We start from the raw sequence: 56,348 nt of genomic DNA on the forward strand, positions 1-56,348 counted from the left end.
AGTCGATGCCGAAGCCGACCAGGGCGATGGAGTCGGCCGCCAGTCCGGCGGTGACGGCGACGACGCCTTCGATGACGTCCCACACCACGATGAACCACGCGAGCGCCAGCCCGCGGCGCACCAGCGTTGCCTGATTCTGCGCGGTCATGCCGCCGAGCCCTTCGGGGTGCTGTCGGTGGTGCGAAGACGGGCCAGGACCAGCGCGGCGCCGCCGACGGTGATGAACACGTCGGCGAGGTTGAACGTGGGGAACCAGCCGGTGTGCAGGTAGTCGGTCACGACCCCATCGGCCGCGCGGTCGACGAGGTTGGCGATCGCCCCAGCCAGCACCGCGCCCAGCCCGAGCCGCATGGGCAGGGTCGCGGTACGGGTAGCGCGCCAGGCGAACACCGCCAACCCGGCGATGATCAGCCCGGTGGCGCCGAGCACGACCCCGCCGGGCAGGGTGTCGCCGAGGCTGAACGCCACCCCGGAGTTGAACGCCAGCCGCAGCTGGATCACCTGCAGGTCCACCGAGGTCCCGCCGGCCAACGCTCGACTGGCCCAGGTCTTCAGACCGAGGTCGAGCGCGGCCAGCAGTGCGGCGGTGGCGGCCAGGGCGACACGGGCTCGGGTCACCCTGGCCGTCCGGACAGGTCCGCCGGTGGTCACGAGGAGGCACCCACCGCGGTCGGCGTCAACGCCGGCTGACTGCTGCTGCCAGTGGTTTGCAGGGGCTTGGTGCGGCCGGCGCGGACGCCGTTAGCGATGACGACGACCTCGGCCAGCTCGTGCACCAGCACCACCGCGGCCAGCCCGAGCACGCCGAACAGCGCCAGCGGCATCAACGCGATGATCAGCCCAAGGGACAGGCCGACGTTCTGCAGCATGATCCGGCGGGCGCGGCGGGCGTGGGTGAACGCCTGTGGCAGGTGCCGCAGGTCCTCGCCCATGAGCGCGACGTCGGCGGTCTCGATCGCCACGTCGGTGCCCATCGCGCCCATGGCGATGCCCAGGTCGGCGGTGGCCAGGGCGGGTGCGTCGTTGACCCCGTCGCCCACCATCGCCGTGGCGCGCTGGCCGCGGAGCTTTTCGATCAGGCGGGCCTTGTCCTCCGGGCGGAGTTCGGCGTGCACGTCCTCGATCCCGACGTCCTTGGCGAGCGCGCTGGCGGTGGCGTGGTTGTCGCCGGTGAGCATCGCGACGTGGTAGCCGTCCCGGCGGAGCTGGGCCACGACCTCGGCGGCTTCCGGCCGCAGCTCGTCGCGGACCGCGATCGCCCCGACGACCTGGCCGTCCTGCTCGACCAGCACCGCGGTCGCGCCGGCCTGCTGCATCCGCTCCACATTCGCGGCCAGTGGACCGGCGTCGAGCCAACCGGGGCGACCCAACCGCAGGGTCCGTCCGTCCAGGCGGCCGGTGAGCCCGGCACCGGTGACTGCCTCCACGTCCGAGGCCGGGGTGACCTCGTCGACAGCGGCGAGGATCGCACGGGCAAGAGGGTGTTCGCTGCGGGCCTCCAGCGCCGCGGCCAGGTGCAGGACCTCCTCGCGGCTGGCGCCGTTGGTGGTGGCGACGTCGATGACGGCGGGCCGGTTCGCGGTGAGGGTGCCGGTCTTGTCCAACGCCACCCCGCGGACCGCGCCGAGGGCCTCCAGCGCGGCGCCGCCCTTGACCAGCACACCGAGCTTGCTGGCCGCACCAACCGCGGCCACCACGGCCACGGGGACGGAGATCGCCAGCGCGCACGGTGAGGCGGCGACGAGCACGACCAGGGCACGCTCGATCCAGATGACCGGGTTGCCGAGCAGGCTGCCGACCACGGCGATCAGCGCGGCGGCGATCATGATGCCGGGCACCAACGGCTTGGCGATGCGATCGGCCAGTCGCTGGGAGGCGCCCTTGCGGGCCTGCTCAGCTTCGACGATCCGCACGATCCGCGCGAGGGAGTTGTCCTCGGCGGTGGTGGTGACCTCGACGTCGAGCACGCCGGTGCCGTTGATCGACCCGGCGAACACCTCGCTACCGGGACCAGCCTCGACCGGGACGGACTCGCCGGTGATCGCCGAGACGTCCAGCGCGGTGCGGCCGTCGCGGATGATCCCGTCGGTGGCGACCCGCTCGCCGGGCTTGACCAGCATCCGGTCGCCGACCCGCAACTCCGAGGGCGCAACAACGATCTCGGTGCCGTCGCGCAGCACGGTGGCCTGCTCGGGCACCAGGGACAGCAGGGCACGCAGCCCGCGGCGGGTGCGCGCGAGGGAGTATTCCTCCAGACCCTCGCTGATGGAGAACAGGAAGGCCAACATCGCGGCCTCGCCGACCTCGCCGAGGATGACCGCGCCGACCGCGGCGATGGTCATCAGGGTGCCGACCCCGATCTTGCCCTTGACCAGCCGCTTGAGCGTGGAGGGGACGAAGGTGTAGGCGCCGGCCAGCAACGCCGCCACCTCCAGCACCAGCTCCACAGGGCGTGGCGCGCCGGCCCAGCCGGCGATCAGCGCGGCGAGCAGGAACACCCCGGAGATCGCCGCGAACTGGAGTTCCTTGACTTGCCACAGCCGTTCCGGCTCGTGCTCCTCGGCCTCCTCGCCCACGGGTTCGTCGTGGCCGCAGCCGCACGCGTCGCTCATCGCGCACTCTCCTTGCTGTCCTGAATCGCGCTGTCCTGATCCGCATTGGTCGGGGCGTCGGTGCCGTAGTTCGGGCATAGCGCCACCGCGTTGCCGGTCGCGGCCAGCAGCGTCTCCGCCGAGGCCAGCAGGTCCATCAGCTCCGGGCGGGCGAGGCTGTAGAACACCTGCCGGCCCTGCGGGCGGCCCACCACCAGCGCGCAATCGCGCAGACAGGCGACGTGCGCCGAGACCGTGGACTGCGCCATCCCCAGCTCGGCCACCAGGTCGGCGACCCGCGCCTCCCCGCAGGCCAGGCGCTGCACGATCGCCAACCGGGTGGCGTCGGAGAGGCTGTGGAACAGCGCCACCGCCGGGTCCAAGCCCGCGCCCACGCTCGACGCGAGGCATCCATCCGTGCTATTCATCGTCACACGGCGATGATAGCAGTCAGGTCGGATGCAATCGAGGTGGACCGATGTTGATGAACAAGACCGAGACCGCGCTGGTGAACTCCCCGCCCCGGCGCTGGCTGCAGCGCTTCTACGAGACCCAGGTGCTGCTGCGGTTCGGCGGCCGGTTGCTCCCAGAGGCGCGGGCACTGGAGATCGGCTGCGGCTCCGGCTACGGAACTCAGCTGGTGCTGGAGCGGTTCGGCGCCGGCAGCGTGGACGCCGTGGACCTGGACCCGGCAATGATCGAACGCGCCAGCCGACGCCTCGCTCACCACCGAGACCGGGTCCGGCTCGCACAAGGCAGCGCGACCGACCTGCGCGCCGCGCTGAACGCCGACGACGGCGGCTATGACGCGGTGTTCGACTTCGCGATCGTCCACCACATCCCGGACTGGCGCGCCGCCATCGCCGAGGTCGCCAGGGTCCTCACACCGGGCGGGCGGTTCTACTTCGAGGAGGTCACCGCCCACGCCCTGGCCCGCCCCATCTACCAGCGGCTGTTCGACCACCCCACCGAGGACCGGTTCACCGCCGAGCAGTTCCTCGACGAACTGGCCCACCACGGCCTCGTGGTGCTCGGCTCCGTCACCCGAATCCGCGGTGACTACCTGCTCGGGGTGGCCGCCAAGCCGGTGCTGGCAGGGAGTGACGGGTGATGGCCGTCGTCGCGCTGGCCCTGTTCGTCGTCTTCATGCTGCTCGCCGGTGGTGTGCGGACGCTGATCCAACGCCGCCGCACCGGCGATACCGGCAACCGGCGCACCTGGGCGGCACGCGGCTCACTGGAATGGTGGGGACTCGCCATAGCCGACCTCGGCTACCTGACGGTGGGGCTCGGCGCGCCGGTCGCCACGCTGGCCGGCGTGCCGCCGCTTGCCGTCGTGGACCACCCGGTTGTGCGCGGTGTGGGCATGGTGCTCGCGATATTCGGCGTCCTCGCGACCTTCGGTTCCCAGTTGGCGTTGGGAGCGTCCTGGCGGATCGGGGTCGATCAGACCGAACGCACCCCGCTGGTGACCACGGGTCCGTTCCGGCTGGTGCGCAACCCGGTCTTCACCGCCGCGGCCATCGTGTTCCTGGGCTTGGCGTTGATGGTGCCCAACCCCGTGGCGATCGCCGGCCTGGCGATCACGCTCATCGGAATCGAGATTCAGGTGCGCTTGGTCGAAGAGCCCTACCTCCGCAGTGTCCACGGCGGCGCGTACACCGACTTTGCCTCGCGCGTCGGCCGCTTCCTTCCCGGCATCGGGCGCCTGCGGGCCGACCGCCCTCGCGGGAGTTGACGATGTGGCGGGGAACAGTGGCTCTCCGGCCCGGCAGGTTGATCTACGCCGGCCAGGTCGGCGTCGCGCATCGGCACCGACACGCCGCGGTGCAACTCGTGCTCGCACCCGGCGAGCCGGTGCGGCTGCGCGACGAGTCCGGCACTGAATGGCATGCTCGCGTGGCGGTCATTCCGTCCGGCTCGGAACACGAGATGGTCGGCGGGTCGACGGGGCTGCTGGCATGGATCGAGACCGACGGGCTGCTCGGCCAGGCATTGACCGCACGGGTGCGGCGCACCGGGCTGCCCATCGACTCCGTCGCCGCGTGGGCTGCGGCGGCGCAGCCACTGCTCGACAACGGCCTCCCGGCCGACAGCACCCCGAGCGGGGTGATTCACCAGGTTCTCGGCACGCTCGCCGATGCGGACACGCCTGACCAGGTGCCGTTGCACCCAGCGCTGGGGCAAGCGGTCGCTGTGCTGCCGACCATGCTTGACCACTCTGTCCACCTCGGACAGCTCGCTGCGGTAGTCGGTATCTCGGCCAGCCGGCTCGGTCACCTGTTCAGCGACGAACTCGGCCTCCCGTTCCGTGCCTACGTCCGCTGGACACGCCTGCAGCGGGCGATCGACCACGCTCGGCACGGTTCGACACTCACCGACGCCGCGCACGCCGCCGGGTTCGCCGACAGCGCCCACCTCACCCGCGTCTGCCACGAGATGTTCGGCCTCGCCCCCTCACTCCTGGCTCGCACCGTGCACTGGCACCAACCGGTGCCGCAGAGGGGTTAGCGAGTCTGTTCAAGGTGGAACGGGTGGCCGGACCGCAGGCTCAACCGCATGAAAACGCTCGTCCGGTACGGCTACGTGCCGTTCATGCTCCTGGCCATCAATGGCACCGGCATCGCCATCGCCGCCTCCAGCGGCCCCAAACTCTGGCTGCTCGGCCTACTGCTGCTCGCCATCGCCGCATCCTTCGCCGCCGAACGCGTCCTGCCCTACCGCGAGGACTGGAACACCCCACACGACGACGACCGGCGCGACGCCGCCCACGCCGCGGTGAACGAAACCCTCACCCTCGCCAGCGTCGCCGCCCTGCCCGTGCTCACCGCAGTCGCCTCGATCGACGGTGTCTGGCCTCACGACTGGCCGTTCGTGCTGCAGGTGTTCGCCGCCGTCCTCGTGGCTGATCTCGGCATCACGCTGGTCCACCTGGCCAGCCACAAAGTCCCGGCCCTGTGGCGGCTGCACGCGGTGCACCACAGCGTCAAACGCGCCTACGGCTTCAACGGCCTGATGAAACACCCACTCCACCAAACCCTCGAAACCGCCGCCGGAGTAGCACCCCTGGTCCTGCTCGGCCTACCAACCAATGTCGCCTACGCACTCGCCCTCTGCGTCGCCGTCCAACTCCTCCTCCAGCACTCCAATGTGGACTACCGGGTCGGTCGTCTGCGCGTCATGCTCGCGCTCAACCAGGCCCACCGGTTCCACCACCTGAAATGGGCCGGCATCGGAGACGTCAACTTCGGACTGTTCACTCTGCTCTGGGACCACGTGCTCGGCACCTACTCCTACGACCCCGAACGCCGGTTCAGCAGCGACGACCTCGGCATGGCGGCAAAACCGCACTACCCCAACGGCTACCTCGCCCAGCTCGCCGAGCCCTTCCGTTCCAGCGGTGGTTGCGCAGCCGACGAACCAGAACGGAAAACCCTGGCCGAGCACAAGACGGATCCGGCACCGCGCTGACAGCTGTCGTCCGGGTGAATGCAGTTGCCGCAGAGAGGCTGAGCGCAAGGACCAACGCTACAAGGCTGTGGGCGTGCTGACCGACGAAAGGCTCCTCCTCTGCGCGCTGCTGTGTCCTGACGAGCGACATTGTCTGGCTGCTGCAAGGGGGAATGTGCTGTATCTCCAAGCAGACCGGTTTCACCCGTTCGGGTGGACCGTTCCGAGCATGAGGAGCAGTGCTCAGGTGGGTTGCCGCCTCATGGACGCCTCACGGGCGCCCTGTGGCCGCTCTGGTCCAGATCTCGAGACCGAAGGTCTAATCGCAACGCATGACCGAGGGTCGATCGCACGCCGGAGCCACCGACATTGCGAACCTTCGATCCGACCGGTCGATAGCCATCAGGCGTCCAGCAAGTTGGGCTCGTCGGACGGGCCAGGCGGGGAAGGTCAGGGTGAAGGGTGACGCCACAGGACGCGTCGGATCTCAGGCCGCAGGTCGATGCCGACACACCGTCGCTCTCCCGGATCTTCGACTACTTCCTCGGCGGCGGGCGCAACTTCGCCGCCGACCGCACTGTGGCCGAGAAAGTCGCGGCCCTGGTACCCGGCTATGGCCGTTTCGCCCTCGAGAACCGCGCGTTCCTGCGGCGGGCGTTGGCACTCATGATCACGGCGGGGATCGACCAGTTCCTCGATCTCGGGGCAGGGGTATGCAGTATTCGGCCCGTGCACGACCTCGTGCAGGCCCAGCAACCCGACGCCAAGGTGCTGTACGTCGACCGCGACCCCGTGGTCGTCGCCGGTCTTGAGCTCATCGTCGCGAAGGACGACCCGCGGACCGGGGTGGTCCAAGCCGACCTACGACAGGTGGACGAAGTCCTCGACCACGCCGTGACCGCACGACTGCTAGACCTGAGCCGACCGGTCGGTGTGCTGGCCGGGGCGGTGCTGCACTGCCTGCCAGCAGCCGATGACCCCGCAGAGGTGCTGACCGAGTACCACGAACGACTGGCACCCGGTTCACTGCTGGCCGTCTCGCACGCGAGCCGCGAAGCACTCGGACTCGAGCTGTCCGATGCGGTCCAAGGCTGCTTTTCCGAGGCCGGGATCACCCTGATTCACCGCAGCGAGCAGCAGCTCACCGACTTGCTCGGACCGTGGCTGCCGCATCCCGATGGGGTGGTGCCGCTCGCCTGGTGGCGACCGGACAGCCTGTCGCTGCCCTCGCCGGAGCGCTCGTTGGGCCACGCCGTGATGGCCGATCACCGGGATGAGCGCTCGGGGCTGGCGTGAGCGGGGCCGAGCAAGTCAACAGTGTTGAAGGCACCGTGGTCGGCGCCGTACTCCAAGCCCGTACGGTCACGGCCGACACGATCGTCATGCAGGCCCCCAGCACACGGGTGCCCGTGCCGCGCCAGCTTCCGCCGCCCGTGCGCACGTGGGTCGACCGCACCGTCGAACTCGAGCGTTTGGACACCTTGCTTGCCGCGGCAGAACCGGTCCGTGTGGTGGTGACCGGGTTGGCCGGGGTGGGCAAGACCGGGCTGGCGGTGCGTTGGCTCGATCGGCACCGAGAGCACTTTCGCGACGGCGTGCTGCACGTCGACCTGAACGGCTGGAGCGGTCACACGCCGCCGACCACCCGGCAGGTTCTCGCCGGGTGGCTGCGCGCCCTCGGGCTTTCCGCAGACGAGGTGCCCGGTGATCTGGCGGAACTGACCGCGCTGTACCGGACGATGACCTCGGACAGGACACTCGCTGTCCTGGTCGACAACGCCCGTTCGACCGAGCAGGTCCAGCCGCTGGTCCCCGCAGCAGCACGCGGCACGATCCTGGTAACCAGCCGTCACCGACTCGCTCCGCTGGCCGTGGCCGGGTTCCGCCACATCGACCTCGACTGCTTCCCCACGCCCACCGGGGCCGTGCTGCTGGCCGGACTCCTCGACGAGGACCGCCAGCCCGTTGGCGCCGACATGCTGCACGCGCTGGCCGCCCGCTGCCATGGGCATCCCCTCGCTCTGACCATGGCCGGGGCACACCTTGCCGCGCACCCCCGCCGCGACCCGGCACGCCTGCTGACCCGCCTCAACCACCACCCGCCAGGCCAGAGTTCGCCGCTGCAGGCCCATGCCCTGCCCGTTGAAGGAGTGCTTCAGATGAGCTACGAGGACCTCGACACCGCCACCGCCCGGCTCTACCGCAGCCTCGCCGAGCACCCCGGCGCCGAGTTCACCGCCGATCCGCTCGCCGCCGGGCTCGACGTGCCGGTTGCCGATGTCGAGCAGGGACTCGGGCGGCTGCTGGAGGGCAACTTCGTCACCGAGACCAGGGACGAGCGCTACCGGCTGCACGACGTCGTGCGTCACCACGTGCGGGCCCTGGCCGATCAGGACGATGAGGAAGCGCGGCTCGCGATACGCCGCCGGATCATCGAGTGGTACCTGCGGCGCACCGCAGCGGCCGACAAGGTGATCAATCCGTTCCCACGCCGGTTCAGTCCCGTCTACACCGACCTGGACACCGGCATATTCCCCGATACCAAGGCAGCTCTGGACTGGGTCGAACTCGAACGGGCCAATCTTCTTGCCGCACAAACGGTTGCCGACGACTGCGGCTGGTCCGAATTGGTGTACCAGTTTGGTGAGGTGTTGTGGAACCCGTTGCGGCCCAACTACACCGCTGCGGAGCTCGTGCAGTCCCAGTTTCTCGGAGCCAACGCTGCCGCCGACGCCGGGCACATCTTGGAGATCGTCTGCCGTACCCGGCAAGGCTTCGGCGAGACCAACCTGGGGCACCACGAGGCTGCGATCACCATCTGCACCGTCGCCGTGCAGCGCGCCACCGAGGTGGGTGACCCGTGGCTGGAGTCGGGCGCGTTGTCCACGCGCGCCCGCGCGTACCTTAAGGCCGACGATCCCCACGCCGCCCGCGCGGATTTGGAGCGTTCACTGACGATCGCCGAGGACATGCACGACGGCCGCAGCGTCGCGCTGCGGCATCGCCGCCTCGGCGAAACGGCCCTGCACCCCAAGAGCACCGACGCCAAGCTCGCAGGCCACCACCTGCGGCTCGCGGCCAACATGTTCGCCGGCATCGGCGATCACATCGGCCACGCCCGCACCGTCCTGCACCTGGCACGGGCATTGACGCTGAACGAGCAGCCTTTCGAAGCACTATCCGAGCTGACCGTGATCGAGCAGGCCGTCCGCGACTACGGCTCGATCGGCTACCTCGCCGACCTGTGCACCGCGCTGGGCCAAGTCCACGTCGCGCTGGGCGACATCGCCGAGGCCCGTCGCCACTACGACGAGGCCATCAACCATTACACCGCCGCAGGGCCTGGCGCCGACAAGGGCAAGACCGCCGTCATCGCTCTGCGCGCCGCCCTCGACTCCGACCAGCCGACCGCCTGAACCCAGTCGAAAGGGAAACCGCCCTGATGGCAGCACGGACCACCAGCAAAGGACGCCGCATCACCGGGGCCGCGCGCGACAAGATAGCGGCCGAGATGAAGAAGAAGTACGAGAAGGGTGCCAGCATCCGCGCATTGGCGGAGTCGACTGGCCGCTCGTACGGCTTCGTGCACCGCGTCCTGTCCGAGTCCGGGGTCACGCTGCGCTCGCGCGGCGGCGTCCATCGAACCAAGGCAACGTAGCCCGGCGAAGCGGGCGTGAGAAGGCTCGCGACGGCAGCACACCCACCACGCGAGCGGAGATCACGATGCCCAAACGGGTCTTGAGGGGATACCGCCTCAAAACCCCGATCACCGAACCGGATCGCAATGCCCGACCGGCTCCCCGCGTGGAGATCCGCTTCGCCTGCCCTAAGCGACACGAATTCACGGTGCCGTTCGCGACCAACGCCAAGGTCCCTGCAGTTTGGGTATGCCGGCAACACGGCGTCGAACACTGTCCTCGCATTGACGACCCGTCAGACTGGCAAGCGCCGAAGGGCAAACCCCCGCGCACGCACTACGTCATGCTCCTGGAACGCCGCAGCCTCGCCGACCTGGAGGACCTTGTCGATCAAGCCCTCGCGGGAATCCGGCAACAGCGCCGCACGCCGTACGGTCGTGTCACGATCGGAGATCGGACCTACGGCTTTCGATTCGAGTCATGACTTCGCACTGAGGTGCCGTCCCGGTTCGTCAGCGACCGAGCAATTGCTGTGGCGACATCTCTGCAAGGCACCAGCCATCCATCATCGGCTTGTTGGTCGGTATGTGCTCGCGGCGCGGCGGGCGCATACCGGCCAACCGCTCATCAACGGAGCAATGCCGCCACCACTACGCCGAGCATGACGACCACGGCCGCCAGCCCTTCAGTGATTGAGGTCATCTAGCCCGAAGTGTTTCTCGTCCCATCGCCGGCGTAGCTCCGCGAGCCTGGCCCGGTCGGTGACTACGACCTCGGTGCTCGACTCGTCGGAAACACGGGCGATCATGTCGAGACTTTCCAGGAACAGCAGGGCCTCGCGCAGGCAATGCATGTCCTCGGATGCGCCGGAGTCCAGCAGATCCGGGGTCCGTTGTTTCCACAGCTCGACCAGCTCCGTCCGGGAGCATGCGGGCCGGGCGTGGTCGGTGACTTCGAGGAGCAGGTCGGCGACGTCCACCGTTTCCCCAAAGACCGGCGAGCCCTCGAACTGGATGACGTCGTCGCTCATCCGGCGCGCGGATCCTCGGCGGGCACGTTCAGCTGCCACGGCGTTGGCGAGGACGTGCTGCTCGGCGCCCGCGGCCGTCGGCCAGGGAAGCAAGCGCAGCCTTGCCCACAGCGCGGTGTCAGCAAGCGACTCCTCCCCGGCGTGCGCTTCCTGGTGCTCCTCGACGGCCATCGCCAACGTCAGCAGCACGTGACGCAGCGACTCCACGACCGCGTCCCCGCGAATCACCCGAACCCGTTCGGTCGCCATGTCGAGGTACTGCCGCAGAACGCTGTCGAACAAGACTGCGCGCTTGCGCCAGTCCGCGAACTCCCGATACATCTCGGCGTACCGCGCCGCGCTGATCAAGCCCGCGTCCCGATCTATCTCAGCGCACTTGATCGCATCATGGTGATGGACGTGCTTTTGGACCGCGCCGGACTCGATAAGCCGTAACACCCTGTAGGTCTGCAGGACACGGTCGTCGGCCAGCAGAGCGCTCCAGTTACCGCGCTGCGACCGGCGCAGCGCCTCACGCACGTATATCTCGGCGGCGGTGTCGTCGTCAGGGCCATAGGGCAGGGATGGCATGTTGGTTCCCCAAGCAGGCGCGGCGGACGGTGTTTCGCGGTACGGCAGGTCCTAGAGGGGCGGTGCTGCGGGCGGTGGATGCCTCACGCTTCAGGGGGCGGGGTGTCCCACACATGCACTCGGCTGCCGGTGACGAGGGGCTTGTCCGCCGGTCCCTTGATGTGGGCGGGCACCACCCGTTCCTCGTGTTCGCAGCCGCCTTCGGCGTGGGCACGCGGGTTGAGGCAGGTGTTGCGGCGGTAGGGGCGGACCGGCCAGCGGCGGGTCCACTGGGGTGCGCGGCGGCCGTGGGAGGCCGCCGCGTCCTCGGCGCTGGCTTGCGCGGAGGGCCGGTGCCGGGTGTGCACTCGGACCAGTTGCACGCTGCCGGGCCCGGTGACCTTGGCGCGCTGGTCGCGCTTGTGTCCGTGTCGCGTGCGGGACAGGGTTTCGGTGTCGGTGAGCTGGGCGTTGCCGGTCTGGCCCATCAGCTGCCAGGCGGTGTAGACCACGTGTGCCCACTGGCTGCTGGTGTCAGGCTCGGGTTGAGGCAAGGGCTGGCCGAATTGCAAGATCAGTTCGTCGTAGGTCCGCAACTTCGCTATTCCGGCGCGAGCCTCACGTGCGGCCATATCACCAGCGGTGACGGGCTTGCCGGTGTTCTTTTCGATGGTGACGGGTTGATCAGGGGGGAGAGCGTCCCAGCCCTTGTTGTCTGTGGTCCAGAAGGTCAGCCAGGCGCCTTCAAAATCACGCGGCAGCGGTGCGGCACCGTCGGGCTTTCTCGGCGTCCAACGAATCTTGCCAGGCGCGCCGTCGAGGTCGAGGTCGGTTGGGCTCCAGCGCGACCAGGACACGGCCACGACGGGGAACGTCATTCGCAGTTCGTGACCGAGGTCTGGGGCCGCGGTGGACCACGGGCCGGACATCGCCGTGGCGAGGTCGATGTCGTGGCCGCCGATGGGATGGGCGAACAGCATCAGTCCCGATTCGGCCGGCATCCGGCGGGCCCTGACTGGTTCTGCCGACGGCGTGGCGGCTGCCGCGAGCGCCAGCGAGGTCATGTCCTCGTCCACCCAGTACAGCTGAGCGTCGCTCAACCGCCGTTGTTCGCTGCGGGCAACGAGCAACCCGGCCACGATGCCTATGGCGGCCGTCTCCTTCGGAGGGCCGACCATGGTCGGGACGAGCGGGCTGCTGCCGGCGATGATGCGCATGGCGAACTCGTCGCTGTGCGGCTGGCGTAGTACCTGCTCGCTCATCTGGATGCGCAGGTCGGGTAGTTCGGTTGCTCGTGGTGCGATCCACGGCGCCAGGCCGCCCGCGGAGGCGATCACGACACGGTCCTCCCGTCCTTTGACGTGCGGTCGGTGGTGGTCATGGAGATCCGTCTCTGTCAGAGGCGACGCAGGCCGCGCAGGACGCGGTCGAGCAGGGCCAGATGCTCGCCGTCGGGCCGCTGTCCTTCCAGGGCGGCCGTCAGCGCGGCGGCCCGCTCCCCGTCGAGATCCAGTGGGCGAGCGGGTGGCCCTGTGTCTGGTAGATGCCCGAAGCTGGGGAGGTACTCGGTGAGTGGACCGTCATCGGCGTGGCGTGGCGTGACATCGCTGCGCGGCCGGTTCGACGGCTGCTCGAAGAGTTCCGACGAGCGGCGCTGGGTCGGCAGGATCACCATTGCGCTCGCCTGACTGTCCGGGGCGGTCACTGTTGTTCACCGGTTCGGGGTGGACCGCCGACGGCTTCGCGCTCGCTGTCGTCGAGCCAGAAGCGGGTGCCGCGGAGGACTCGGAGCAGCGGCAGCAACTCCTCGCGCAGTCCCGGTGTCATGGCGATCGCACAGCGGGAACGGGTGGAGTGAGGACTGGAGTCGGCGTCCAGGACGAGAGCACCAGCCTCGCGAGCGATGACGGCTCCGGCGGCGGTGTCCCAGGTCCTGTTGCCGAGCAGGACGCAGGCGTCCAGGGTGCCGTCGGCGACCCACACGAGGTCCAGAGCCGAGGAGCCGTAGCGGCGAAGCCCTTGTGCTCGTGCGGTGATTTCGCGGTCCACGGCGGCGCAGAGCACATCGCGCAGGCCCGTGTCCGGGCCGCTGCCGTAGTCGCTGAATCCGATCAAGGCCCGGTTGAGCGTCTCCGTCGCCGAGACGGTGATCGGTTCGCCGTCGCGGTAGGCGCCGTGGCCGTTCGCTGCCCAGTAGCGGTGGCCGAGGAAGGGCAGCGCGGTGACGCCGAGGATCGGCTGGTGGTCGTGCACGAGGCCGAGGGCGATGGCGCAGAGCGGGCTGCCATGGTGATGGTTGATCGTGCCGTCGATGGGATCGAGAACCCAGTAGGTGTGGGAGTTGCCTACCGCACCGGTTTCCTCGCCCAGGAACCCGATCTCGGAATGCTCGTTGGCGATTAAGCGTTGGTGGACAAGGTGCTCGACACTCTCGTCTACTTCGGACACTGGGTCGCGATCGCCCTTGTATCTGATGGTGCGCGGTCGGTGGCTCAGCACGTACTCGACAGCGTGGTCAATCGCGTCTTGGGCCGCGGGTAGCGCGGTGGTGAGGTCGGGTGCCGACAGCATGGTTCCCTTGGTTGTTCCGGCAAACACGGCTCACGCAGGTGGAGCAGGTCTGGGATCTGATACATGCAACGAGTGGGCAGCCGGGTCACGGCCGGCTGGGCCACCACGGGCGCTCGGCCGTCAACGCCCCGCTGCGCAACTGGTCCGTGATCTTTGCCGGGCGCAGCTTGATCTGCTGGAGGTCATCGTCGGTGACCCACCGCATTTCGTGTTCGCTTGTCCACGCAGCATCGGGATCCGCGAGGGTCACGTCGAACAGCAGCGCCAGCTCGTAGACCGCAGGACCCTGCGGTGCGGCGTGGTCGCACAGTTCCACGGCGGCACAGAAATCCACCTGGCCGACGCCGACGTCGATCTGCTCTCGCAGCGTCCGCCGCAGCGCGCTCTCGACGGACTCGCCGGGCCGCACAAGGCCGCCGGGCAGCCGGAAGGCGGTTGCGTCCCGGTCCCGGACAACGAGGAGCCGCTCGTCGCTTCCGACGAGGCCGTACACGGCGACGAGTGGACCGAGAGCGGGCGTGGCCGGGTGGTTCATCGTGGTGCCTTCAAGGTTGGTGGACATGAGGGGTCGACGCAATGCGCCGAGGCAGAGTTGTGTGCTCTTGCAACGTGTCGCTGGGTGCCGGGGGATCAGCGAGCACGGGCGTTCTCCCACAGCAGGATGTGCAGCCGTGAAGTCAGGTTCCAGCCTCGGGCGAGCACCGGGTCGGCCAGCAGCCGCATCCGATCCAGGACCGTGGTGCTGTCAGTGCCTTCCGGCATGATCCACACGGGGTCGAGCTGATATCCCGCTGCCAGGTCCCCGACCTCGGCCAGCTGCTCTGGGCATTGGACGACGAACTTCCAGCTCGCCTTGCCCGACAGCACGAACTGCCGCAGTACAGCAGGTCGAATCCGTTGCCGGGCAAGCAGGTTCGAGTTCGCCAGCTTCGGTGAGACCGTGAAGCGGGTGACTGCGTCGACTATCGCCGGAGTGGGGGCGACGGTCCCGGAGGTCTCCACTTCGATCTCGGTGGAAAGCCCGGCGTCATTGATCGCCGTGAGAAGGGGCTCCAGGGCCTGCTGCTGCAGCAGCGGTTCACCACCAGTGATCACAAGCAACCCGCTCGGGCCGTCGGCCAACCAGTCCAGAACGTCGGCGACACCGAGGTGCCGCTGCTCAGCGGCCACGTCGTGCCGCCGACGGTCCCAGGTCTGCGGTGTATCGCACCACTCACATGACAGGTGACAGCCGAACAAGCGCAGGAACCGCGCGAGTCGTCCCTGGCTGGTCCCTTCGCCCTGAAAGGTTGGACCGAACAGTTCGTTGACCACCAAGGTCGCGCTGGCCTTCGGCATGACAGTTCTCATCGCGATGCCGGGGGCTCGTAGACGGCGGTGTTCAACCGGGTCTCGCGAACCACGACCCGCTCGACCCAGGCGCCGTCGGCACGGGCAAGGCCGGCCAATGCGCTCTCGGCGACGCGGCCCAGCAGCACTGCCACGGCCTCGACCGTGGGCCACGGCAGCCCGTATCCGAACTGCTCCGCGTCGTCGGCCGGGCGCTCGACGCCGAAGCGGAACACCCGGTTGCCCTCGGCGACCAGCGGGGCGATCAGCCGATCGTGGGCACCGAGCATCGTGGCGTGGTCGAGGTGCTCGTCGATCCACCGTCGCAGCCCGACCTTCAACGCCCCGAACTCGACGACGGTTACCTCGGGGCTCAGTTCCGGTGCGCTTACGGTCACCGCCACGGACCAGGAGTGACCGTGCAAGCTGACGCACTTGCCACCCAGATGCGGCAGGCGATGGCCGGACTCGAACGAGTGCTCGACGGTGATCTTGTGCGGCATCAGCGGATCCCCGTGCTCGACCAACTGGCAGGCGCGGACGAACGCGCTGGCTCCACCTCGCACATGTGCACCGAAACAGGCTCACTTTCCGCAGCCTCGGGGGGATGACCGATTGGTTGGGCCTGCGGTGGACGGTCGGGGGTCGCCCACCGCAGGCCCTGCCGACCAGTCAACGGCGCTACCCGTGACGATCACCAGAGCGGCCGTGTGGCGAGGACGAGGCGTCAACGGGGCGACGTGTGGGCTGACCAGCGCATTTCATCCGCCCCCGTGTGCGGAAATCCCCGGATGGGGTAAAGCGCTGCCGTCAACATCGGCTCAGTGCATGGTCCGCGGTCGGTTACGGCCTGGTCATGAGGCGGCGATGCGGCGGCACCCTCCATACGCTGCGGAAACCGCCCGGTACTGTGCGCTACGGAGGGACCGAAGGAGGGACAAGCGATGGCAGCACGGCCGCTCAGCCCCCTCGCTGCCGCCCGCGAAGCCGCCGGTTACACCCAGGAACACCTCGCCACCACACTGAAGGTCGAACGCACCACCATCGGCCGCTGGGAACGCGGCGTCCAGTCGCCGCAGCCCTGGCAGCGGCGCGGCCTCGCCGCAGCGCTGCGCGTTTCGCTCGAGGAACTCGACGATCTGCTGCGCCAGACTCTCCGGCACCCCGCCGCCCCGGTCGGCACCTCCGCCCTTGTCCCATCCCAGACGAGCCCTGTGCCGGCCCCAGCCGCCCAGGACACCCACGTGGATGGACCGGTGCCCGAGGTGGACGTCATCCACGCCGCCATCCCGCGCCTGCGCCGCGCACTCGACCGCCTCGACTTGCCAGATGACGGGCCCACCAGGTCCCCGGCCGACCTACGTGGCGAGATTGTCCGCGCCAGCGACGATCGGCTGCAGTCTCGTTACGGCAGTCTCGCCCGCCGCCTCCCCGAGCTCATCGCCGAACTCGCCCGCGCTGGCCAGCTTGGCGACGCTGCTGACCGACGCCAGGCCGCCGCCCTGCTGACCCTGGCGCTGCGCGCGGCTGACGGAGTGGCGTTCAAGTTCGGCTACCTCGACTTGTCCGCCCGGCTCATTGACCTGATGCGCTCGGCCGCGCAGATCGCGGAGGACCCGCTGCTGCTCGCCGCCGTGGCATACGTGCGCACCGAGACCTTCTTCGCCACCGGCGATCTGGACACCGCCGCTCGTGCTCTCGAACTTGCCGCCGATCAGGTTCCCGTGCTCGGCACGGCCTCGTCCTCGGCAGCGTTCGGCGCGCTGCACATGCGCGCCGCGGTTGTGGCCGGCCGGGCGGGCAAGGCCGACCTCGCCGCCGATCACCTGCGCGAAGCTCGCCACGCCGCAGCCGCCGTGCCCGAGGGGATCTACCAGGGCACGGCGTTCGGTCCCGCCTCGCTGCGCATCCATGAACTCGCCGTCGCCGTCGAGCTGCGCGACCCTCTGGGCATCGAACGTGCGGCGACCTGGCACCCGCCCAGCGAGCTTCCCGCCGAGCGTCGCTCCCACTACTACATCGAACTGGCCCGTGCCCTGCTCGCTCTCGGCCACCACGAGGATGCCTACCTGTGTCTGCAGGCCGCCCGCCAGGCCGCGCCCGAGCACACCCGGACGCACCCGCAGGTTCGCCAGTCGCTGTCGGCCCTGCTGCGTACCCACAGCGCGCCCAGTTCCGGCCTGCTGGACCTCGCCGCCTGGGCTCGCGCCCGCTGACCGTCGGCAGCGCGCTGGTCAGCGCGGAGCAAGCAGGTCCGCCAGGTCGTCGAGGGAGTTGATCACCCAGTCAGCGTCGCGACGTACCAGCGGATCGTCGGCCCACAGGTACCCCCACGGGCCTCGCCGAATCAAGGCCGTACGGAACCCGGCTGCCTTCGCCGCCACCACGTCGTTGTCCCGATGATCACCCACGTACACCGTCTCGCCCGGCCCATCGGGCACCATGTCGGCAACGCGGGCGAAGAAGTCGAGCGACGGTTTAGCGACACCCCACTCGCCCGAGGTCGCGATCTTGTCGACCGGCAGGTCCAGCGCGCGCAACAGCTCGGCCGCGCGGGCGGTCTGGTTCCCGGCGATTCCGACCCACAGCCCCCGTTCACGCAGTTGTGCCAGGGCGGGACGGGCGTCGGGGTACAGATCGCTGTCGTCGATCTGCTCGCCCCGGCCAGCCTCTTCACGCAACTGCCGCTCACGGGCGACGTCGAAGCCGGGGCGGAAGTACTGGAAGGTCTCGGCGTTGTCCCGGCCCGCCGCGGTGACCGCGCCGAGCACGGTGGAGAAGACATGACGTGAGACGCCAATCCAGTCGGCCCATGCGCCCCACTCCCGCGAGTCGTCCAGCAACGTCTCACCCACGTCGAACACCACGGCGGTCACCATGCTCCTACTCCTACGTCACTCACGAACGCGACGCGACAGAGGGCCCTCCAGCCCGCGTAGCCTGCTGCCTCCCTACCGCGGGAGCCGGGCGGGTCGGGGGCGTGGTTGCCACGCCAGACGCGGAGCCTGCACCGACACACACGGACCGAGCTGCCATCCTGAACCGATGAGCACCTCCGGTCCGGGCAGCGGTCGTGACGACCTGGGACGCGCGCTGCTGGCCCAGCACCCGCGTGGCGAGCAATGGCGACAGCTCGATGTCACCATTGCGAACCTGACCTTCGAGCAGATCACCCACATGGGTTCACTCGCCGAGGAACGCGCCGCCGAGCGCCAGGCCGTCCGGGACCGAATCATCGCGCGGATCAGCAACCCCGAGCTGGCCGGACGGCTCGCGTCACGGTGGATCCGATGGAAAGACACCTTCGGTCTGCCGATGCCCGCCGAACTCGACGACCCGATCACCGTGCTGCACCACCCCTACCTGCTGGCTCAGCAGGCACCACCGGAACATTCCGGCTGGCACAAGGTGGTCCTGCCCGTGTTCGACGCCGGGCTTGCGATCGCCGCAGCGGGAGGTGACCAGGCGGGAATCGCCGACTACGAACTGCTCACCGCACCCTGGCGGCGGGTCTGTCTGCCCTCGCGGTTCACCGCCACTGACGCCTACGGTCCCCACACCCAGGCCGCGCTGCGAGTCCTACGCCATGCCGAAGCCACACCGACACGGGTTGTGCGTCGGATGGGCCAGGTGTGCGCGGAAATCGACGGGCGACGCTGGGAAGGGGCATATCACGCGGTCACCGAGGCAGCGATCGCGTGGGGATTCCCGCTGCGTGCCCGTTCTCTGTACTGGGAGACCGTTCCAGCCGCCGAGGAAGCCGTCGGCGAGTCCCCAACCGACCCATCTGTCGTCAACGCGCTGTGGGGTGCGGCTGCCTCACAGGCGTTCGCCGGACGACTCGACTCCGATACCAGCGTGCTGTTGACCAGGCCCTGGCGGACGGCAGGACTTCCACTTCCCGGTTGACGACGTCGCCAGCCTCCGCGATGAAGGTTGGTTATGAGAGTTAGGGCCCTACCTGGGGAAGGGGTAGTGGCCCCACCCTGGTGAAACGGATACGTGTCCGGCGGGTCTTGGCCTCACCGGCTTCCTGCCCCAGTGCGTGATCCGCTACCAATAGCGTGTGGAGCACCTCTACTGGGACCTCGGATCTCTCGCAGGCGGCGCCCGCTTCGAGGTGGAGCTGCGCGGCTCGACCGCCAGAGTCTGCCTCATGGACGTCGACCACTACCAGGCGTATCTCGACGGCGACGAGTACGAGTACCACGGCGACTTCTACGACGTCAGCCCCGTCGTCCTGGAGGTGCCCTACGACGACCATTGGTACCTCGTCGTCGACAGCAACCCCCGGCGGATCAGGGTCCAGTTCACCCAGATCTTCGACTGACCGCGCCGCCACCAGGGCGCTTTGCTCTCCTCAATCGTTGCCAGTCTCGTCGACGTCGAGGCGCCGGTCGACGTAGAGCACCCGCCGCCGTCGGCGAGGACGTACGACGTTGACCTGCCGATGAGCGGGCCGGCCATCGTCGGCGACGAGGTGGGGCCAGAACTCGGTCTTGAAGGCCAGTCGGGTAAAGCCCGACCGTTCGGGTGCCAGAACCGGAGCGTTCTATCGCAGTCGCCAGGATCGCGTCCTCGCTCGTCAGGATGGCCGACGCCTCATCGACGCCGCCCGCTAGCCGCATGCCCGCTCTGGTCACCCATCCGTGCTGACGGTTGTCTACAGGTATCGGTGCGTGACTACCCCAGAGCAATGGAGACGCCTGTGATGCTCAGCGGGAAAGCTGATTCGGCTACCCGCTCCTCGCTGCGCGAGGCTGTGTTGGATCGCCTGGACCATCTCGACCTGCTGGCTACCGAAGGCGACGAGCGCTCCCGCGCGTCACTCGCTACGACGGAGATCACGCGGATGACGACGGCGTGGCGGGTTCTGCTGGAACAGCATGAGCCCGACGCGAGCGGACGGTGTCCTCGGTGCCCGAGCAGGTGGTGGTCGCGCAGAGGGACGCGTCCTTGCTCGGTCTGGACGACTGCGCATGAGTACCTGGTCGGCGAGAACGTTCGCTCGTCGACGATGACAGGTCGGCACGCCCCAACCGTCGATCGAACCAGCGTGGCGACGCTGGCGGCTCCCTAACAAGCCGGGGGAAGCGGCCCGACGTGCCGCCTTCCCCGCTCTTGCTTCAAGCGCTCGACCGGATGCCTGACCCGCACCCGGCGATCACCCCTGCCCACAGCCCTGTTGCTGGAGGATGCGATGCGCACGTTGGCCTTATCCGCGCACGAACGGTTGGTCCACGCCGTTGGCCATGTCACCGGGACGACGCCTTCACCGAACACTCCACTGGGTTCCGTCCCGTTGACCGAGCCAGCCGCTGTCCACCACGCGCTCGCGGACACGTTTGGTGATCAGCGGACTGTCGTCGTGACCGGCACATTGGACCGGCGGTTGGTGTTGATCGAACAGGAGGACGGCGAGTCCTGGACCGCTGCCGACCTCTCCGGCCAGCCGCACTCAACCCGAGCCTGGCCTGGTTGGGCGCAAGCCCACCTGCAACTCGCGGATCCCGACGAATGGCTTTCCCCCGCGGTCATCACCGCTGAAGGGCGCTACAGGCTGCTGCGTCCCCGCCTGCTCCTGACCTCGCTCTATCACCGCGAGTACTTTCCGCTGCCGCGGTTCCCGCTGGCCATCAGCGACCTCGCCCGCGCGGCGCGGGCGACGCTGATGGGTCGAGTCGAGCTGATGGACATGCAACTCGGCATCAGCCTGGACGACATCCTCGCCCGCATCACCTCGGGTGAGATCGACGTGCTCGGTGTGTCCGCGACCTTCGGCCAACACGACCTGATGACCCAGCTCCTGGACGAGGTAACCCGCCTCGACCACCCGCCGCTCGTGGTGGCCGGCGGCAGCCTGACCGTGCGCAACGAACGGATGCTGCTGGGGCGCTACCCAGATCTGCTCATCGGCCGGGGCGCGGGCGAGCCGACCATCGCCGACGTGCTCGCGCACTGGCACGGAGACCTGACGCTCGACCAGGTCCGTGGAGCGGGGTACCGCGGCGCCGCCCGTGGACCGGGCACGATGTCGATCGGCCGGGTACGGCACACAGCCACCGTCGCAAACCGCATTCAGACCGACATGTGGCCCGAGCTGGATCTGCTGGATCGCACGTTCCGACACAACGGCGTCGCCCAGCTCGAATCCAGCAGGGGATGCACGAACTTCTGCAGCTTCTGCCCACGCGGTCACAAGGGGCAGTGGGCAGGCGCGGCCCCCGAGGCGCTGCCGTGGATCTTGAGTGAGATGAACGCCGTCTTCGACCGTCATCCGGAGCTGAGCCGAACGCTGTACCTGGTCGACGAGGAGTTCATCGGGCGTGGCGATGACGCCGTCGGCCGCGCCCTGACCGTCGCGGACACGCTCGCAGAGGCTGGGTTCGCATGGGAGACGAGCTGCCGAGTTGACCAGGTGGTGCGGCTCGACCGGGATCGGAACTGGCACATCGAACGTGGTCACTTGTGGCGCGGCCTGGTCGAGCGGAGGCTGCGCCGTTGCTTGTTCGGCGTCGAGTCCGGGGTCACCTCGATCCTGGACCGGTTCAACAAGGAGACCACCGGCGAACAGAACGCCCTCGCCATTCGCACGCTCACCGCGCTGGGCGTGCCACCCCGGTTCACCTACATCACCTTCGACCAGCTCATGACCGAGGCCGAGCTGCGACAAACCCATGCTTTCCAGGGACGCACCGACCTGCTCCTCCGACCCCAGCCCAACCTCAACGTTGAGGAGATCGTCGACGGCGTGCGGGACGAGCAGTGGGTGGCCGAGCACACCACGGGCCGCCCGTTCTACACCGGCATCTCCTACATGCTCGTGTCGATGGAATGCCTGATCGGAGCCGCGTACACACGGAAGGCTGAAGCTGCCGGTCTGACCGGACTCGCCGACCCATCGATGGGACGAGTGGAGGCCCGATTCCAGGACTGGCGCATCGGGGTGTTGTCGCACTGGTCGCAGTTGTGGATCGATCGGAACTTCGCGCTCGATTACACGCTGAAGAGCCTGGAGAAGATCCTTGACGGCCACTTGTACCAGGTGGTGCGCCGCGTGCGCGGACTTCTGAAGAACGCCGCCTACCTGCTGCTCGGCAGGATGATCGAGGCGCTGGGACGCACCGATGCCCTCGCCGACGATCACACCGAACTGGACGCGAGCTGTCAGGCGATCGCGGACGCGATGATCCATGACCTGCACGCCGAGCTGGAACCTGCCGTCACGGCCCTGCTCGACGATCTACCACCCCAGCACGGCACGGTGCTCGAACGCGAGCACGACGTGTGGAGAACGACCTCCACATGGAATTTGATCAACGTCGCCGATCCCTGCGGCACCTGAGACGGAAGGAGTACTGCCTTGCCCACCCTGGAACGGCGAGTTCTCCCCGGCCTCCACGCCGAGGTGTCCGTGATCGGCGCAGGCTGCTGGACCATCGGCGGCCCGGCGACCAACCGAGGCGTGCCGACCGGCTGGGACGACGTTCATCCCGATCGTGCGTACGCGGGGCTCGTTCGCGCGCACGAACTGGGCGTCACCCTGTACGACACGGCCGATGTCTACGGGCTTGGCCGGTCAGAGCGGTTGCTCGGGCGCCTGCTTCGCGAGGTGCGCCGCGACGAGCTGGTGATCTCGAGCAAGGTCGGCTACTTCGCCGGCACCGCCCGCCACCCGTACGACCCGGCGCACATGCGACGCCAGTTCGCCACGACCCTGGACAACCTCGCAACCGATCACCTCGACGTCTACTTCCTGCACAGCGATGACTTCGGAGACGATGACCAGTACCTGGCCAGCGCCATCGACGTGATGCAGGACTTGCGAGAGCAGGGTTTCATCCGGGCGATCGGGATGCGAGCACCGCACACCTTCGCCGAACAGTGGGCCACCACCGATCACCCCGAGGCGCACAAGACCGCTCGCTGGCTGTCCCTGTTCCACGAGATCCAGCCCGACGTGATCACTACTCGCTATAACCTCCTGAGCCCGCTGTATGCCGACGGCGAGACCGACATCTTCGCCTTCGCCCTCAGCCAGGGCGTCGGTGTCTTGATCAAGCAGGCCCTCGGCCAAGGACTGTTCCTCCGCAGCGGCCAGCAGCTCCTGGCGACATTCAGCGGCAGCGATCACCGGCACGCCGATCCGATGTTCACCGAAGAGAATCGGCGGCACGTGCATGCTCGACTGGCGCCACTACGCGAACGGTACGGTGCCCGACCGGCCGATCTGGCCCGTGTCGCGTTGAGGTACGTCCTACAGCACGCCCCCGATGCCGCTGTCCTGGTCGGCTTCCGCGATGCTGACCAGATCCACACCACCCTGACCTGTCTCGGTGACCCACTCAGCGACGATGAGATCACCGAGATCCGGGCGCTCCTTCATCCATCAACCAACTGACGAAAGGGAACAACAGGTGCAGTACACCGAGGTCGAGAAGAAGTTCGCCCTGCCCGACCCTGCCGCGCTCAAGGCCAAGCTCGACGAGCTCGGCGCGAAGCCAAGCGAGCCAACCCGGCAGGTCGACGCCTACTACAATGCCCCGCACCGCGACTTCCTCGCCCCGACCGTGATCTCCGACTGGCTGCGCCTGCGCACCGAGGACCGCGGTAGCTCGATCAACTTCAAGCGCTGGCATCCCGTCGAGGCCCTCGTCAAGACCCACGCCGACGAGTACGAGTCCAAGGTCGACGACATCGAGGCCGTCCGCAAGCTGCTGGAAGCCTTGGACTTCAAGCCGATGGTCACCGTGGACAAGACCCGCGAGGAGTGGAAGCTCCCCGAGGTCGAGGTCGTCTTCGATCACGTGGTGGATGCCGGCGACTTCGTGGAGTTCGAGTTCAAGGGCGACGCGGAGAACGTCGAGGACGCCACCGCCCGGCTGGACTCCTTCATCGCCTCGCTCGGGATCACGCTCGGCGAACCGGTCAACCGCGGCTACCCACACATGCTCCTGGGCCGCGAGCACTGACCACCGATGCCAACCGCCCGCGACGGCCAGACCATCGGGGCGGTTGGCACCCTGCCAACGAGGACCAGACGGCTCGCGCGCAGAACACCTGACTGACCCGAATGGGTGACCTCTTCACGCCAGTAACCAGCACTAATAGCGACTGGCTAAGGTGGGGTGTCCATGATCGGGGTGGTGCTGATGGCGAACCGACGGGATGCCCTCGCTGCGCGGCGCGAAGCTCTGGGATTCACCCAGGAGAGCTTCGCGATTCGCCTGGGTGTGGAGCTGTCCACGGTCGGCCGGTGGGAACGCGGCACGTTGACACCACAGCCGTGGCGCCGACGACGCATCGCCGAAGCGCTCGACGTCTCCCTCGAGCGGTTGGACGAGTTGCTCGCCCCCGCTACCGGTATCGCACTTCCGACGCATGTGCCCACCAGGCTGGAGGCGAATCGGCGGTTTGATCGCGCTGTGGTCGTGGATGACGCCCGTGACGCGGCGCGGTTTGCCCGCCAAATCATCGCGGCGAGCGTCAGCAGTTCGGCCCTGGAGCAGATCAGTGTGGAGATCGGTCGTTTCGCCGCAGACTACGTCTCCAAACCGCTGTCGGAACTCTTCGTGGATATTCGTGAGCTCCGCGGCGAGGTTGTCAACCTGGTGGAGTGCAACAGGTTCCCTGACCAAATGCGTGAGCTGTACCTGGCGGCAAGTCGATTGGGTGGGTTGCAAGCTCACATTTGCCTCGATCTCGGCCACTACAGCGCTGCACACACGCATGCGCATACCGCGTTCTTGTGCGCGGAGTTGGCTGGGCACAACGGAATGCGCGCATGGGTCCGTGGCTTGCAAAGCCTTATTGCTTACTGGGACGGCCAACTGGCCGACGCCGTCGAGTTCGCTCAGGACGGTGCACGCCATTGCTCGCGCGGCTCGATCGCGGCTCGCCTGCCGAGCCTGGAAGCGCGCGCATGGGCGGGACGTGGCGACAAGCGCGGCGCGCTTGGCGCACTCGAACGCGCCGCACACGCCCGCGCTGCCGTCGGTGACCATGACGACGACGCGGGCGTGTTCACCTTCCCAGCGGCCAAGCAAGCGGTGTATGCCGGGACCACCCTGCTGACGTTGGGCGACCGTGACACCACCACGCGAGCCGCGCAGGAGTCGTCGTATGCGCTGCAGCTCTATGAGGCCGCCGCGCCGGCGGACCGGTCGACCGGCGACATGCTTGCGGCTCGACTCGACCTGGGCCGCGCCTACCTCATGCGCGACGATCTCGACGGCCTCGCCGACCAGTTGAACGTCGTGCTCGCCGTTCCCCAGGTTCGGCGGACGGCCAGCATCGTCAAACGTGTCGCCGGCATCGGCGAGGACCTCACCCAGTCTCGCTACGCGCGCTCACCGCAAGGCAAGCAAATCCGCACCGAGATCGCGTCGTTCTGCGCACCGCCCCCGGCGCTGCCGCCCGCACCGACGATGGAGCCAGCGTGAGCGGTCCCGACACCACGAGCCACAGCGTGCTCGCCGAGAGCGCCTACCGCGACGACCGTCACCTCGCGGCTCGCCAGTCGCTGTACCGCTGGCAGCAACCCAGCTACGACATGCCGGGCCTGGTGCTCGATCACCTCGCAGCCAGGCACGGCGTCGTGCTCGATATCGGCTGTGGGAATGGCAAGTACGTGACGCGACTGCGCGCACAACGCCCGAACCTCACCGTCATCGGCCTGGACATCTCGGCAGGCATCCTCGCGAATGTGGGGGCGCCGGTGATCGTGGCGAACGCTGCCAGCCTGCCGGTCGCCGATCACTCGGCTGTCGCCGTGCTGGCCATGCACATGCTCTACCACGTCGAGGACGTGCATGCTGCTCTCGAGCAAGCAGTGCGCGTGCTCGCGCCCGGTGGCGTGTTCATCGCGTCGACCAATGCCCGTGACGACAAGACCGAACTCGACGACCTGTGGGCAGCCGCGGCGGCCGACGTCCTCGGCGTCGAACGGGGACCACGACGTATCTCGCTGAGCAGTCGCTTCGCTCTCGACGACGCTCCGGACATGCTTCGGCCCTACTTCGCAGACATTCGGGTGCTGGAACTGCCGGGCACAATCACTGTGCGCGAACCAGAGCCCGTGATCGCTCATCTGGCCTCCTACCGTGCGTGGGCCGACGCCGCTGGTGTTCCGTTCGACACCACTCTGGATCGCGCCCGGCGGCTGCTGGACGACATGATCGATCGAGACGGCGCCTTTCGCATCAGTTGCCGAGGCGGCATTCTTCTCTGCCACACAACGAAATAGCGGCCATATAGCGTTCGGTGGGGCTAGTTCGTGTTTGCGGCTACGAGAAGTGGAACGAGTTGCTCCTCGATGGTGAGGGAGCCGTGGTGTCCGGCGTAGCAGCTCGACCTTTGCTCCACAGTGGAGCGGACCACGGCAAGAGTTCCCTGCGCGGCAACGACAACGTCGCCGATGCGCGGGCGGACATCGTCAGCGACCCGTGGGCCGAACCACCCGGCCGCGATGGCCTCGTCGCGGCGCAGCACCAGTGCGCGATCCCCGAGCACCTCGCGCCAGGCGTGCCACACGTCCTCGGTCGCGCCTGGCGTGGTGTAGATGTGTCGGGCACGGGCTTCCCCGCCGAGCATCCGAACACCGTCGCGCAGTGCGGGCTCGGTGTCGAAGTCCACGCGGTCCTCCTCGCCGACGGCGACCATGCCGTGGTCGGCGGTGACCACGAGCATGCCGTCCTTCGGAAGCCCCGCGGCGATCGTGGCGGCGAGCCGGTCCACATAGGCCAGTTGGTAACGCCACGGCTCGCTGCCCGGTCCATAGTGGTGTCCGAGCAGGTCGAGATCAGCGTGGTAGGCGTAGCAGAAGCTCCGTTCCTCGCTGCGGAGCGTGTCGAGGACGTGGCTGGTGAGATCGCCGAGCGCGCGGACCCCGCGGAACTGCCCGCCGCGGAGCACGGCACGGGTGAGGCCGCTTCCGTCATGGTCGCGAGGCGCCACCAGCTGCACGGCAATGCCTGCGTCTGCGGCCTGTTCGAAGACCGTCCGGCGTGGCTGAAGCCGCTCGGGAACGAGCCGTGCGCGAAGATCCACCGTCCGGTCGTCGCCATGCCGGTGCCACCCCAACGCGTTGATCAGTTCATCGTCCCCGACCGCGAAGGTGTAGCCGACCAGCCCGTGCTCTCCGGAGGACAATCCGGTGCCCAACGCAGCGATGCTGGCTGCCGTCGTCGCCGGAAAGCCTGCCGTGATCGGTTCACGACCGACCACCAACGAGGCCAGAAACGGCGCCTCGGATTCATGCGACCGCAGGAGTTGCCATCCCAAGCCGTCCACGAGGAGCAGACAAACCCTGGACGCGCGGGGAAGGCCCAACACGTTCGTCATGTCCGGGACATCCAGCCCCGCGAGTAACGACGGAACGACGTCGGCCAGCGTGCCCTCTCGACAGCTGGGCACCAGAAAACTCATGATCTACAACCTAACGGGAGCCCAATCGGCGACGGACTTAGAGCCAACGGCACGGTATCGACCTTCAGCGCCGCACGGTGGGCTTGATCGGTGCCCGAGATGGCGGATGAGGTCACCTGGCCAGGTCGTCGTAGGTGAGGACGAACCGGCTGTGGGTCTTGTCGATGGCGGGGCCAGCCAGCTCGCTGTCTGGGGTGTGGGCCGGGTAGACGGTAAGCGTCGGCTTGTGCTGGTCCCGTTCGGGCGCCCAGGACCGGATCTCGTCGCACAGGTACTCGGTCAGCTCGGCGGCGGCCGGGCCGTGGCCGATCGCGCCCAGCTCCCAGCGCACCTCGTCGCTGGTTTCGAGGCGGCGGGAGGTGAGGTAGACCAGCGTGTCACCGTCGACCAGCGCCATGCGCCACCACCCCGGTACCGGGTCGCACACCTCGGGTGGGACGTCGGCGTGGACCTTGAGCCGGCATACGCGCTGGTCGGTCACGGTTAGGCGGAGCCAGAGTCCGTCGTGGGACTCGTTGCTGGCGAGGGTGGTCCCGGACCAGGCGGTGACGCGCGGCTGGTCGAGCACACCGCGCAGTGCGGCGAGGGCGACGGCTTGATCGCGGTCCCAGTGGAGCGTGACGAGGCCGTCGGGGGTGATCGGGCCGTCGAGTTCGCCCTCGTGCTCGCCGAGGAGGTGCACGAAGCCGCACAGGTGGAGTGAGTCGGAGACCAGGCGGCCGTCGGTGTAGGTGAAGGCAACGCTGCGACTCTGGCCGCGCCAGCGCAGTTCCCTATTGAATGTGTGTGTTGATCCACTTCGGGAGGGACGGTGGCGTGGCGGGCTGGCGGGTGTTCTGGGTGCCGCAGGATGCGGTACGAGGCGGGGTACGACGACGGGTACTGGCGGGCTGGGCGGATCTGGCGGCGCGGGAGGACGAGGCGGGGGTGCGAATGGGAGATCCGATCTTCTTGTCGCCGGACCATTGCGTTGACTCGCTGTTGAGTTTGTACGGGCAGTCGAAGAGATTCCGCGAGTACACGACGGAGACGCGGAGGAACTACGCCACGGACATCAGCTTGTTTCTCACGTTTCTGTCCGGCCGCAGTCGGGTGTGGACTGCGGCGACGGAGCGGGATGTGGAGGATTACGAGCACTGGCGCCGGTTCGCGGAGCGGAATCCGGCGCGGGTCGGGGGCTCGAAGTGGGATCGCGAGCCGGCGGCGTTCGCCAGCTTGTATCGGTGGGCGGCTAACAACCTTCATGTGCGGCGCAGTCCGCTGGCGATGAAGCAGGTGGTGGGTCGTGAGGGTGCGGTGTTGACGGTGCCGGCGGCCAGGGCGAAGGACGCGCGGCCGAGCAATGTGCACTGGTTGACGCCGCGGACGTGGCGGCGGTGGATCGAAGTTGGGCTGCGCGGCCACACTCGTGACGGGGTTCCGGAACCGGGTTGGGTGGGGCGGTTGGAGGACCGCAACGTGGCGTTCGTGCGGCTGCTGGTGACCTCGGGGCTGCGGCGGGCGGAGGGCGGGTCGCTGCTGACGTTCGAGGTGCCGGCGCGGCAGGTGGACGGTGCCCGCTACTACCGCGGCAAGGTCGCTGCCGAGGTGACGCGGTCGAAGAAGCCGCGCACGTTCTACGTCGCCGCTGACGCGGTCGGGGGGATCGAGGCGTATGTGGAGTCCTCGCGGGCGTGGGTCGTCCGCCAGGCACAGCGGAAGGGGCGTTACGACCGGTTGCCGGGCAGGCGGGTGGTTACCGAGGTGACCCGGGGCCGTAACCCGGTGGTGCGTTGGCGTGACGCGGACGGCGTGGCTGGTGAGCGGGGGTTGGATGATCTGACGGTGCGGGAGCGGATGGTCCTGTTCGTGGAGGGGCCGCGGGGGTTGGAGCCGTTGTGGTTGTGGCTCAACGAGCAAGGGATGCCGTTCCAGGTGCACTCGTGGGAGGGGGTGTTCACCGCCGCGAACCGGCGCTGCGAGCGGGTGCTGACCCCGTCGAACCGGAGGGGCTTCGATCCGCATCAGGTGTTCGCTCCGTACGCGACGCCGCACTCGGCGCGGCATTCGTTCGCGCTGTTCATGTTGGTGGTGTTGAACACCTTGATGGATCTGAAGTACGGGTTGAGTCCGGAGGAGCGGCGGGATTTCCGCCTACTGTATGGGGATCCGTGGTTCATGGTGCAGTGTCTGTTGGGCCACGCGTCGCGGGAGACCACTGTGGATCGGTATCTGGCTCCGGTGGCGGACCTGCAGCTGCGGTCGATGCTGGCCGGCGCGACTGAGTCTGCCGGGCCGGTGGCGGCGCCGATGCCCGAGCTGGACGCGGTGTTCGCGCGCATCGCGCGGGAATCGGAAGGCATCCAGGACCTCGACGATCGCCTGCGGCCCGCGTCCGGCGGGATCGCGTGAGTCACAGCGTGAGTCCTCGCGTAAGTCCTCGTGGGCGCAGGGCGTCCTTGCCGTCGGCCGGCCATGCCCGCCCGGAGTATGTCGCGCCGGATGGCCTGGTCGTGCACCACTACAACAGCGCTGGCCGGGTCCAGGAGTACGACTTCACTTCGTTGCCGGTCGCCGAGCCGATGCAGCGCTCGCTGGCCGCGCTGTTCGCGGCCCGCTGCACACCGCACCATTGGACCGTGCACGCCACCTCCACAATGTACTGGCGGCAGCTTCAGACGTTCACGATCTTCCTGTCCCAGCAGGTGCGGCCACCGCGTGACGTGGACGAGCTGAGCGCCAGCCTGATCGAACGCTGGCGGGAACGTGCGCTGGCGACCGCGGGTGGCTACACCACGTTCACTGCGGTCACGAGCCTGCTGCGCGGTGACCCCCGGCTGCAGACCGGGCCGGTCGCGGACACGCTGGCGAGGCGCGCCCCGCGACCCCGCAGTGGGATCCAGTCTTACAGCGAGGCCGAGTTCGACCGGATCAAGCTCGCCGCTCGGCGGATGTTCGTGCGGCGTTGCTGCGGATCGAGCACAACGCCGCCCACCTGCACCGCTGGCAGGCGGGCGCGTTCCCCGAGGGCAGCCGCGCCTGGGTGCTCGGTGAAGCCTTGGACGTCCTCGCCCGTACTGGCGACCTCATCCGCCACCCCGGCCACCGCGCGCGAGGCGGGCAGGGCATCGTCTACAAGTACCGGAAGGCGTTCGGGGGCATGGCTGCGGCGGTGACATGGCAGCGGCTGTTTCTGTCCAGCATGGAGGCCACCGCGCTCGGGATCCTACTGCTGGCCGAGTTCGGCTGGAACCTCTCGGTGATCGACCGGGCCGCGATACCCCGGGCGTTGCCCGACCCGGGCGAGGATGGCCGACCGACGTACCGCATTCCAATCGAGAAACCGCGCCGCGGCGCGGGCCGCTTCTACGAGACCCGCAACGTCACCGATGACGGTGCCGCCTCCCCGGGCAGGCTGATCACACGGGCCCTGGCGGCTACCCGGTTTGCTCGCGCTATCGTCGCGGACCGCGCCCCGGACATCGACCTGCTGGTCGTCTGGCGCACGCACGTCGCCGGCCGGGAACGCGCCGACGGTGACCGGCAGCCACCGGTCGGTCCGTTCCACTTCGGGGTTCATCGCGACGCCGGTGCACGGTGGGCACGCGCGGTGGGGTTGCGCGGGTCGCCGTTTCAGCGGGGACGGCAGACGGTGAACGCGCTCGACCGCCGCGAGCCGGGCCAGAACAGCCAGGACACGCACGACCGGCACTACGTGCTGGTCGACAAGCGAGTCCAGGCCGAGGCTGTCGCGATCATCGCGGCCGGTGCGGAAGGGGCGACCGAGCATGCGCGTCGAGCGGTGCTGGTGGCTGAGCTCCGGGACGCGCCTGACCCCGGCGACGTGGAGACCGCGACCGCGGACTGCGCCGACATCGAGCACAGCCCCTACCCGGCACCGGGCGGTGGATCTGGTGGTCGTTCTGGCGGTCGTTGCGGGGCGTCGTTCCTGATGTGCCTGGGCTGCGTGAACGCCCGGATCCATCCCGGCCACCATCCTCGGCTCGCCCACTTGCATCACGCGGTGGGCAACCTGCGTTCCGTGCTGGCCCCGACGGTGTGGGAGGCGGACTGGGGCGAGACCCACGCCCGCCTGGACAACCTGAAGATCAGGCTCGGCGCCACCGTGTGGACCCGAGCGAAAGACCAGGTCACCGACACTGACCGGGAACTGATCGACCTCATGCTGACCGGAGACCTCGACACGTGACCGCCGCCGCCCCGGATGTCGATGCTGACCGTTATCTCCTGCCGCTGCCCGAACCCGGCACTCCAGTAGTCCTGCCGCGGTTCGTCGTGGCGATGCACACTCACCTCAACGCCCGCTACGCCGACTCCGCGTGGCCGCTCGGCCCGCTGACGGCCAACCCCAGCACTAGCAAGAAGGTGATCCACTGGCGCAACTGCCCGGCGGCGTTCACCGACGAACTGCGACTGGCAGCCTGGACAATGATCAACGGCCAGCTGCGGCCCACGTTCCTGCAGACTCGCGGAAACCGGCTGCGCTCCCGCCTCAGCGCCGCACAGATACACGAGACGATCTCGGCCTGGATACGACCGACGATCTGGCTGAAGACTTGCGGCATCCGGCGTCTCGCCGACTGCACCACCAGCGTCTTGGACGACTACGGGCAACACCTCCTGAGCGGCCACACCAACCGCAATCACACGCACAAGATGTTGGGCGCGGTGACCCGGCTGTGGGCGTTCGACCAGCTGAGCGCCCGGCCAGCTGGGATCGGGCGGCCTCCGTGGGACGAACGCGGAGCCGATGACTACCTTCCCGCCGCTACGACCACCGGTGGGGAGAACGAGACCGAGCCGCTGGCCGAACAGACCATGGGCCCGCTCCTTGTGTGGGCGATGCGCATGATCGACGACCTGGCCGAGGACATCCTCGCCGCCTGGGCCGAGACACGGCGGTTGACCGAGGCCGCCCGCACCACCACCGGGACACCGCACGGGAAGGCCGCGGTGGAGGCGTTCCTCGCGCCACTACTGGCCACCGGAGCCCCGTTGCCCGCCAGCCGGATCCGGGACGAGGTCTGTCTCGCCACGACCTACCTCAGCGGCATCACCGGAGCCTCACGTTCCCAGATCGACAAGCTGAACCAGCGCCACGGTCTCGCCGCCGTCGCCGCGCAGCGGCCAGGGCCGTGCCCGCTGAACATCCCAGTCACCGGCCGGATCGCCGACGGGCCGTGGCGGCAGGCGTTGGACTTCGCCGAGGCCCCCGTGCTGATGCGGCACCTGGGCACCGCGGCCTTCATCGTCTGTGCCTACTTGACCGGGATGCGCACCGGTGAGGTTCTGGGTATGCGGACCGGTTGCTGCCCCAACCCGGAACCCACCACCGACGAGAACACCAACGAGAACACTGGCAGGAACAACGCCGCCCGGAACGCCAACGGGAACATGGGACGGCACCTGATCCGCACCCACGAGTACAAGAACGCCGTCGACGCGGACGGCAACCACCAATCCGCCGGTGTCGAACGCGACGTGCCCTGGGTCGCGATCACACCCGTGGTCAACGCGATCCGCGTCCTGGAACGTATGGTCCCCGACGGGAGCCTGCTGTTCGACCGCCGCGTTCACGATGTGCGCTACCACCGGCCCGGCACGGGGTCGCTGAAACCGGTGGCCATCCGGCACCGGATCGAGGACTTCGTCGCCTGGGCGAACGCGGAAGCCGTCACGCACAACCTGCCGGGCGAGGCGATTCCCGCCGACCCGCACGGCCGGATCGGCACCGCCCGATTCCGCCGGTCGCTGGCCTGGCACATCGCTCGCCGCCCCAACGGCCTAGTGGCTCTGGCCATCCAGTACGGGCACCTGCGCACCGCCGTCTCCGGTGGCTACGCCTCGCGCGGGCGCGGCGGCATCCATGAACTGCTGGACATGGAGACCGTCCGCGCGGTCGCCGACACCGTCGCCGACCTACACGACGACCTGGACAACGGCGGCGGTGTCTCCGGTCCCGCGGCCCGACGCGCCATCACGGCCGCCGCGACCGCCCCACGCTTCGCCGGCACCGCGATCACCACCCGCACCGCCCAGCGTCTACTGGCGAACGAGGACGCCATGATCTACGACAACCCGCACGCCTTCCTGCTCTGCCACTACAAACGCGAACAGGCACTCTGCCACCGCGACGGGATCAAAGACACGGTCAAAGACACTCCCAGCCTGGACCACTGTGTCCCCGGGTGCGGCAACATCGTCCGCACTGACCAGCACGCCGCCCAGCTCCGTGACCGCGCTGACCTCCTCGACACACGCGCACGCCACGCGCCCCATCCGGTTGCCGAGCGTCTGCGCACCAACGCCAACCGGCTTCGGGGCTACGCCGACACCCACGACCGGACCCGAACCACGCTAGAGGGCACTACCGGATGAGTCCTGCACCCAACGAACGCGACCAGGAACGCGACCGTATCCGTGCCGCGATTGACCGCATTCTGGCCGGCACGGCTGAGAACTCCAACGGCGCCCTGACGATCGTCGCACTCGCCCACGAGGCCGGCGTCCCCCGCAACGCGCTCACCCAACGGCACACCGACCTCAAGGCCGAGTTCTACACGCGCGTCCGCGAACGCCACGGCACGTTTGAGGTGGAAGACCGGCTGCGCAAGACCATCACTCGGCTCAAGAACACGATCGCCAACAAGAACACCGAGCTCGAGCAACTCCGCGCGGACGTGCCGGCACTGGTCCGCGCGATCAACGTGCTCACGCTGGAAAACCAGCAACTCCGCGAGGCTCGCGAGCAGCACCTCCCGACCGTCGTACCGATCCGGTTCCGACCGCACTCACCTCACGCGGACAGATGATTCCATCAGCGCCGCACGGACGTCGGCCAGTTGCTCACGCCCCTGCCGCGCACCATGAAGCCATGTTGGCGCTAGCTGATCTTCCTCACTGTTACTAGATCAACTTCCCCAGGTTGGTGTCCTGTCCAGCGTGTCGTTTGCGCTGGTTAGTGATCTTCCGGGCGAGGGTTCGCGGTGTTGATCACCGTGGACCGTCGCAGGAGGACGGATGCTGTCTTGGGAGGATGATGTGCAGGCGCACGCGTTGCGTCAGCAGGGCTGGTCGATTTCGGCGATCGCCCGGCATCTAGGTGTGGATCGCAAGACGGTGCGTGCCTACTTATCCGGCCAGCGAGAACCGGGACGACGGCAGCGTACCCAGCCGACGGTAATCGAGCCGTTCCTGGAGTACTGCCGGTTGCGGCTGGCCGACGATCCGCACTTGTGGGCGTCGACGTTGTTCGACGAGCTGGTCGGGTTAGGGTTCACCGGTTCCTATCCGTCGTTGACCGCGGCGGTCCGCGCGCATCAACTGCGTCCGCATTGCGAGCCGTGTCAGGTGGTTCGGGGCCGGGATGTGGCGATCATCGCCCATCCGCCGGGTGAGGAGACCCAGTGGGATTGGCTGGAGTTGCCGGACCCTCCGGCGGCCTGGGGTGTTGGCCGGCAGGCGCATCTGCTGGTGGGTGCGCTGGCGCATTCGAGCCGCTGGCGCGGTGTTCTGGCTGAGGCCGAAGACTTCCCGCATCTGGTGGAGGCGCTGGATGCGGTGGTGCGCCGGCTGGGTGGGGTGACCCAGGTCTGGCGGTTCGACCGGATGGCCACGGTGTGTCTGCCGTCCTCGGGCCGGATCACGCCGGCGTTTGCTCAGGTGGCCAAGCACTACGGGGTTCACTCGGTGGTCTGCCCGCCGCGGCGGGGCAACCGCAAGGGTGTGGTGGAGAAGGCCAACCATTCCGCCGCGCAGCGTTGGTGGCGCACCCTGGATGACGAGGCGAGCCTCGCCGAGGCGCAGGCCGGCGTCGACCAGCTGGCCGCCAAGATGGACGATCGCCGCCGGGTTCACGACGGCGAACGCACGTCGGTCGGTGTGTTGGCCGAGGCTGAGCGGTTGCGGCCGGCGCCGGTGGTGGCGTTCCCGGCCGAGTTCGATCTGGTTCGGACGGTGACCCCGCAGGCGTTGGTTTCCTTTCGCGGCAACCGGTATTCGGTGCCGCCGGGGCTGGGCGGGGCCCAGGTTCATGTTCGGCACCGGCTCGGCGCCGAGATGCTGCGGATCGTCACCGCCGGCGGCGCCACCGTCGCTGTTCACCATCGGGCCCCCGATGGCGCCGGGCGGGTGGTCCGCGATGACGGGCATGTGGTGGCCCTGGAGCAAGCCGCACTGGGCGCGTTCAGCACGCAGCGGCCGTGCTCGCATAAGACTCGCCGTCCGCCCTCGGCGGCGGCGCTGGCCGAGGCAGCCCGGCTGCGCGGCCTTCCCGCGACCGGGCCCGCGGCCCGCGTCGTGATCGACCTGTCCACCTATGCCGCGACCGCAGCCCGGTTGGACAGGGCACCCACCTATGAGTCCAAGGAGGACTGAACCTGTTGTCTGCCAACCGATCCGGGCCACAGATGAGTGAGGCCCGCCGCTACCAACAACTCCGCGCGCATTTCTCCTACCTCAAGCTGGACAACGCCGCCGACGCGTTGCCCCGCATCCTCGATGCGGCCCGCCAGGAGAACCTGTCGTTGACCGCCGCACTGGAACGGCTGTTGGAAATCGAGGTCAACGCCACCGAGGAACGCCGCCTAGCCGCCCGGCTGCGCTTCGCCTGCCTGCCGGATCCGTGGACCTTGAACGACTTCGACTTCGCCGCGCAACCCGGGGTCGACGAGAAGCTCATCCGCGACCTGGCCACCCTGCGCTTCCTGGAAAACGCGTCCAACGTGTTATTCGTCGGCCCGCCCGGCGTCGGCAAGACCATGCTGGCCACCGCGCTCGCGCGCGGCGCGGCCGAAGCCGGCAACCGGGTCTACTTCACCACCGCCGCCGACCTGGCCGCCAAGTGCCACAAGGCCGCCGTCGAAGGCCGCTGGCAGACCTGCATGCGGTTCTTCGCCGGCCCCAAACTCCTGGTCATCGACGAACTCGGCTACCTGCCCCTGCCCGGCGACGGCGCCGCCGCACTGTTCCAGGTGATCAACCAGCGCTACCTCAAGTCCAGCACGATCTTGACCACCAACGTCGGGATCGCTGACTGGGCAACCGCGTTCGGCGACGCCACCGTCGCCGCGGCCATGCTCGACCGGCTCCTGCACCGCGCCACCGTGGTCGGCGTCGACGGACCCTCCTACCGGCTGCGCTCCCACCAAACCACCTCCGACACCCTCCGCAAGGCGGTCAACGCGCATGTCTCCTAACCCCACCAACCCAACCAACGCGTCCGACGCGATCACCAAAACCTGCCCCATCTGCTGGGAAACCTTCATCGCGACCGGTCGCCAAGCCCACCACAAGATCTACTGCACCCCGGCCTGCAAACGCACCGCCGCCGCCCGACGCGAAGTCGAACGATCTGTCCACCCCGGACAACCCCAACCCCAAATTCCAGCAACCGCACCAATACCCGGGTCGCCACCGCCCCAGACGGTGACCCAACGCGACTGTCCACACTGCGGCGGACCGGTCACCATCGTCGCGCTGCTCACCACCCCCGAAGCCGCCCGACCAACCACACCCATCGCCGCACCCGATGGCGTGATCCCCTTCCGCCGCTAACCGCTAAGCTCCACCCACCACCTGGGGAAGTTGATCTAGCACATCCGGGGAGATTGGCTTAGCGCCAACAGCCACGCCGCTCTCGACGGACAACCAGCTGCCGGCCGTCTTCCCAACTTTCACGGGTCAGCACACAACTGGGGACCCGGCCGGGTCAGACCCGGGCCGGGTGGGTTCGCCGGATGGCTCGGCGGGCAGCGTGCCGACCTCGCGGATGCGGGCCACTGCGGCGGCGCCGCGCAGCTTCTGGGTGGCCGCGTTTGGTCAGGGTCGATGCGCGGCGCCCGCCGAGCCCAGGGTGTAGAGCGCGGCGAAGAAGGCGAACAGGGGGCCGCGATCGAGCTGGAACCTCGGTGTGGACGACTGAATCGTCGCCGTCAGCGCCCGTCCTGGGCCGCGACGTGATCTGGCTCGTCCGCCCGGCCTTCGTGGCTGAACCGTCGTGGGAGTCCAGGTGCGAGGTTCAGTGGAGCCGGTCTCCCGACCTGTCGAGTGCGGCGGCCAGTCCGGTGAGGTCGATGCCGCGTGCTTCCAGCAGGAGTCGCAGCGGGTTGGGTCGGTGTGGCGTCCAGCCGAGCACGGCCAGTTCCCGACGGGTGCGTCGGGACAGCTGGGTACCGAGCGGGTCGCGGGCATTGCACACAGCGCCGTAGAGCAGATGTTCCGGGGTCACCGCGGCGTCGCCGTGGCGGTGGGCGAATCGCGCCGCGATCTCCCAGGAGCGTTTGGACAGCAGGTAGACACACAACGGGTTGGGGCGTGGATGCCCGCCCCGCCACCGCGGCCGGCGTCGCACCCGCCGCTCAGCCCTGACCAGCGCTTGTGCGCCGAACGTCGCCTCCAGGCGTTGCCGCACCTCCGCGATATCGATGCCGACGACAGTGCGCAACGCGCCAGCCGGAGAAACCTGTGGCCCCAACGTCGGGTCCAGCCGCTCGAGTTCGGCACGAGCCGCCACCAGGTCCAGTCCGCGACTGCGCAGCAATGTCGCGGCCGGGCTGGTGCCGTGCCGCAGCAGCCCCAGGAGCAGGTGTTCGTCGGCCAGGCACGGGTGGCCGAACTCGCGGGACTCCACGAAGGCGAGCCGGATCACTTCCCGACCGTCGGGGGACAGCCGATGCCACATGCCCCCGGTGCCGTCATCGCCGGTCGCGGCACGGACCAGCCGGAACAGCCGCTCCCACATCAGTCCGGCTCCTTACCGCGCAACCGCGACCCGTATTTGTAGTGCACGGCCTGCTTGGTCACGCCCAGCCGACGCGCGATGTCGCGCAAGGACCAGCCCTGGGCGCGAGCGTTGTCGACCTGAAGTTCCTCCAGGATCTCCACCAGCTGCCGCAACGCCACCACCGCGGTCAGCCCTACCTCTGGGTCGTTGCTTGTCGCCGCGTCCATGAGCCGCCTGCTCTCCTCAACGTCCACACCCACATCGTCAAGCTAGTTTGACGACACGCAATCGTCAAACTACCTTGACGATGAGGGGGTTCCCGGGCTCAGCGAGGCGGTGGGCCATCGGCGTCCTGTGGACGGTCCAGGCTGCCCAGCATGAGGTCGAGACCGAGGACAAACGGGCCGGTGACGTCGCAGCCCCCGCACGACAGCGAGCAGGTGGTCGAGTACGTCGGCGGGCAGGGCGTTGCGGACCCGGCGTACCCGCTATCGCTCGCTTCCTGGGTGACCTGGGTGGGTAGCGGACCAGGACGCCACGGATAGGCGGCAGCTTTGGAGGGCCGGCGGAACGGGGGCCTGGTTCCGCCGGCCCGGCGAGATGGTTCTCAGGAGGTGGGGACGGTGAGGGCGGCGGTGAGGGCGGCTTTCTTGCCTTCGTAGAAGTCCTTCATGGTCTGGTTGGCGGCGACGACGCGGTCGAGGTCGTCGAGGAAGGAGTCGAGGCGGGGGCCGGGGACGGCGGCGAGGAGTCGGTCGTCGGCGATCTCGGTGAAGGTGCGCATGCCCATGCAGCCCCAGGAGACGGTGGGGTTGCCGCTGGAGATGGCGCTGGGTAGGGCGGCGCAGGCGGGGCGGCCGGTGGACAGGATGTTGGGTTGGGCCCAGCTGGCGGTGCCGGCGGCTTCGTTGTAGATCATGGCTTGGCGGGGGGTGAGCCAGAACAGCACGACCTGGGGTGGGGTGGGCAGGTCGGCGAGCGGGCCGTAGAGGATGCCGGCGGCGGAGGGTTGGACGCCGGGGATCTTGTCGCCTTCCTCGGGGTTGAGGTAGGTGCACTCGCACATGGAGGTGACCAGTTCCCCGAGTTGGGTCTGGAGGGCGTCGGTGAGGGGGAAGCCCATGACCATCGCGCCGATCGGGCAGTTGTTGTGGGCGTCGGCGGGGGCGTAGAAGACGCCCTGTTCGGCCATCCGCCAGAACGCGCACGCCGAGGTGACCTCGTGCGCGGGGCCGGCGACCCCGTCGGGTGGGGTGTCGGTGAAGGTCAGCGCGACGGGTGGCAGGTCCAGCGCGAGCGCCGCGGTGAGCCGCTGGGCTGCGGTCGGGTTGCTCATGGTGCGGGTCAGCCTTTCCTTCTGTGTCCTTCTGTGGTGGGGACGGCGTTCAGGTGGTGGGCACGAGTTCGCGGGATCGGGTGGGTGGGGCGTCGCTGACGTCTTTGGGGCGGTAGAGCAGGACGGTGGCGGAGTTGAGCACGACGGAGATGAAGCTGGCGGCGTGGAAGAGGACCGCGGCGCCGGGTGAGATGAGGCCGAGCAGGGCGAGGATGAGGCCGACGATGTTGTAGATAGTGGCGAAGAAGATGTTGAGCTGGATGGTGCGGATCCCGCGTCGGCACAACCGGGCCACGGTCAACACGCGGGAGAGGTGGTCGCCGTGCACCACGATGTCCGCAGCCAGCGCGGCGACTTCCGCGCCGGCGCCGACCATCGCGATCCCGGCGTCGGCGGCGGCCAGCGCGGTGGAGTCGTTGATGCCATCGCCGACCATGGCCACCACGTAGCCCTTGTCCTTCCACCGTTGGACCTCGGTGAGCTTGGCTTCGGGGGTGGCTTGGGCGTGGTAGTCGATGCCGAGTTGGGTGGCGACGGCTTGGGCGGGGCGGGACCGGTCGCCGGTGACCATCACGATGTGCCGCACGCCGAGTTTGCGGAGTCCGGTGATGACGGCGGCGGCGCTGTGGCGGGGTTGGGCCAGGAACCCGAGCAGCCCGATCACCGCGCCGTCGGAGAGCACGTAGGCCAGGGTGTGGCCGGCGGCTTCCCGCTCGGCCGCGCGGGCGCGGACCGGGTCGGGGATGGTGATGGCGCTGCGATCGAGGAAGCGTTCGTTGCCGACGGCGAGCCGACGCCCGGCGTGGGTGGCAAGGATGCCGTGCCCGCTGGCCACCTCGAAATCGTCCGGCTCTGCGATGTCGAGGTCGTGGTCGGTGGCGGCGGCGCCGACGGCGCGGGCCAGGGGGTGGGTGGAGTGTTTCTCGGCGATCGCGGCCAGCCGCAGCACCTCGAGGTCGCTGTGGCCGGCGAAAGCGTCGATCGTGGCGAGTTGCGGGGTGGAGGCGGTGAGGGTGCCGGTCTTGTCCAGCAGCACGACCTTGGCGCGGCTGCACGCCTCGATCGCCGCGCCGCCCTTGATGACCAGACCGCGGCGGGCGGCGGCACCGACGGTGGCGATCAGGGCGAGCGGGGTGGAGGCGCTGAACGCGCATGGGGTGATCACCAGCAGGATCGCCGCGACCCGCTCCATCGACCCGGTGGCGATCCCGGCGATCGCCGCCGCGAGGAGTACGAGGGGGAGGAACCAGCGCAGGAACAGGTCGACGGTGCGTTTGGCGGGGATGTGTGCCTTCTGGGCTTGGCGCATCAGGGCGACGATGTGCGCGACCGTGTTGTCCTCGACGGTGGTGGTGGCCCGGACGTGGATGGTGCCTTGCAGGTTGGCGGTGCCGGCGAACACGGTGTCGCCGACGCCGTGGTCGGCGGGGACGGCTTCGCCGGTGAGCATGGACTCGTCCACGCTGGTCTCGCCCTGCACGATCTGTCCGTCGACGGGGATGCGTTCGTCGGGGCGGATCACGACGACCTGCCCGACCTGGATCTGCTCGACCGGGACCATGGCCGGGCCGTCCGGGGTGTGCAGCCGCGCCTGCCGGGGAATCAGTTTCAGCAGGGCTTCAACGGCGTTGCGGGCGTGTCGCCCGGCCCAGGCCATGAGGGTTTCGCCGAGCCAGAGGATGAACACGACCCAGGAGGCGTACCAGTATTCCTGTTCATACACGACGGCGATCAGGGCGAGGGTGATGAACACCTCGGTGGTCAGTTTATTGCGGTCGAAGAGCACGGTTTTGACCGCGATCCAGAACATCGGATAGCCGAGTGTCAGTCCGATGAGGCCGATCACGACGCCGATGGTGGGCCATGGTTCGGCCTCGACCCACAGGTTGATTGCGGCGCCGGAGAGCATGCACACGGCGGCGGCGATGAAGAAGGTGAGGTTGCGGCGGAACAGGCGTTCCTGGCTGAGGTCGGCCTCGCCGAACAGCCCGCCGCTGGGGGGTGGGTTTGTGGTCGCGTCGGTGGTGGTGCTCATCGAAGAAAGACGTCCTCTGCGTTTGTCAGCCATGGCGTGTGAGCTGATGGTGTGTGAGCTGATGGCCTGTTAGCTGATGGCGTCGACCGGGCATTGCTGGACGCAGGCGAAACAGCTCAAGCATCCGGCTGGGTCCAGCAGTGTGGCTTTGTGGTTGTCGTCTTGGATGCTCATCGCGCCTTTGGGGCAGACCTTGACGCAGATGTCGCAGCCGTCGATGCAGGTTTCTTCGTTGACGACCGGAAGAAAGCCCGGTGGGGCGAGCGTTGCCGGGTACAGGAAACACAGCAGTTGTTGTTTGCACACGTCGGTGGGTGACCAGCTGGGGAAGTCCAGCCCGATCAGCACCCCCATCAACGCGAGCGTGATGCCCCAGAACACGGTGTCGAACACGCCGCCGCCGGTGGCCCACGCCGTCGTGGCACCGGCCGCGCCGAGCAGCACACCCAGTGGCAGCGCTTGTGGCAGGCCGGGGGCGAGCGGGAGCCGGGGGTAGGCCAGCGCGAACAGCACCGACATCAGGTAGGCCAGGCCGATGGTGAGCAGTCCGGCCTGCCAGCCGGCGATCAGCGCGGCCGGGATGCCCAGCAACCCGGCCGGCCACAGCCCGGCGCCGATGCCCATCTCGATCCGGCGGCGCACCGGGAAGGTGACCACGTCGGCGACCAGCCGGGGGAAGCTCTCGTCCAGCCAGGTCGGGAGTTCGTCGATGTCGATCGGCCCGAACACCACCCGCCACCCGGTGCGGCTGCGGACCTGTTTCGGGTCGACGCCGGGGGCGGTGAGCCGGGGCAGCACCAGCCGGTGGTGGTCCACCAACTGGTCGATGCCGGAGAGTTTGATCGCCGCCTCGATCTCGTCCACCCCGAAATGCCCGCCCGCCGACGCGCACCAGACGTTGACCCCGCCGGTCGGGGCGACCAGCAGGTAGCAGTCCAGGCCCATGCGCTCCAGCACCTGGGCGACCATGCGCACGGTGTGGTCGAAGTTGCAGGTGACGAACACCGGGGAGGAACGGTCCGGATTACCGAAGACCCGCAGGCCGGGTTCGGTGGGGAACGGGAACGATCGGAAGATCAGCTGGGCCGCGCCGCGCACCACCCCGCGGCCGGTGGCCGGTGAGGGGGTCAGGGTTGTGGCTGGAGCCGCCATGCCGGCTTCCTTCCCGTCACGATCTGGAACGACTGGCCCTGCCGGTGGGCGACCCGCACCGTCTCCAGGCCGCGGTCGGTGAGTTTGCGGTCCAGCTCGCGGGTGGCGTGCGTGCCGGTCTGGGTGACCACATAGGTCAGCGCCGCCATCGGCCACCGCCCCACCCGATACAGCCACCGCCGCACGGGAGAGTCCGGGGTGACCTCGTCGGCGAGCACCAGCGTCCCGCCGGGGCGCAGCAGCCGGCAGAACACGTCCAGGGCGTAGGACTCCTCGGTGGCGGACAGCTCGCTGAGCACCAGGCAACACACCACCGCGTCGAACGACTCGGCCGGGAACTCGCGCTCCAGTCCGGTGATGGGGACCTGCCGCAGCCGCAGCCGCCCGGCGGCGACGGGTTCGGCGAGTTTGGTCTCGGCGACGGCGAGCATCTGCGGAGACCGGTCGACACCGGTGACCTGCCGGCCCTCCGTGAGCCCCTCGGTGAGCAGTGCGGCGGTCACTCCGCCGGTGCCACATCCGACGTCGAGGATGTCCCCCTGCTCGGGCACGTGCGCGGCGACCTCGGCGTAGAGCCGCTGGATGCGGCCGATGGACAGCATCCGCATGCCCAGGTCGTAGCGGGAGGCTTGGGTTTCCAGCAGCTTCATGAACACAAACGACGACACGACGCCCCGCCCGTCAGCCGGCCTGGCCGGCAAGGTGAGACGGCACCGAACTAGCGGTCCGCGTCTCGGCCCAGGGACTGCGCAGGACCTGCTCGGCCAGCAACGCCACCGCCACCAGCGCGGCGACCAGCGGTTGCCACAGCACCCCGACGACCACCGCCGCCATGACCACGGCCAGCCGCCAGTCCAGCCGCCGCTGGGCAAGGACCTGCCGGACCCAGCCCAGCACCAGCCCCGCGACCCAGATCGAGGCGGCCCAGGCCAATCGGTCAGCCACCCAGGGGGCAAGTCCCGCGATGGTCACGGCCACCGCGGAGAGAGCGAACAGCGCGGACGCGCCCAACAGCACCCGACGCACCAGCAGCCGGCGTCGACCACCCAACGCCGCCCGGTCCTCGAACCCCGTGCCGGACTCACCGCCGGACCCGGTGTCGGTGGCCTGCCCGCCGCAACAGCTGTCCGCACGCACCGCACGTTCCGCCATGCGTTCACCTCCAGTGACCAATCGAGCTATCAGGGCGACACTAAAGACGGAACTTGTCCTATGTCAATGGATGACAATGGGACAATTTGTCATCGTTGGGTGAGATTCGCCCACGTCAGAGCGATCCGACCGTGTGTACGATCATGACAATTGCGTGACAACGGAGCCGGGCGGGTCGTCGCCGGGAGGAGATGGGGCGAGGTGGCAGAGGTCAACATCGCGGTCAGCCGCAAGATCGGGGTCCCGTTGGGCACCCAGATCCGCGACCAGATCGTCAACGCGATCGCGGTCGGTGACCTGCGTGCGGGACAGCGGCTGCCGACCGTGCGCCAGCTCGCCGAGTTCCTCGGCATCAACCGCAACACCGTCGCCCAGGCCTACCGGCAGTTGGAGAACGACGGCCACGTGATCACCCGGGCCGGCGGCGGCACCCTCGTCGCGGGCGACCCCACCACCACCGCGCCGCCGCCCGCGCAAACTTTGCGCGACCTCGTACGGGACGCGTTCCGTCAGGCCCGCCTGGCCGGGTTCAGCGCCCGCGAGTTCGCCGAGCTGGCCTACCACACCAGTGCCCAGGAGGACGCCGCCCCGGCCAGCCGGATCGTGGTGATCGACGAATACCGCGGCGAGTTGGACTTCGTGTGCGCCACCATTCGCCGCGCTCTCCCCGGCAGCCTGGTCGACGCCTTCCTGGTCGCCGACCTGCAAGCCGCCGATCCGGACGAGCTACGCGTCCGGCTGGCCGGGTTCGACTGCGCACTGGTGGCGTTCTACTGCCTGGAACAGGTCCGCCCCCTCCTCGCCGACGCCAACCTGCCCGTGGTCGCGGCGGGCGTCGGCCCGACGCTGAACTCGCTGCGCCGGATCGCCGACGAGTCCGCCGGCAAGCAGGTCGCCATCATCTGCACCGAACCCAACGGGCCCGAGTACATGGCCGCGGCACTGCACCGGGCCGGCATCACCTTCGCCGTCGACCCACTGCTCGCCCATGTCCACGACCAGCGGCTCGCGCAGATCCTCGCCGACAGCGAGGTCATCATCGCCTCCCAGGGCTCGGTCGACGTCGTCGCCACCCTGGCCGGCGACACACCGGTCATCGCCTACTCCCGGCTGATCAGTGAGGAAACGCTGGCCACTCTGCGCAGCTACACCGACTACCTGGCCGCCAACACCCCGGACACCTGACCTGCTCACCCCAGCGAACACCGACGGCGAGGGCACCGGAATAGCCAGACGAGTATGCCGTCGGCGGGTCCGCGACCAGGACCGCCGAGCTGCAACCGCAGCCGCATCAACCAGGCGCACCAGGAACGTGGCGCGACGGAAAGGCTTGACCCGGTAGCCGGGTACCGGGTCGATACTCGGCGCATGCGAACCCACGAGCTGGCAGAACACGCCGGGGTGAACGCGCAGACGCTGCGCTACTACGAACGCCGCGGGCTGCTGACCGAGCCTGTCCGGTCCCCGGCCAGCTACCGCGACTACCCCGCCGAGGCCGTCGCGGTGGTCCGGTTCATCAAACGCGCCCAAGGGCTGGGGTTCTCCCTCGAGCAGATCCGCGAACTTCTCCACCTGGCCGAGGGCGGCGTGGACTCCGGTGAGGCCACTCGAGCCCTCGCCGAGAGCCACATCGCCGACCTCGACACCAAAATCGCCGACCTGGACCGCCTGCGCAACGCATTACGGGACGTGACCGCCGCTCCGTCCCGCCGCCACCACGACCGGTCTCTGCTACACGCCATCTCCGGAGATCCCCACGATCCCGGCGCCCCACGGTGACCGTGTTGTCCGCCCGTGCCGGCCGCCACCGCCGGCGAAGACGGCGTCCGCTCCGCGCACTACTCGGACTGTTCGATCACCGGCCCCGGACTGTTGTGCCGTGCTCTCCCGGCGGGCCTGCCGGGTGGTCGCCGCCACCATCGATCCATCACGGCACCGACGCCATCCAGACCGTCGAGACCTTCGACGCTGTCACGGCACCTGGTCAAGGTCGCGGTGCAGGCGGACACTGCTGAGGTGGACAAACAAGCAGTTCACCACGACATGGAACGGGCTCGGGCGAGCTTTCATCGGCTTCTCGACGGGGCGAGTGAGGCGGATCTGCGTCGGCGGTCGAACGGCACCCGCTGGACCAACAAGCAACTGCTGTTCCACATGCTGCTGGGCTACCTGATCATGCGGGCACTCATGAGGCTGACGCGTCTGTTCGACCGGCTGCCCACCGGTGCCAGCCGTTCCTACGCGCGGCTGCTCAACGCGGCGACCACACCGTTCGACGCCGTGAACTACCTCGGCTCCGCCTTGGCTGGCACCGTCCTGAGCCGCCGCCGGATGGCGGTCCTGTTCGATCGGGTGATCGCGGCATTGCACCGCAGGCTCGACGGTGAGACCGACACCGAGCTCACTCGCGGCATGCACTACCCGACCCGATGGGATCCCTTCTTCCAGGACTTCATGACCCTCGCCGACCTGTATCGCTTCCCCACCCAGCACTTCGATTTCCACCGCCGCCAGCTCACCCTCGACATCGAGGAGTGACCTCCATCCGCGCGGGCGAGCATGATCTCGTCGCCGTGCGGAGGGCGGGCCATCGCCGCCCTGTTGCCGACATGCCGTGGGCGCCGCCAGTTGGTGGCCCCACGTCATTGGGATCCAGGTGACACCATCGGGCGTTGGGAGCGGGATACTGCCGTGCGGTTGGCGAGGGTGTTCTCGTCGACCATGTCGGTCGGCGCCTTTCGGTGTCGATCATGTGCGTGGAGGTGCCCGATGACCGTCCAGCCCGAGCAGGAGACCGCGTCGCGGATGGGGTGTTGGTGCTGTGGTTCGCTGTACCCGGAGGCGGAGTTGGTTCGCTTGGGCCAGCACCCGGAGGTCGGTGTGTGCCTGGCCTGCGCTCGCTGGTTACAGCGCCGCGCCCTCGCCCGCTACGACGAACACCACCCCACGCCGGCCGCGCGGGCGCGAGCCGCCGTCCAGGCCGTCCGCGCCGCCGTCATCCGCAAGGGCTGGCATGAACGAGGCGTGCTGGGGGCGCTACTGCGCCGCATCGACCGCCACCTTCCCTAGCGGCGAACACCCGCCGCGGAACGCCTCGCGGTGAACGGCAACGGCGGCCGTGCTGCCGGGATTCGATCAGCGGCACGGTGAGGGGCGGCGGCGTCGTGCACTTGCCGTTCGCCGGAGTCAGGTGCTCGGGGTGATGCGCATGCAGGCGGCCAACGCTGCGGCGTTGTCGGCGGCCAGGGACCGGGCCAGCAGCACCAGATCGGCCACCCGCGGGTCGGGAACCCGATAGTGGGCGAAGCGGCCTTGACGGCGCACCTGGACGTAGCCGCAGTCCGACAGGCACGCCAGATGCGCGGAGACGCGTCCCTGCGAGAGCCCGACGTGGGCGACGCACTCGGTGACGGTGTGCTCCTCGTGCAGGAGGAACTCCAGCAGTCGCAGCCGCACCGGGTCGCCCAGCGCGCGGAAGAACTTGGCCACCACCTCCACCCCGTTGGGCTCGGTGGGCAGCAGCGCCGCCGCCGGCTCGGATAACGCAGCCATAACCTCGTCCCCCTCACACCAGGTATGCAACGTATGCGGATGAACGGATATAAGGTTACCATCGCCCATATCTGGTGAGGCGAATACGTCCGGCGGCCGAGGTGAAAGTCGACGGGGTGGAGAGGATCAGCGATGCGGTACGACCTGGCGGTGATCGGTTCCGGTGGCGGGGCGTTCGCCGCGGCGATCGCGGCACGACGCAAGGGCAAGACCGTGGTGATGATCGACCGGGACACCGTCGGTGGGACGTGTGTGAACACCGGATGCGTGCCCTCGAAGGCGTTGCTGGCCGCCGCCCAGGCCCGCCACATCGCGCTGGAGCAGCGCTTCCCCGGCATCCGCACCGGCGCCGAGCCGGTGGACGCAACAACTTTGGTCGGCGGCAAGCGTGAGCTGATCGAGGGCATGCGCGCCGCGAAGTACGTGGACCTGGCCGCCGAGTACGGCTGGGAGATCATGCCCGGCCACGCGTCCTTCCGCGACGGTCCCGTGCTGGAGGTCGCGCACACCGAGGGCAGCACGATCCGTGTCGAGGCCGAGCACTACCTGATCGCGACCGGGTCGACACCGTGGGCGCCGCCGATCGACGGCCTGGACCAGGTCGACTACCTCACCTCGACCACCGCGATGGACCTCGACACGCTGCCCACCTCACTGCTGGTGCTCGGCGCCGGATATGTCGGGCTGGAACAGGCCCAGTTGTTCGCCCACCTCGGGGCCGAGGTGACGGTCGTGGCCCGGTCGCGCCTGGCCTCAGCCGAGGAACCGGAGATTTCCGCCGGGATCGAACGGATCTTCACCGACGACGGCATCACCGTGCACACCCACACCACGATCAACAGCCTCCGCAGCGAACCGAACGGGCAGGTCATGGCCACGCTGACCGACAGCGAAGGCCAGCGGCGGACGCTGTCCGCGGAGCGGCTGCTGGTGGCCACCGGTCGCCGCCCGGTCACCGACGGCCTGAACCTGGACGCGGTCGGCGTCAAGACCGGCCCCCGCGGCGAGATCGTGGTCGACGAGCACCTGCGCACCGACCACCCCCGGATCTGGGCCACCGGGGATGTCACCGGCCACCCGCAGTTCGTCTACGTCGCCGCCGCGCACGGCACCCTGGTCGCCGACAACGCCTTCGACGACAGCGATGGTGGCGGTGTCGATGGTGGCGGTGTCGATGGTGGGGTCGGCCGGACGCTGGACTACCACCACCTGCCCAGGGTGACCTTCACCAGCCCGCAGATCGCCTCGGCCGGCCTCACCGACGCCCAGGCGGTCGAGCAGGGCTACGCCTGCGAGTGCCGGGTGCTGCCGCTGGAGTACGTGCCCCGCGCGGTGGTCAACCGGGACACCCGCGGCGTGATCAAACTCGTCGCCGAACACGGCACCGGCAGGCTGCTCGGCGCGCACGTGCTCGCCGAGGGCGCGGGCGAGGTGATCGCGACCGCCGTGTACGCGCTGGCCAACGACATGACCGTGCAGCAGATGGCCGACCTGTGGTGCCCGTACCTGACCATGGCCGAGGGCATCAAACTCGCCGCCCAGACCTTCACCCGCGACGTGTCCAAACTGTCCTGCTGCGCCGCCTAACCCCTGCACGACACCACCCGGTACGACACCAGGTATGAAGCCATGACGAGCACCAGGCTGATGACGGTCGGAGAACTGTCCCGACGGACCGGCGTGCCGATCAAGACCCTGCGCCAGTACACCGACTGGGGCCTGATCTACACCGTCGGCCGCAGCGCCACGAACTACCGGTTGTTCGACACCGACGCCCTCTGGTGCGTCGGACTGATCGGGCAGTTGCGGGGACTCGGGCTGACCGTCGCCGAGATCCGCGAACTCACCCACGTGGAAGCGCCTATCGGCCCCCGCCTCGCCGACCTGCTCCGCGACTCACGCGCTCGGCTCACCACCAAGATCGCCGAGCTGCAGCAGACACTGCACCGCATCGACGAGTTCGAAGCCACCCACCAGCCGGACCTCGCCGGCCAGAGTGGCGCGTGCTGGGCGGGCGATCCGAGGTGCACCGCCAGCGCTTGACCCTCACCCCGGGGGCAGACCATACGGTCACGGCCGAACACCCCAACCACCTCAACCACACCGACCACTGTGGCTGAACGCCGCGGGAGGTATGACCGTGACCAGCACATCCCCCAGACACGCGATCGCGGAGCTGACCAAGCCAGGCGGCGCCCTCGACCTCGGCCACGACCAAGCACGCCTGCTGATCAGAATGTTCCACCTGCTCGTCGAAGGACAGCCGGTCAGCCGCGAGCACGCCCTGAACGCGACCGCCGAGCTGGGGATCGACCGGACACGCGTCGACGCCCTGCTCGACACGTGGACCGAACGCGACAACGCGGGCGCCATCGTCGGACTTGGGATCACCCACAACCCCACCGCCCACCAGATGACCATCAACGGGAAGCGGATGTGGGCCTGGTGCGGCATGGACACCCTGATCTTCGCCCACATACTCCGCCAGCCGATCACCATCGAATCCACGCCGCCCGACTCAGGGGAGGTTGTGCGCCTGCAGGCCGGCCCGTCCGGCGTCACCGCCGTCACCCCGGTCGAGGCCGTGGTCACTCAGCGAGTGCCCAGTAGCGACCAGGTCGACCTCAGCAGCACGGCCGCGATCTGGGGCACGTTCTGCCACCACAACCTCTTCTTCCCCCACCGGGCACACGCCAAGCAGTGGGCCGCCGGCCGCGACAACCACGGCACCGACATCGTCGTCATGTCCATTGAGGACGGGTACGTGGTGGCCCGGGAGATGGCCGCCGCGCTGCTGCGCTACGAACCGGGGGTAGCGTGATGGCCGAGATTCTGGAGCCGGCCCTGGACAAGGCCCGTGCCACCGCCGCGCTCACCCCACCAGCCCGGCAACTACACCGATGGGTGCTGACCGTCTTCATCGATACCGGTCACGCGCCGCCACGCGCGGACCTGGAACGGATGGCCCGCGACCACGGCGTCGATCCCGCCGCGGCCCTGTCCGAACTGACCACGCGGGACGTGCTCGCGGTCGACGAACAGGGTGAGATCCGCGCCGCGTACCCGTTCTCGCCCACGCCGACCCGCCACCGCGTCACCTGGGACGGCGGGACCGGCGTGCACGCGATGTGCGCGATCGACGCCCTGGGGATCTCGGCCATGCTCAGCGTCCCGGTCACCGTCACCAGCACCGAACCCGACACCAACCACGAGGTGACCGTCCAGGTCGACCACAACACCGCACGCTGGCACCCCACCACCGCAGTGGTCTTCGCCGGCACCACCGCAGGCGCCTGCTGCCCCTCGGTGGACCGCACCTGCGGCCACATCAACTTCTACACCACCGCCGACGCCGCCCACGACTGGGCCACCCGCCACCCCGAGGTCACCGGCGTCGTGCTGGACCAGGCCCAGGCACTCACCTGCGGTATCGCCGAGTTCGGCGCCCTCATACGACCACTCGACCAACCTGCCGGAGAGGACATAGGGCGATGAGTACACCGTCGATCGGCCTCGAGGAGTTCGACCGAGGCTGGCTGGAGGCAATCAAGCAGACCCCAGCCGCGTTGGCCATCATCGCCCTGGGCGGACTGACCAGGCTCGGGGAACACCCCGCTCCGCTCGACCGACTGGCCCGCATTCTCAACCGGTCGCCGGACCAGACAATCGCGCTGGTGCGGGAGAACACCACGGCGCGCATCGAGCACGGGCTGATCCACTGGACCGACCCCTACCCCGGGGACCGGACACGCCGGACAATCCATGTCGGCGACCGCGAGATCGCGATGAGTAGCGGCTGCGCCCCTGACCTGTTCGCCTTCGCGGCGGTGCTCGACGTGCCCTTCCGAGTCGAGGACATCTGTGCCACCACCAAGACGCCGATCCACATCGACTACATCCCCCACGGATACCAGCGCGTGGATCCACCGGAGACGGTCACCCTGCTGCTCCCGGTCGAGCAGATAAAGCACGTCATCGGTAAGACCTTCGAACACGTCAACACCCACGTCTGTACCCATCAGCCGTTCTTCGCCTCCGCCGAGGCAGCTGAGCCGACACTGGCCACCCACCCCGGAAGCCGCGTCTTCACCGTCGAGGAGATGTTCGAACGATCCTGGTACACCTACCTCCACGACACCCTGCGGCCACTCATCCACTAATCCAACCGCGCCGGTTCTTGAGTACGGATGAGCCTTGAGGCACCAATCGCGACCCTGGATCGTCAAGGACGGGACAGCGGCGAACCCCGGACTCGCCGCTCACGATAAGAACCCGGCGGTCTCGGTCACGGACGTATGGGCCCACCTGGCCAACGACCACGACATCGTTGGCTACTCCCACGCGGTTCATCAGCGGGGTCGTGGGCTCAATGGCCGGTCCGACCACGCCAGCTGTCAGTCGCGGTCAGAGGCCGAAGGCGTTGCCTTCGATAAGGATCAGCAGGCCGACGCCGATCAGCCCGCCGGTCCCGGCGGTGGTGAAGACCGGCACGTAGACACCGATGTTGTCGCCACCGTTGGCCAATGTCACTGCGGCGACTGTGAACACGGCCGGGCCGTTGCCCGTAGCTGCGACTGCCTCGTCGTCGAGTGTGTCGCGGCGTTCGCGCCAGGCACGCCAGGCCGCGCGGACGCCGAGCACCAATGGCAGCACCCCGAGGTAGGGGATCAACGCGGCGGGCAGCAACCCGGCACCGAGCGCGCCGACCATCGAGACGGCCAGGAGCGCGGCGAATCCGAGATACTGTCCGACCACGACCCACACGGCGACGCCCCGGCGCCCCCGGTCTGACCGAAGAACAGCGCCAAGATGACGATGTCGTCGACATTGATGGCCGCGAACATCCCCACCGCCTGGCCGATGAGCCCCAGATCCACCCCGGTCCTTCCCCTCGCCCGCCGTCCGCAGCGACTTTACGGACAGGCGACGACCGAACGACCACAGGTGATCAGTCACAGCCGCAACGATTCGAGGACTGCCGCTGATCACCGCGCCGTGTGGCGGGTCTGGCCGAGGCCGGGGAAGAACCGGCCGACTCGGGCGTCCATTGTGGTCATGCCGTGGCTCGCGGCGGACAAGAAGAAGACCGGGCAGGCGATGAATCGGCCGCCTCGCCGGCAACGGTGATGTCGGCGGCGAACTCCAGGATGGTGCGCAGCACGGCACGGACCATCCACTCGTCGTCTGCGATAAGCACCCGGATCACAAGGCTCCGTCCGTGTGGTGAGTGGCACGACAGCATCCACTGGAACCCGCCGTCTGGAGCGGACTATGTGGTCACCTTGTCGCCGACCAGACGGATCCGCTCGACCCAGGGATCTCAACACGCAGACTTGACAGGGAAGCGCGCCGGGACGACAAGCCGCCCGCCGGGAGCGAGCTGCTGCCACCATGCGGCGGGGATGTCCCACGGTGAGACGGTGGCGATCATGCGGTCGTACGGGGCGTGGTCGGGGTAGCCGAGTCCGCCGTCGCCGGTGATCACGTGCACGTCGCCGTAGCCGGTGGCGGCCAGCGCCCGCTCGGCTCGCGCGGTGACGTCTGGGTCGATGTCGATCGAGGTCACCAGGTCCGCGCGGCCGGTCAGTCGGGCGAGGAGTGCGGCGTTGTATCCGGTGCCGGCGCCGATTTCCAGGATGCGGTTGCCCGGTTGGACGTCGAGTTGGTCGAGCATCGTTGCGACCAGCCACGGCGCCGTGGCGCAGGACAACGACCTGCCGTCGTCGAATCGGTGGGTGACAACCGCTTGCCACGGGTCGTAGGCGACTGCTAGGTCGGCGTCCGGCACGAACTCGTGCCGCGGTGTATCGCGCAGAACCCGCTCGACCTCGCTGCGTTGTGCGTGTTCGGCCTGCCGGATTCTCTCGACCATTGCCGCACGCAGCGCTTCCGGCGACGTAGTGGTGGTGTACATCGTTTCCTTCGTATCAACGGTCGTTGGGTTGACGAGTCGCAGCTAGTGGTCGACGCAGGGCTGTTTCTCTGATGGAAGAAGTAAACCCATTGTGGTGCAACGGTTTCGATATGTTCCAGCCACTACGAGTTTGCCGGAGCGTGGACGTTGCAGGACATCGCTTTCACGCTGCGTGCCATGACCTCCTCGGCCCCGGCTAGTGCTGTCGTGAGATCTGCCAGCAGTGTGGCCGGGAGCGTGCCGCTGCCAAGCGCGCACACTTCGACAAGGTCGGAGAGTTCACGTACTTGGGAGTCTGTGAGCAATTCGCGGCAGCCATTGTGGGCGAGCACGTCACGGGCGACGTATCCGTCTCGGGTAGCGGTGGCGGAGTCGATCAGATCAGCGGCGATCTGGTGCGTGGCTGGTGCGTCGGTGGTGCTGATGGCGTCGATGAAGGACAACCCGAGCCGTGTGTGGAAGACGGCCAAGCCGGGCGTCGAGGTGTCGAGGCCGTGGTACTGGTCCAGGAGCGCAGTCAGGTCAGCGCTACCCGAGGCGCCGTGGCACTGGATGGTCAGGCACGCGGTCACGGCGTTCTCCCACGGTTCTCCTGGTGTGGTGTCGGCCAGGAGGGCGAGGGCGCTGTCGGTGTCGCCGGATACGGCGTGGGCGATGACCGCGACTTGGCGGCCGTCGAGCATCCGGTGCCCGATGCCCTTGTAGCCTGCCAGCCGGGCGCGTGCCTCCGTCCAGCGTCCGGCGGCAGCGAGAGCGCGGCCACCGGTGGCCAGCAGAACCGCCCACAGCCAGCTGCGGATCTGCTGGTGCGTCTCGACCGAGTCGGTGAGGTCAGCCGGGATCTCGATGCCATCGACGTCGGCATCGGTGCGGGACGAGACCGCCTTGAACAGGGTGTCCATCAGCGCGAAGGCACGCTCGCCTTGGCCCTCGCGGATGTAGAGGCGGGCCAGGTTGGTGATCGGTTCGAGGGCGAGGCGGGCTACCTGCGCGCCCAAGGGGCGGGCGCGCAGGTAGATGTTCACCTGCTGGTGGCACCACTGCCGGGCCAGGTCGGGCAGGCCGCAGTCGGAGGCGATGAGCGCGGCTTGGTTGTGCACCGCGGCTGCCTCGGTGATGTCGCCGGAGTGTGCGGCCTCGCGGGCGCGGTCGCACAGTTCGGCCACCCGCCGGGCCAGCGGGAGGCAGGACGGGCGGGTTCGGGCGACGAGGGGGAAGCGGCGGGCGAACGGGCCGGTGGGGTCCATGACGGTTACTCCCAGGTGACGGTCATGGGCTTGGTGGGGCGGTCCAGGACCACGCGGCCGGGGTTGGTGTCCGGCTGGGGCGGGGTGTCCGGGATGGCGAAGCGGATCGTGGACGAGCGGAAGCCCTTGTCCCAGGTCGTGATCTCGCTTGCGACCTGCTCGGCGAGTTGCTGACCGCTGGCGCCGTGGCCGATGACGCCGACCTCGTAGCGTCGGCCACCGTCCGGGCCGGGTTCGGCCGGGCGGATGGTGAGGTAGGCGAGGCTGCCGTCGGCGGCGGTGGTGGCCATCGCCACCGTGGGGAACATCGGTCGCACCAGGCCGCTGTCCTTCGCGGCGGGGGCGACCTCCATGCGCATGAGGGGGTTGGGCAGGTGGCAGGCCAGCCAGAGGTCCAGCCACTCGAAGGACTCCCTCGGGACGAAGTGCACGCCGGTCCACACCTCGCGGGCGGGGGTGTCGAAGACTCCGGCGAGGGTGTCCGGGTTGGTGGCGTGGTTGTTGTCCTTGTGGGTCTGCAGCGTCACGTCGCCGGGGTTGAGGCCGGCGCCGGTGAGGTCGAGGACGCGGCGGGCGTCGTCGCCGAGGCCCCGCAGAGGCATGAAGATCGCCATCTCACTGCTCAGGCTGGTCCAGCCGTGCTGGTCGCGTTCGAAGACGATGCTGCGCGAGGCGCACCCGCGCAGGCGCACCGGAGCCACCAGCCGTCCACCGGGTGCGAGCTGATCGAGCCAGGCAGCCGGGACTTCGTAGGCACCGACGGTGGCGATGACGCGGTCGAAGGGCGCGGTCTCCGGGTGGCCGAGCGCGCCGTCGGCGGCGACCGCATCGACGTTGCTGATGCTGGCGGCGGCGAGGTGCTCGCGGGCACCGGCGACGAGGTCCTCGTCGATGTCGATCGTGGTGACGCGTCCGGTCGGGCCGGTGAGGGTGGCCATCAGGGCGGCGTTGTAGCCGGTGGCCGCGCCGAGTTCGAGCAGCCGCTCGCCGGGCTGGATGCCGAGCTGTTCGAGCATCATGGCGACGATCTTGGGCTGGGACGCGGCGCTGATGCGGGTGCCGTCGCCCTCGTGCTTGGTGTAGACGGGGTCGTCGGCGTACGCCTCGGCCAGGGGAAGGCCGGGGAGGAACAGGTGGCGCGGCACCTGCCGGAACGCGGCCTCGACCGCGTCAGTGCGGACGGTGCCGTCCTTGACCAGACGGTCGGCGAGCTGGGCGCGCAGCTCGTCGGCCGAGTCGGTGGAGGCGTCACTCACAGTAGTCGTCATTGCGGGAACCCTAACGGTGTCGGCGGTGGTGGTCCCGGCTGGTGCCTGCCGGGTAGGCGTGCCCTGGGAGTTGGCGTGGAAGACGGTGTCGACGGCCAGCGCGGCGAGCGTGGCCTGATCGGGTCCGGAGAGTCCGGCGCGGTTGGCGTGGAAGATGAAGTGGTGCGCCAGGACCGCGCGCAGGCCCCGCTCCAGGTGTCCGTCGCGGGCGAGGTCGGCGAGTTGACGTCCGGCGGTGTCGAACGCCGCCCACCACGTCTCGGGCACCTGGTCAGGCGCCACGTCGGTGATCCTGTGCGTGTTGGTGGTCATCAGCCGCCGCACGGCCTGGCGCAACCGCTCGGTGCGCTGCGAGTCCATGTGATCGACATGGGCGGCGGGCCGGA

At 68.7% G+C, this 56,348-nt stretch carries 57 protein-coding genes (2 of these 57 running past the window's edge); 31 read left to right on the forward strand and 26 right to left on the reverse strand.

Annotation, left to right across the window (positions count from 1 at the left end; genetic code table 11):
• The 4 genes in view from ACIBVP_RS21785 to ACIBVP_RS21800 are tightly spaced (at most 29 nt apart) and all read right to left on the reverse strand, a layout consistent with a single transcriptional unit that may run on beyond the window.
• Positions 1–148 carry the 5' end (the start) of a cation transporter gene (locus tag ACIBVP_RS21785; RefSeq protein WP_396108028.1) on the reverse strand. 488 nt of this gene lie to the left of the window's left edge, so the window shows 148 of its 636 coding nt (coding positions 1–148); it begins with the start codon at positions 146–148; its stop codon lies off the left edge, out of view.
• A complete protein-coding gene (lspA, locus tag ACIBVP_RS21790; protein ID WP_396108029.1) occupies positions 145–618 on the reverse strand; it encodes a signal peptidase II in 474 nt (157 codons plus the stop codon). The genes ACIBVP_RS21785 and lspA overlap by 4 nt, the downstream gene beginning before the upstream one ends.
• 29 nt (positions 619–647) lie before the next feature.
• Positions 648–2,612 (reverse strand): heavy metal translocating P-type ATPase, encoded by a 1,965-nt coding sequence (locus tag ACIBVP_RS21795; protein ID WP_396108031.1) that lies wholly within the window; start codon positions 2,610–2,612, stop codon positions 648–650.
• A complete protein-coding gene (locus ACIBVP_RS21800) occupies positions 2,609–3,019 on the reverse strand; it encodes an ArsR/SmtB family transcription factor (RefSeq protein ID WP_396108167.1) in 411 nt (136 codons plus the stop codon). The genes ACIBVP_RS21795 and ACIBVP_RS21800 overlap by 4 nt, the downstream gene beginning before the upstream one ends.
• A gap of 50 nt (positions 3,020–3,069) precedes the next feature.
• Between ACIBVP_RS21800 and ACIBVP_RS21805 the strand changes: the two genes are divergently transcribed.
• The 8 genes from ACIBVP_RS21805 to ACIBVP_RS21840 all read left to right on the forward strand — a co-directional run bounded on the left by ACIBVP_RS21805 (position 3,070) and on the right by ACIBVP_RS21840 (position 10,162).
• On the forward strand, positions 3,070–3,702 hold the full coding sequence (locus tag ACIBVP_RS21805) for a class I SAM-dependent methyltransferase (protein WP_396108032.1): 633 nt from the start codon (positions 3,070–3,072) through the stop codon (positions 3,700–3,702).
• Positions 3,702–4,328 carry a methyltransferase family protein gene (locus ACIBVP_RS21810; protein ID WP_396108168.1) on the forward strand — a complete coding sequence of 209 codons (627 nt, stop codon included), beginning with the start codon at positions 3,702–3,704 and terminating at the stop codon, positions 4,326–4,328. Before ACIBVP_RS21805 ends, ACIBVP_RS21810 begins: the two co-directional genes overlap by 1 nt.
• A gap of 2 nt (positions 4,329–4,330) precedes the next feature.
• On the forward strand, positions 4,331–5,101 hold the full coding sequence (locus ACIBVP_RS21815; RefSeq protein ID WP_396108033.1) for a helix-turn-helix transcriptional regulator: 771 nt from the start codon (positions 4,331–4,333) through the stop codon (positions 5,099–5,101).
• An 84-nt stretch (positions 5,102–5,185) separates the two neighbouring features.
• Complete coding sequence (locus tag ACIBVP_RS21820; RefSeq protein WP_396108034.1) at positions 5,186–6,061, forward strand: sterol desaturase family protein; 876 nt, start codon at positions 5,186–5,188, stop codon at positions 6,059–6,061.
• 441 nt (positions 6,062–6,502) lie between these two features.
• Positions 6,503–7,336 (forward strand): SAM-dependent methyltransferase, encoded by an 834-nt coding sequence (locus ACIBVP_RS21825; RefSeq protein WP_396108035.1) that lies wholly within the window; start codon positions 6,503–6,505, stop codon positions 7,334–7,336.
• Positions 7,333–9,456 (forward strand): NB-ARC domain-containing protein, encoded by a 2,124-nt coding sequence (locus tag ACIBVP_RS21830; protein ID WP_396108037.1) that lies wholly within the window; start codon positions 7,333–7,335, stop codon positions 9,454–9,456. Before ACIBVP_RS21825 ends, ACIBVP_RS21830 begins: the two co-directional genes overlap by 4 nt.
• 26 nt (positions 9,457–9,482) lie before the next feature.
• Positions 9,483–9,698: a helix-turn-helix domain-containing protein gene (locus ACIBVP_RS21835; protein WP_396108038.1), complete on the forward strand. Its 216-nt coding sequence runs from the start codon at positions 9,483–9,485 to the stop codon at positions 9,696–9,698.
• 65 nt (positions 9,699–9,763) lie between these two features.
• The gene (locus ACIBVP_RS21840; RefSeq protein WP_396108039.1) at positions 9,764–10,162 is read left to right on the forward strand and encodes an RNA polymerase-binding protein RbpA; all 399 of its coding nucleotides are present in this window, start codon (positions 9,764–9,766) and stop codon (positions 10,160–10,162) included.
• Positions 10,163–10,363: 201 nt separating this feature from the next.
• Here the strand turns inward: ACIBVP_RS21840 and ACIBVP_RS21845 are convergent, their stop codons facing one another.
• The 7 genes from ACIBVP_RS21845 to ACIBVP_RS21875 all read right to left on the reverse strand — a co-directional run bounded on the left by ACIBVP_RS21845 (position 10,364) and on the right by ACIBVP_RS21875 (position 15,660).
• Positions 10,364–11,278 carry a hypothetical protein gene (locus ACIBVP_RS21845; protein WP_396108041.1) on the reverse strand — a complete coding sequence of 305 codons (915 nt, stop codon included), beginning with the start codon at positions 11,276–11,278 and terminating at the stop codon, positions 10,364–10,366.
• 83 nt (positions 11,279–11,361) lie between these two features.
• A complete protein-coding gene (locus ACIBVP_RS21850; protein ID WP_396108042.1) occupies positions 11,362–12,594 on the reverse strand; it encodes a hypothetical protein in 1,233 nt (410 codons plus the stop codon).
• A gap of 59 nt (positions 12,595–12,653) precedes the next feature.
• Positions 12,654–12,962, reverse strand: a complete 309-nt coding sequence (locus ACIBVP_RS21855) for a hypothetical protein (protein ID WP_396108043.1) — start codon at positions 12,960–12,962, stop codon at positions 12,654–12,656.
• Entirely contained in the window at positions 12,959–13,828 is an 870-nt protein-coding gene (locus ACIBVP_RS21860) for an inositol monophosphatase family protein (RefSeq protein WP_396108044.1), read from the reverse strand. The genes ACIBVP_RS21855 and ACIBVP_RS21860 overlap by 4 nt, the downstream gene beginning before the upstream one ends.
• Positions 13,829–13,913: 85 nt before the next feature.
• The gene (locus ACIBVP_RS21865; RefSeq protein ID WP_396108045.1) at positions 13,914–14,321 is read right to left on the reverse strand and encodes an NUDIX domain-containing protein; all 408 of its coding nucleotides are present in this window, start codon (positions 14,319–14,321) and stop codon (positions 13,914–13,916) included.
• Positions 14,322–14,458: 137 nt separating this feature from the next.
• Positions 14,459–15,166, reverse strand: coding sequence for a 7-carboxy-7-deazaguanine synthase QueE (locus ACIBVP_RS21870; protein ID WP_396108046.1), 708 nt, complete (start codon positions 15,164–15,166; stop codon positions 14,459–14,461).
• Between the two features lie 8 nt (positions 15,167–15,174).
• Positions 15,175–15,660, reverse strand: coding sequence for a 6-pyruvoyl trahydropterin synthase family protein (locus tag ACIBVP_RS21875; protein ID WP_396108047.1), 486 nt, complete (start codon positions 15,658–15,660; stop codon positions 15,175–15,177).
• 441 nt (positions 15,661–16,101) lie between these two features.
• On the opposite strand from ACIBVP_RS21875, the gene ACIBVP_RS21880 reads away from it, so the two are divergent.
• Positions 16,102–17,373 carry a helix-turn-helix domain-containing protein gene (locus ACIBVP_RS21880; protein ID WP_396108048.1) on the forward strand — a complete coding sequence of 424 codons (1,272 nt, stop codon included), beginning with the start codon at positions 16,102–16,104 and terminating at the stop codon, positions 17,371–17,373.
• An 18-nt stretch (positions 17,374–17,391) separates the two neighbouring features.
• On the opposite strand, the gene ACIBVP_RS21885 is transcribed toward ACIBVP_RS21880, so the two are convergent.
• Positions 17,392–18,036, reverse strand: a complete 645-nt coding sequence (locus tag ACIBVP_RS21885) for an HAD family hydrolase (protein WP_396108049.1) — start codon at positions 18,034–18,036, stop codon at positions 17,392–17,394.
• Between the two features lie 166 nt (positions 18,037–18,202).
• On the opposite strand from ACIBVP_RS21885, the gene ACIBVP_RS21890 reads away from it, so the two are divergent.
• The 7 genes from ACIBVP_RS21890 (at position 18,203) to ACIBVP_RS21920 (ending at position 26,402) form a co-directional block, all read left to right on the forward strand.
• On the forward strand, positions 18,203–19,066 hold the full coding sequence (locus tag ACIBVP_RS21890) for a hypothetical protein (RefSeq protein ID WP_396108050.1): 864 nt from the start codon (positions 18,203–18,205) through the stop codon (positions 19,064–19,066).
• Positions 19,067–19,223: 157 nt separating this feature from the next.
• Positions 19,224–19,487, forward strand: coding sequence for a DUF1883 domain-containing protein (locus ACIBVP_RS21895; RefSeq protein ID WP_396108051.1), 264 nt, complete (start codon positions 19,224–19,226; stop codon positions 19,485–19,487).
• Between the two features lie 870 nt (positions 19,488–20,357).
• Positions 20,358–22,502 (forward strand): B12-binding domain-containing radical SAM protein, encoded by a 2,145-nt coding sequence (locus ACIBVP_RS21900; RefSeq protein ID WP_396108052.1) that lies wholly within the window; start codon positions 20,358–20,360, stop codon positions 22,500–22,502.
• An 18-nt stretch (positions 22,503–22,520) separates the two neighbouring features.
• Positions 22,521–23,558, forward strand: coding sequence for an aldo/keto reductase (locus tag ACIBVP_RS21905; RefSeq protein ID WP_396108053.1), 1,038 nt, complete (start codon positions 22,521–22,523; stop codon positions 23,556–23,558).
• Between the two features lie 16 nt (positions 23,559–23,574).
• Complete coding sequence (gene cyaB, locus ACIBVP_RS21910; protein ID WP_396108054.1) at positions 23,575–24,129, forward strand: class IV adenylate cyclase; 555 nt, start codon at positions 23,575–23,577, stop codon at positions 24,127–24,129.
• Positions 24,130–24,291: 162 nt separating this feature from the next.
• Complete coding sequence (locus tag ACIBVP_RS21915) at positions 24,292–25,599, forward strand: helix-turn-helix domain-containing protein (RefSeq protein WP_396108055.1); 1,308 nt, start codon at positions 24,292–24,294, stop codon at positions 25,597–25,599.
• On the forward strand, positions 25,596–26,402 hold the full coding sequence (locus tag ACIBVP_RS21920) for a class I SAM-dependent methyltransferase (protein ID WP_396108056.1): 807 nt from the start codon (positions 25,596–25,598) through the stop codon (positions 26,400–26,402). Before ACIBVP_RS21915 ends, ACIBVP_RS21920 begins: the two co-directional genes overlap by 4 nt.
• 23 nt (positions 26,403–26,425) lie before the next feature.
• Here the strand turns inward: ACIBVP_RS21920 and ACIBVP_RS21925 are convergent, their stop codons facing one another.
• Positions 26,426–27,583, reverse strand: coding sequence for an alkaline phosphatase family protein (locus ACIBVP_RS21925; RefSeq protein WP_396108057.1), 1,158 nt, complete (start codon positions 27,581–27,583; stop codon positions 26,426–26,428).
• Positions 27,584–27,695: 112 nt separating this feature from the next.
• Positions 27,696–28,265, reverse strand: a complete 570-nt coding sequence (locus tag ACIBVP_RS21930) for a hypothetical protein (protein ID WP_396108058.1) — start codon at positions 28,263–28,265, stop codon at positions 27,696–27,698.
• Positions 28,266–28,399: 134 nt separating this feature from the next.
• Between ACIBVP_RS21930 and ACIBVP_RS21935 the strand changes: the two genes are divergently transcribed.
• The 6 genes from ACIBVP_RS21935 to istB all read left to right on the forward strand — a co-directional run bounded on the left by ACIBVP_RS21935 (position 28,400) and on the right by istB (position 36,780).
• A complete protein-coding gene (locus ACIBVP_RS21935) occupies positions 28,400–29,974 on the forward strand; it encodes a hypothetical protein (protein ID WP_396108059.1) in 1,575 nt (524 codons plus the stop codon).
• A 553-nt stretch (positions 29,975–30,527) separates the two neighbouring features.
• Positions 30,528–31,772 (forward strand): hypothetical protein, encoded by a 1,245-nt coding sequence (locus tag ACIBVP_RS21940; RefSeq protein ID WP_396108060.1) that lies wholly within the window; start codon positions 30,528–30,530, stop codon positions 31,770–31,772.
• Positions 31,769–33,961, forward strand: a complete 2,193-nt coding sequence (locus ACIBVP_RS21945; protein WP_396108061.1) for an integrase — start codon at positions 31,769–31,771, stop codon at positions 33,959–33,961. The genes ACIBVP_RS21940 and ACIBVP_RS21945 overlap by 4 nt, the downstream gene beginning before the upstream one ends.
• Entirely contained in the window at positions 33,958–34,395 is a 438-nt protein-coding gene (locus ACIBVP_RS21950) for a hypothetical protein (protein ID WP_396108062.1), read from the forward strand. The genes ACIBVP_RS21945 and ACIBVP_RS21950 overlap by 4 nt, the downstream gene beginning before the upstream one ends.
• Positions 34,396–34,603: 208 nt before the next feature.
• The gene (gene istA / locus ACIBVP_RS21955) at positions 34,604–35,959 is read left to right on the forward strand and encodes an IS21 family transposase (RefSeq protein ID WP_396108063.1); all 1,356 of its coding nucleotides are present in this window, start codon (positions 34,604–34,606) and stop codon (positions 35,957–35,959) included.
• Positions 35,960–35,991: 32 nt separating this feature from the next.
• Positions 35,992–36,780, forward strand: coding sequence for an IS21-like element helper ATPase IstB (istB, locus tag ACIBVP_RS21960; RefSeq protein ID WP_396108064.1), 789 nt, complete (start codon positions 35,992–35,994; stop codon positions 36,778–36,780).
• 821 nt (positions 36,781–37,601) lie between these two features.
• Here istB and ACIBVP_RS21965 read toward each other — a convergent pair.
• The 7 genes from ACIBVP_RS21965 to ACIBVP_RS21995 form a co-directional block, all read right to left on the reverse strand.
• Entirely contained in the window at positions 37,602–38,324 is a 723-nt protein-coding gene (locus ACIBVP_RS21965) for a Clp protease N-terminal domain-containing protein (RefSeq protein WP_396108065.1), read from the reverse strand.
• Entirely contained in the window at positions 38,324–38,533 is a 210-nt protein-coding gene (locus ACIBVP_RS21970) for a helix-turn-helix domain-containing protein (RefSeq protein WP_396108169.1), read from the reverse strand. The genes ACIBVP_RS21965 and ACIBVP_RS21970 overlap by 1 nt, the downstream gene beginning before the upstream one ends.
• A gap of 380 nt (positions 38,534–38,913) precedes the next feature.
• Positions 38,914–39,642, reverse strand: a complete 729-nt coding sequence (locus ACIBVP_RS21975; RefSeq protein ID WP_396108066.1) for a DUF169 domain-containing protein — start codon at positions 39,640–39,642, stop codon at positions 38,914–38,916.
• A 49-nt stretch (positions 39,643–39,691) separates the two neighbouring features.
• The gene (locus ACIBVP_RS21980; protein WP_396108067.1) at positions 39,692–41,677 is read right to left on the reverse strand and encodes a heavy metal translocating P-type ATPase; all 1,986 of its coding nucleotides are present in this window, start codon (positions 41,675–41,677) and stop codon (positions 39,692–39,694) included.
• Positions 41,678–41,746: 69 nt separating this feature from the next.
• On the reverse strand, positions 41,747–42,829 hold the full coding sequence (locus ACIBVP_RS21985; protein WP_396108068.1) for an HgcAB-like fusion protein: 1,083 nt from the start codon (positions 42,827–42,829) through the stop codon (positions 41,747–41,749).
• The gene (gene cpaM / locus ACIBVP_RS21990) at positions 42,805–43,479 is read right to left on the reverse strand and encodes a corrinoid protein-associated methyltransferase CpaM (RefSeq protein ID WP_396108069.1); all 675 of its coding nucleotides are present in this window, start codon (positions 43,477–43,479) and stop codon (positions 42,805–42,807) included. The genes ACIBVP_RS21985 and cpaM overlap by 25 nt, the downstream gene beginning before the upstream one ends.
• 31 nt (positions 43,480–43,510) lie before the next feature.
• Positions 43,511–43,981 (reverse strand): hypothetical protein, encoded by a 471-nt coding sequence (locus tag ACIBVP_RS21995; RefSeq protein ID WP_396108070.1) that lies wholly within the window; start codon positions 43,979–43,981, stop codon positions 43,511–43,513.
• A 150-nt stretch (positions 43,982–44,131) separates the two neighbouring features.
• Here ACIBVP_RS21995 and ACIBVP_RS22000 point away from each other — a divergent pair, with 150 nt between their 5' ends.
• The 4 genes from ACIBVP_RS22000 (at position 44,132) to ACIBVP_RS22015 (ending at position 47,050) form a co-directional block, all read left to right on the forward strand.
• Positions 44,132–45,166, forward strand: a complete 1,035-nt coding sequence (locus ACIBVP_RS22000) for a GntR family transcriptional regulator (RefSeq protein WP_396108071.1) — start codon at positions 44,132–44,134, stop codon at positions 45,164–45,166.
• A 183-nt stretch (positions 45,167–45,349) separates the two neighbouring features.
• Complete coding sequence (locus ACIBVP_RS22005) at positions 45,350–45,760, forward strand: MerR family DNA-binding protein (protein ID WP_396108072.1); 411 nt, start codon at positions 45,350–45,352, stop codon at positions 45,758–45,760.
• A 15-nt stretch (positions 45,761–45,775) separates the two neighbouring features.
• Entirely contained in the window at positions 45,776–46,519 is a 744-nt protein-coding gene (locus ACIBVP_RS22010) for a DinB family protein (RefSeq protein ID WP_396108074.1), read from the forward strand.
• A 231-nt stretch (positions 46,520–46,750) separates the two neighbouring features.
• Positions 46,751–47,050, forward strand: coding sequence for a hypothetical protein (locus ACIBVP_RS22015; protein WP_396108075.1), 300 nt, complete (start codon positions 46,751–46,753; stop codon positions 47,048–47,050).
• 117 nt (positions 47,051–47,167) lie between these two features.
• Here the strand turns inward: ACIBVP_RS22015 and ACIBVP_RS22020 are convergent, their stop codons facing one another.
• Positions 47,168–47,533, reverse strand: coding sequence for an ArsR/SmtB family transcription factor (locus tag ACIBVP_RS22020; RefSeq protein WP_396108076.1), 366 nt, complete (start codon positions 47,531–47,533; stop codon positions 47,168–47,170).
• Between the two features lie 132 nt (positions 47,534–47,665).
• Here ACIBVP_RS22020 and merA point away from each other — a divergent pair, with 132 nt between their 5' ends.
• The 5 genes from merA (at position 47,666) to merB (ACIBVP_RS22045) (ending at position 51,693) form a co-directional block, all read left to right on the forward strand.
• Positions 47,666–49,120: a mercury(II) reductase gene (gene merA / locus ACIBVP_RS22025; protein ID WP_396108077.1), complete on the forward strand. Its 1,455-nt coding sequence runs from the start codon at positions 47,666–47,668 to the stop codon at positions 49,118–49,120.
• Positions 49,121–49,162: 42 nt separating this feature from the next.
• Positions 49,163–49,576, forward strand: coding sequence for a MerR family transcriptional regulator (locus ACIBVP_RS22030; protein ID WP_396108078.1), 414 nt, complete (start codon positions 49,163–49,165; stop codon positions 49,574–49,576).
• Positions 49,577–49,673: 97 nt separating this feature from the next.
• Positions 49,674–50,354 (forward strand): organomercurial lyase, encoded by a 681-nt coding sequence (gene merB, locus ACIBVP_RS22035; protein ID WP_396108079.1) that lies wholly within the window; start codon positions 49,674–49,676, stop codon positions 50,352–50,354.
• Positions 50,354–51,028, forward strand: coding sequence for an alkylmercury lyase family protein (locus ACIBVP_RS22040; protein ID WP_396108080.1), 675 nt, complete (start codon positions 50,354–50,356; stop codon positions 51,026–51,028). Before merB (ACIBVP_RS22035) ends, ACIBVP_RS22040 begins: the two co-directional genes overlap by 1 nt.
• On the forward strand, positions 51,025–51,693 hold the full coding sequence (gene merB / locus ACIBVP_RS22045) for an organomercurial lyase (protein WP_396108081.1): 669 nt from the start codon (positions 51,025–51,027) through the stop codon (positions 51,691–51,693). The genes ACIBVP_RS22040 and merB (ACIBVP_RS22045) overlap by 4 nt, the downstream gene beginning before the upstream one ends.
• A 244-nt stretch (positions 51,694–51,937) precedes the next feature.
• Here the strand turns inward: merB (ACIBVP_RS22045) and ACIBVP_RS22050 are convergent, their stop codons facing one another.
• From ACIBVP_RS22050 to fxlM, 4 genes are all read right to left on the reverse strand, one after another.
• Positions 51,938–52,297: a cadmium resistance transporter gene (locus ACIBVP_RS22050; RefSeq protein WP_396108082.1), complete on the reverse strand. Its 360-nt coding sequence runs from the start codon at positions 52,295–52,297 to the stop codon at positions 51,938–51,940.
• A 556-nt stretch (positions 52,298–52,853) separates the two neighbouring features.
• Positions 52,854–53,447, reverse strand: a complete 594-nt coding sequence (locus ACIBVP_RS22055; protein ID WP_396108083.1) for a methyltransferase domain-containing protein — start codon at positions 53,445–53,447, stop codon at positions 52,854–52,856.
• A gap of 122 nt (positions 53,448–53,569) precedes the next feature.
• Positions 53,570–54,694, reverse strand: a complete 1,125-nt coding sequence (locus ACIBVP_RS22060; protein WP_396108084.1) for a hypothetical protein — start codon at positions 54,692–54,694, stop codon at positions 53,570–53,572.
• 5 nt (positions 54,695–54,699) lie between these two features.
• On the reverse strand, positions 54,700–56,348 hold the 3' portion of the coding sequence (gene fxlM, locus ACIBVP_RS22065) for a methyltransferase, FxLD system (RefSeq protein ID WP_396108085.1). It continues 475 nt past the right edge of the window; 1,649 of the gene's 2,124 nt are visible here — the last part of the coding sequence; the start codon falls outside the window, past its right edge — the gene reads right to left on this strand; its stop codon occupies positions 54,700–54,702.

Source organism: Actinophytocola sp. NPDC049390, assembly GCF_044466355.1.
Taxonomy (GTDB): Bacteria; Actinomycetota; Actinomycetes; order Mycobacteriales; family Pseudonocardiaceae; genus Actinophytocola.

Excerpts from the sequence above, each read along its gene's own strand:
- ACIBVP_RS21795 (WP_396108031.1), bottom strand. The coding sequence starts at position 2,612 with ATGAGCGACGCGTGCGGCTGCGGCCACGACGAACCCGTGGGCGAGGAG.
- ACIBVP_RS21800 (WP_396108167.1), bottom strand. The coding sequence starts at position 3,019 with ATGAATAGCACGGATGGATGCCTCGCGTCGAGCGTGGGCGCGGGCTTG.
- ACIBVP_RS21805 (WP_396108032.1), top strand. The coding sequence starts at position 3,070 with ATGTTGATGAACAAGACCGAGACCGCGCTGGTGAACTCCCCGCCCCGG.
- ACIBVP_RS21810 (WP_396108168.1), top strand. The coding sequence starts at position 3,702 with ATGGCCGTCGTCGCGCTGGCCCTGTTCGTCGTCTTCATGCTGCTCGCC.
- ACIBVP_RS21815 (WP_396108033.1), top strand. The coding sequence starts at position 4,331 with ATGTGGCGGGGAACAGTGGCTCTCCGGCCCGGCAGGTTGATCTACGCC.
- ACIBVP_RS21820 (WP_396108034.1), top strand. The coding sequence starts at position 5,186 with ATGCTCCTGGCCATCAATGGCACCGGCATCGCCATCGCCGCCTCCAGC.
- ACIBVP_RS21835 (WP_396108038.1), top strand. The coding sequence starts at position 9,483 with ATGGCAGCACGGACCACCAGCAAAGGACGCCGCATCACCGGGGCCGCG.
- ACIBVP_RS21840 (WP_396108039.1), top strand. The coding sequence starts at position 9,764 with ATGCCCAAACGGGTCTTGAGGGGATACCGCCTCAAAACCCCGATCACC.
- ACIBVP_RS21845 (WP_396108041.1), bottom strand. The coding sequence starts at position 11,278 with ATGCCATCCCTGCCCTATGGCCCTGACGACGACACCGCCGCCGAGATA.
- ACIBVP_RS21860 (WP_396108044.1), bottom strand. The coding sequence starts at position 13,828 with ATGCTGTCGGCACCCGACCTCACCACCGCGCTACCCGCGGCCCAAGAC.
- ACIBVP_RS21870 (WP_396108046.1), bottom strand. The coding sequence starts at position 15,166 with ATGCCGAAGGCCAGCGCGACCTTGGTGGTCAACGAACTGTTCGGTCCA.
- ACIBVP_RS21875 (WP_396108047.1), bottom strand. The coding sequence starts at position 15,660 with ATGCCGCACAAGATCACCGTCGAGCACTCGTTCGAGTCCGGCCATCGC.
- ACIBVP_RS21880 (WP_396108048.1), top strand. The coding sequence starts at position 16,102 with ATGGCAGCACGGCCGCTCAGCCCCCTCGCTGCCGCCCGCGAAGCCGCC.
- ACIBVP_RS21885 (WP_396108049.1), bottom strand. The coding sequence starts at position 18,036 with ATGGTGACCGCCGTGGTGTTCGACGTGGGTGAGACGTTGCTGGACGAC.
- ACIBVP_RS21890 (WP_396108050.1), top strand. The coding sequence starts at position 18,203 with ATGAGCACCTCCGGTCCGGGCAGCGGTCGTGACGACCTGGGACGCGCG.
- ACIBVP_RS21900 (WP_396108052.1), top strand. The coding sequence starts at position 20,358 with ATGCGCACGTTGGCCTTATCCGCGCACGAACGGTTGGTCCACGCCGTT.
- ACIBVP_RS21915 (WP_396108055.1), top strand. The coding sequence starts at position 24,292 with ATGATCGGGGTGGTGCTGATGGCGAACCGACGGGATGCCCTCGCTGCG.
- ACIBVP_RS21925 (WP_396108057.1), bottom strand. The coding sequence starts at position 27,583 with ATGAGTTTTCTGGTGCCCAGCTGTCGAGAGGGCACGCTGGCCGACGTC.
- ACIBVP_RS21950 (WP_396108062.1), top strand. The coding sequence starts at position 33,958 with ATGAGTCCTGCACCCAACGAACGCGACCAGGAACGCGACCGTATCCGT.
- istA (WP_396108063.1), top strand. The coding sequence starts at position 34,604 with ATGCTGTCTTGGGAGGATGATGTGCAGGCGCACGCGTTGCGTCAGCAG.
- istB (WP_396108064.1), top strand. The coding sequence starts at position 35,992 with ATGAGTGAGGCCCGCCGCTACCAACAACTCCGCGCGCATTTCTCCTAC.
- ACIBVP_RS21965 (WP_396108065.1), bottom strand. The coding sequence starts at position 38,324 with ATGTGGGAGCGGCTGTTCCGGCTGGTCCGTGCCGCGACCGGCGATGAC.
- ACIBVP_RS21970 (WP_396108169.1), bottom strand. The coding sequence starts at position 38,533 with ATGGACGCGGCGACAAGCAACGACCCAGAGGTAGGGCTGACCGCGGTG.
- ACIBVP_RS21975 (WP_396108066.1), bottom strand. The coding sequence starts at position 39,642 with ATGAGCAACCCGACCGCAGCCCAGCGGCTCACCGCGGCGCTCGCGCTG.
- ACIBVP_RS21980 (WP_396108067.1), bottom strand. The coding sequence starts at position 41,677 with ATGAGCACCACCACCGACGCGACCACAAACCCACCCCCCAGCGGCGGG.
- ACIBVP_RS21985 (WP_396108068.1), bottom strand. The coding sequence starts at position 42,829 with ATGGCGGCTCCAGCCACAACCCTGACCCCCTCACCGGCCACCGGCCGC.
- cpaM (WP_396108069.1), bottom strand. The coding sequence starts at position 43,479 with ATGAAGCTGCTGGAAACCCAAGCCTCCCGCTACGACCTGGGCATGCGG.
- ACIBVP_RS21995 (WP_396108070.1), bottom strand. The coding sequence starts at position 43,981 with ATGGCGGAACGTGCGGTGCGTGCGGACAGCTGTTGCGGCGGGCAGGCC.
- ACIBVP_RS22005 (WP_396108072.1), top strand. The coding sequence starts at position 45,350 with ATGCGAACCCACGAGCTGGCAGAACACGCCGGGGTGAACGCGCAGACG.
- ACIBVP_RS22015 (WP_396108075.1), top strand. The coding sequence starts at position 46,751 with ATGACCGTCCAGCCCGAGCAGGAGACCGCGTCGCGGATGGGGTGTTGG.
- ACIBVP_RS22020 (WP_396108076.1), bottom strand. The coding sequence starts at position 47,533 with ATGGCTGCGTTATCCGAGCCGGCGGCGGCGCTGCTGCCCACCGAGCCC.
- merA (WP_396108077.1), top strand. The coding sequence starts at position 47,666 with ATGCGGTACGACCTGGCGGTGATCGGTTCCGGTGGCGGGGCGTTCGCC.
- ACIBVP_RS22030 (WP_396108078.1), top strand. The coding sequence starts at position 49,163 with ATGACGAGCACCAGGCTGATGACGGTCGGAGAACTGTCCCGACGGACC.
- ACIBVP_RS22040 (WP_396108080.1), top strand. The coding sequence starts at position 50,354 with ATGGCCGAGATTCTGGAGCCGGCCCTGGACAAGGCCCGTGCCACCGCC.
- merB (WP_396108081.1), top strand. The coding sequence starts at position 51,025 with ATGAGTACACCGTCGATCGGCCTCGAGGAGTTCGACCGAGGCTGGCTG.
- ACIBVP_RS22055 (WP_396108083.1), bottom strand. The coding sequence starts at position 53,447 with ATGTACACCACCACTACGTCGCCGGAAGCGCTGCGTGCGGCAATGGTC.
- ACIBVP_RS22060 (WP_396108084.1), bottom strand. The coding sequence starts at position 54,694 with ATGGACCCCACCGGCCCGTTCGCCCGCCGCTTCCCCCTCGTCGCCCGA.